This window comes from Levilactobacillus wangkuiensis, assembly GCF_016861605.1.
Classification (GTDB): Bacteria; Bacillota; Bacilli; order Lactobacillales; family Lactobacillaceae; genus Levilactobacillus; species Levilactobacillus wangkuiensis.
Genome location: NZ_BOLM01000005.1, coordinates 1 through 57671, shown reverse-complemented (window position 1 = coordinate 57671; position 57671 = coordinate 1). Strand labels below are relative to the sequence as shown.

Here is a 57671-nt window from a genome sequence, read left to right as displayed (position 1 = left end):
CCGTAAGGATTTCTTAAGTTCCGTCACGATTCGCGACGAATCCGCCTATTCCGTCACGGGAATGGTAAATCCAAGGCTGGCGATGTCCGCATCAAACGTCTTGACCGTGTCCACGGAGACCTGCACGGCCGGCGTCCCAAATTTAGCGAGCTTGGCTAAGATCTTGGGTGGCACGGTGATGATGTCACAGCCGGTCTGCTCGGCCTGAACGACGTTAAAGACTTCACGGGTGCTGGCCCACAACAGTTCGACGTGTTCCTTGGTGTGACAGAGTCCAGCGGCCTGGCGCATCAAGGGCAACGGATCGACGCCCGTGTCGGCAACGCGCCCGGCAAAGACGGAGACGATGCCCCCGACCGTGGCGTTCAAGGCGTCGACGGCTAATTTGACCTGGGTGAGCGTCGTGATGGCCGTCACGTTGACCTGGACCCCAGCGTTAGACAATTCACGAATGACCGCGGCATTGTCCTCACCGTTGGCCCGGATGATGGGCACCTTCACGGCGACGTGTTGGCCTAAGCCGGCTAAGACCTTGGCCTCGGCGAGCATCCGGTCGGGGGTGTTGCCAAAGACCTCAAAGCTGATCGATTGGTCAGGGAACGTGGCCACGGCCTTCTGGGCAAAAGCTAAGTAGTCGGTGATCCCGGCTGCCTTCATCAAACTGGGGTTCGTGGTGAACCCCGTAACCAATCCCTGAGCCGCCACAGCTTGCATATCGGCCAGCTTGGCCCCATCAGCGTAAATCTTCACGTTTAAATCCATTAAAAAAACCTCCAGTTCTCTATTTGTTAAGCATTGGTATAATCATACTAAAGCCTACACAAATAGTCTAGAGGTATTTTTATTAAAATTGGTCTATCCGTTTTGTAAAACAACGTTGCCCGCACCCATCAGTTGTTCCAGGGCGTCTTTTAACTGGGCATCCCCCGGTAGCCACTGACTCTGGGGCAGGACGCGTTTGGTATCCGTCTGCGGTTGGTACACGATGACGGGCACCCGACCGACATGACTGGTCAAGAACTGAGCCAGCTGTCTGGCCACCGACCGATCATCATGATTCACGTCCACGCGAATGAACCAGCGGGCCCCCGTCGGTAACGTCGGTTGCTTGGGTCGCGGCGACGAGCTAGCCTGTGGTGCCGACTGCTCACGAACCAGCATCTCCTCGGCTAACGTCACCTGGTCCGCGACGATCTGTAGGCCCCGTTGTTGCTCGACCTTGCCGCGTACGACAATTACCTGGTCGGTCTTCAGCCAGGTACTGACCTGCCGGAACTGATTGGGAAAGATGGTGACGCTTACGTCGGCCGTCTCGTCACTCCCGGTCACGAAGGCCATCGGTTCGCCGCGTTTGGTGCGAATCGTTCGAATCTTGGTCACATAGAGGATCGTGACGACGCGCGCATTCACGGTCAGGTCACTGATGGTCGTCGCGTGGAGTTGTTTAGCGAGCGCCTGGTACTGAGCGACCGGGTGTCCCGAGAGATACGCCCCCAAGACGGCTTCCTCATTGGTGAGCTTGGTCATCAAGTCGAGGTCCGGCACCGGTTTGATCTTCGGTGCCAACGCCGCAAACAGTTCGACGTTATCGCCAGAGAGTTCCACGGTACTGATGAATTCTGGCAAGGCAGCCAGGAGTTCTGCGCGGTTATGACCGAAATGGTCGAAGGCCCCGGCGTAGACCAACGCGTTTAACAAGTCCGTCTTACGGTACTTGGCATCGATCCGTTGTAAGAATTGGTGGAGGTCCTTGAAGGGTCCGTTTTCGTGGCGGTCGGCTAAGACCTCCCGTAAGAAGTCGCGGCGGACCCCCTTGATGCTACTCAACCCGAAGATGACCGCATCCCCCTGCAAGTTGAAGTAAGCTGTCGAGTCGTTGATGTCCGGTGGGAGCACGGTCACCCCGTGGCGCTTGGCCTCGGTCAAATAGGCCTTGGTCTTGACCGGCACGTTGATCACCGAGTTCATCAAGGCCGCGTAGAATGGTCCGGGATAGTGGGCCTTCAGGTAGGCCAGTTGAAAGGCCAATTTGCTATAGGCCACCGCATGGGAGCGGTTGAACCCGTAGTTAGCGAAGCGGTCCATGTAGGCAAAGACCTGTTCAGCGATTGCTGGGGCATAGCCCAACTGTTGCGCGCCACTCACAAATTTCTTCTGCATAGCGTCCATGGTCTGCTTTTTCTTCTTACTCATGGCCCGCCGGAGCAGATCGGCTTCTCCGAGTGAAAAGCCCCCCATGGCAGACGCGACCTGCATGACCTGTTCCTGGTACACTAACACGCCATAGGTCGGTCCCAGGATGGGCTTTAGGACTGGTGCCGCATAGGTCACCTGTTCCTTGCCATCCTTTCGGCGGATGAAGGTATCGATGTTTTCCATGGGTCCCGGCCGGTACAGGGCGTTGACCGCGGCGACCAGTTCGAAACTGTTGGGTTTGAGTTGGCGCAGGACCCGCTTGATGCCGGATGATTCAAATTGAAAGACGCCGTTGGTCTCGCCCTGGGCAAACAATGCTAACGTTGCGGCGTCGTTTAAATCGATTTGATTCAGGTCGAGCGCACGGCCCGTTTGCTTCTTGACTAAGGCTAACGTATTGGCAAGAATGCTCAGATTTCGCAGTCCCAGGAAATCCATTTTTAACAGGCCGACCGCCTCGACCGTATCCTTGGGGTACTGGGTCATCAGGAGGTCTTCGCTCCCCGGCTGCAGTGGCACCAGGTCCGTCAACGGTCCCTGGCTCAACACGATGCCGGCCGCATGGGTCGAGTAGTGGCGGGGCAGGCCCTCGAGTTTTTGGGCCGTCTCAAACAATAGGCGGTTCTTCTCGCTGTCGGCCACCAGGTTGCGCAGCTTTTGCGACTGGTCATAGGCTTCCTTTAGCGTGATGTGCAACTGTGGCGGAATGGCCGCGCTCCAGTCGCTCATGGTATACGGCGGCATCCCCAGCACCCGGCCCACGTCCCGTAACGCGGCCTTGGTCGCTAGCGTCCCAAAGGTAATGATCTGTGCGACGCGGGTATGGCCGTATTTGTCATGCACGTACTGCAAGACCTGTTCCCGGCGGTTATCCGGGATATCCAGGTCGATATCGGGCATCTGGGCCCGTTCCTCGTTTAAGAATCGTTCGAATAACAGGTCATAGGCCAACGGGTCGACCTCGGTGATGGCTAAAACGTAGGCCACGAGTGAACCGGCCGCCGATCCCCGCCCCGGTCCGGTCTGAATGTGGGCCTGGTGCGCGTAGTTCATCACGTCCCAGACAATCAGGAAGTAGTCGTCAAAGCCCATCCGGTGAATGACCCCTAATTCGCGTTCTAAGCGCTCCTGGTAAGGCTGGCTATCCGTAATGGCATTCTGAGCTAGACGGCGTTTAAGCCCCGTTTGGCAGAGCTCACGCAGGTAATCCTGGGAGGCCTGCTGATCAGGCGTGGGAAATTGGGGCAATTGTGGCTGCTGGAACTTCAGGGTCACGGCCGTTTGGGCGGCGAGCTCCCCCGTCGCGGCCACCGCATCCCCTAGACCGGCGGCTTCAAACCGCGCGGTCTCCTCGGCGGCTGGGCGTAACCAGTGGGTCCCTAGCGTCTCTTGCTCGGCGGTCGGGTCCGTTAACGTCGCCCCGGCCCCAATGGCTCGTAAGACGGTCACGGCAAAATGGTCGTCGCGGTCCAAATACTCGACCGGCGCTAACGCCACCAGGGGGACCTGCGTCGTTTGTGCCAACGTGGTTAAGGTCTCGCGCGTCGCCGTCGGTATTTCTGGGCTAATCCCTAAAGACAAGTGGGGATCTAGGCCCTGTAGCTGGTGCACGACGCGTTCGGCGGCCGTCACATCACCCACGGCTAGGAGCTGATGGATCTCACTATCTAGGGGCGCAATCAGGTCCAAATGACTCAGGTTGGCGGACTGTTGGGTCAGGTCGACCGGACCTTCTGCGACCTGGTAGGCCGTGGAAAGCTGCATCAACTGCTGATAACCGGTAAAGTCCTGGGCGATCAGGACCCAGTCGTGGGCCTGGGGGGCGTCACTGATGCCCTGGGCGCTTAACGTGAGGCCTAACAGCGGTTTGATTCCCGCTTGTTGACAGGCATTGTAAAAGGCCACGACCCCGTACATGACGTTGTGGTCGGTGAGGGCTAAGGCCGAGTAGCCCCGGTCCTTGGCCGTTTGGACCAGTGCGTCGATGCGGTTCGTGCTCTGTAATAAACTGTAGGTGCTTAAGACTTGTAACGGTACAAACATCCCCGGTACTCCTTTCTCTATCGTTTCGTTATCGCTATTATACCAGAAAAAATGCGGTAAATCGCGGATGACGAACATTTGTTCGTGGCTGGCAAAATCCAGTCAAAAAGGGACCCGGCCATGGACGGTCAAATCCCTTAAAATGCTTATTTACCAATGGTTTCCGTCTGAATCTCGTGGGTGAAGGTCAACTGGTCGTCGGCCACATCGATGGTGATCAGGCTGTTCGTTGGGATCTCACCCGCAATCAGCTTCCGCGCCAAGGGCGTTTCCACGTGCGTGGTGATGAACCGTTGTAGTGGCCGCGCCCCATAGGCTGGCAGGTAACCCTTCTGGGCGATCCAGGTCTGAGCCGCCGGCGTGATGGTCAGGTCCAACTGCTGTTCGTGCAGCCGGGTGGCCAGATGGGCGATCAATTTGACCACGATCTGTTGGACGTCGGCCAGTGACAGTGGCGTGAACATGATGGTCTCGTCGATTCGGTTCAAGAATTCTGGCCGGAAGTGGGCTTGCAGCAACTGGGCCACCTGCTTCTGCGCATCCCCACTGATGTGTCCCTGATCATCGGTCCCCTGTAGCAACAGGTCCGACCCCAGGTTAGAGGTCATAATCAAAATGGTGTTCTTGAAGTCCACGGTCCGCCCCTGACTATCCGTCAAGCGCCCGTCATCTAAGACTTGCAGCAACAGGTTAAAGACGTCTGGATGGGCCTTTTCCACTTCATCAAACAACACGATGGTGTACGGGTTACGCCGCACGGCCTCGGTCAGTTGGCCACCTTCTTCGTAGCCGACGTACCCGGGGGCTGCCCCGACCAGCCGGGACACGGATGCCTTTTCCATGTACTCGGACATGTCGATCCGTACCATGTGGTCTTCGCTATCAAAGAGGTTCTCGGCTAAGGCCTTGGCCAGTTCCGTCTTCCCGACACCAGTTGGGCCTAAGAAGAGGAAGGAGCCCAGCGGCTTGGTTGGATCCTGTAGTCCGGCCCGGGAACGCAAGACGGCATCGGCGACGGCAGTAACGGCTTGGTCCTGACCCACGACCCGGTCGTGTAACCGGTCGGCCAGTTTCAACAGCTTCTCCCGCTCGCCCTGGACCAACTTGGTCACGGGGATGCCAGTCATTCGGCTCACGACCGCGGCAATCTCATTTTCCGTGACGGATTCGGAGACCAGCCAGTCTTGGTTCTGGTCCTGCTTTTCCAGGTCGGCCAATTCCTTTTCCAAACGCGGAATCGTCCCGTGTTGGAGTTCGGCGGCCTTGTTCAGGTCGTAGGCAGATTCGGCATTGGCTAAATCGCGTTTGGCCGTGTCGAGGGCGGTCTTCTTGTCCCCCACGCTTTGAATGGCCGTCTTTTCTTGATTCCAGCGGGCACTTAACTTGTCGACCTTTTCCTTGGTGTCAGCCAACTCTTTCGTCAGTTCTGTCAACCGCTGTTGTGAGGCCTCGTCGGTTTCCTGCTTCAACGCAGTCTGTTCGACCTGCATCCGCATCATTTGTCGGCGGGCCTGGTCCAATTCCGTTGGGGCCGAATTCATTTCCACCCGAATGGAAGCCGAGGCCTCGTCGACCAGGTCAATGGCCTTGTCGGGTAGGAACCGGTCGGTCAGGTAGCGGTCAGATAACTTGGCCGCCGCGATCAACGCGTTATCGTGAATCTTCACGCCATGGTGAATTTCAAAGCGTTCCCGAATCCCCCGGAGAATCGTGACGGTGTCCTCAACACTGGGTTCGTTGACCAGCACGCGTTGGAACCGCCGCGCTAACGCCTTGTCCTGTTCCAAATATTGGCGATATTCATCCAGCGTAGTCGCCCCAATCAAATGGAGCTCACCGCGGGCCAGCATCGGCTTCAACAAGTTACCGGCGTCCATGCTGCCCTCGGCCTTGCCGGCACCCACAATGTTGTGGATTTCATCGATGAACATGATGATCTGGCCTTCGCTCTTGGTGACTTCCTTCAAGACGGCCTTCAGGCGCTCCTCAAATTCGCCCCGGTATTTGGCACCGGCAATCAGGGCCCCCATGTCCAAGGAGAAGATCGTCTTGTCCTTTAAATTATCGGGGACATCCCCGCGCACGATGCGTTGGGCCAAGCCTTCCACGATGGCCGTCTTCCCGACCCCGGCTTCCCCAATTAAAACGGGATTGTTCTTGGTCTTGCGTGACAGGATCCGAATCACGGACAGGATTTCTTCATCCCGGCCAATGATCGGGTCGATCTTGCCGCTGCGCATGGCCTTGACCAGGTCGGTCCCATACTTCTCTAAGGCCTTGTACTGGTCTTCTTGGTTCTTTGACGTTACGCGTTCACCGCTACGCATCTTATCAACGGCGTTCTTGACCATTTGTTGCGTGATACCCTGACTCTTCAGGTAGTCGGTCAGGCTTTCCCCACCGAGTTGCATCAGAGCAATCACGACCACGTCCACGGCCATAAAGTCATCGTGGTAACCATCCTTCACGGCATCCGCACGTTGCAACAGGTCTGTCAGGTTGCGAGAAAATTCCTGGCCGTACTGCACGCCACTCCCGGAGACGGTACTGATACTGTCTAATTCACGGTCCAATTCTGCATCCATGGCCGTGATGTCGACACCGGCCGACGCTAAAATCTCACGACCGAGTTCACCGGGTTGCGTTAAAAATTTAAAGAGATGGGCCACGGTGACCTGTTGGTGTTTGCGGGTCATGGCGATCCGTTGGGCCTCCGTTAAGGCATCGGTTAAAGCTTGCGTCATTTTTTCTGGATTCATTGCATGTCCTCCTCATGGATTTACTCATTAATCAGATTTCACTGGTCTTCATTAACTTAAACTTTTTATTTTCCCCGCGCTAACTACTTTTCACGGGTCGAAAAAAGAGGCAACCCTTAGGTTAACCTCCATTTTTCACTCATATTCTAACTGATTTTAGCGTCAAATCAAAATAATTTGACCTATTTTGACCAATTAATTTATGCCTGTGCTTCGGCGAGTTGGGCAATCTTGATAATCACGTCGGTTGCCTTTTCCATGGTCTGTTCGGAAACGTATTCGAACCGGCCGTGCATGTTTTCCCCACCGGCAAACAGGTTAGGCGTTGGCAGTCCCATGAACGAGATCTTGGAGCCATCAGTCCCCCCACGAACAGGGAAGATCAGTGGCTTGATGTCCAATTCTTCTAAGGCTTGCTTAGCCAGGTCAACGACGGTCATGTCCTTCTCGATGACTTCGCGCATGTTGTAGTACTGGTCCTTGATGGTCACGGCTACGCGGTCGGAACCGTAAGCCTTGTTCAACTGGTCAGCGACCCCTTGGAACAACTTCTTGCGGTCTTCAAAGATCTGACGGTCGTGGTCTCGGATGATGTAGCTCAGGTGGGCGGAATCAACGGTCCCTTCCATGCTGTAGAGGTGGAAGAAGCCTTCACGCCCTTCCGTGTTTTCTGGCCGGTCGTGTTCTGGCAGCATCGCGTGGAAGTCCATGGCAACTTGTGAGGCGTTGACCATGACCCCTTTAGCTTCGGCCGGGTGCACGTTGGTCCCCGTGATTTCGACCTGGGCATCGGCGGCGTTAAAGGTTTCGTATTCCAATTGGCCTAATGGGCCCCCATCGACCGTGTAGGCGATGTCGGCACCGAAGTCCTTGACGTCAAAGTGGTCGGCCCCGGTCCCGATTTCTTCATCGGGTCCCAAGCCAATTTCAATTTCACCGTGCTTGATTTCTGGGTGAGCCAACAGGTATTCGGCGGAAGCCATGATTTCAGCCACCCCGGACTTGTCGTCGGCACCCAACAAGGTACTGCCGTCCGTGGTGATCAGCGTGTCACCCTGGTAGTTTTTCAAATTAGGGAAGACGGCTGGATCCAACGTGTACTTGCCCGCGTCGTCCAACTTGATGACGGAGTGGCCATCGTAGTTTTCAACGAACTGGGGGTTGATGTCAACACTGTTGAAGTCCGCTGTGTCAAAGTGGGAAATGAACCCAAGTTTTTTCACCTGCTTGTCCGTGTTCGCGGGTAAGGTGGCGTAAACGTAACTGGATTGCGCGTTGATGTGCACATTGCTTAAGCCAATGGCCTTCAAGTCCTCCACCAGGCCTTCAGCGAATTTCGTCAACCGTTCGTTGGACGGAACGGTCGTTGCGTTGGGCGTGGACCGGGTGTTAATCTTCACGTATTTCAGAAACCGGGGAATCAAATTTTCATACTTTGCCAAAATAAATCACTCCTCAATTAAGTTAACTTACCATTTCAGTGTACGCGTTTTCTTACCTAAAGAAAAGTAAACGGGTCAGTATTTAACATGGAGGCCTGGACCGTGATCGGCCAGTTATTCTCTGCCGCCCACTCCTGGAAAAGTTGGGTCAGATGGGGCTTGCAGATGCTTTCGATGTGGTGGCCGGGGTCGATGACGTTTAGCCCCACTGCCAGCATGTCATGGCCGGGATGATACGAAATGTCGCCGGTCACGTAGGCATCGGCGCCCTTGGCCAACGCCGCTTGATAGAACGGCCCACCAGAACCGCCCAAAACGGCGACCCGTTTGACCGGGGCATCCGGTGTGCGGCTGATGACCCGCAGGCCACCGACGTGAAAGACTTCTTTACAATACTGGGCGAACTCGACGACCGTCATGGCCTGAGCCAGGTCGCCGATACGCCCCATCATGATATCTGGCGTGGCAGTGCTGCCATTGCTGGGTACCAATCCGGTGGTATCCTGTAGCTTCAGGGCCGTCGCCAACCAGTCATTCATGCCACCGGGCGCGCTGTCCAAATTGGTATGGGCGCCGTACACCGTGATGTCGTGCTTCAATAGCGTGGCGTACATCTGGTTTTGGGGCACGCTCAGGTCCAGGTTCTTGGCCGGATGAAACATCATGGGGTGATGGGCAAAGATAAAGTCTGCACCCTGGCGAATCGCCTCATCGACGACCTCGGGCCGCACGTCCAACGTGACCAGCACCTTATGGACCGGCGCATCCAGGTTTCCCAGTTGTAGGCCGATTGGATCACCCGGCTCTGCCCATGTCTTGGGAGCAAATTGTTCAAATCGTTCGACTAACTCACGCACCAACACGTTGCAAGACCTCCTTGATTTCACTGATTTTAGCTTTCAGGGATGCCACCTTTTCTGCGGGCACCTCGTTGGCGGACTCGACCTGTTGCAAGACGGCTTCGGTCCGAGCAAGCTCGCGTTGCCATTTCGCCACGAAGACGGGACTGTGGTCGGCTAACAAATATGGCCCAAAGTGCAGGTCTTCTTCACCATACTGGGTTGGATTTTCCTGCCGGTCGGCAACTAGGATTTCGTAGTCGTGCCCGTCCTCACTGACCAGATTCTCGGTGACCAGTTGAAAGCCGTGGGTCATCAAAAATTGGCGGACGTTAGACTCGCCCACGTTGGGCTGTAAGATCAGGCGTTGCACCCCAGCCAAACGGTCGAAGTCCTGCGTCAAAATCTGGGTGATCAACGTGCCGCCCATCCCGGCAATCGCCACCGTATCAATGTGGTCGGTGGGTTCGATGGCCTGAAGTCCATTGGCCAAGCGCGCCGTGATTTGCTCGCTCAGGTTTTCCTTGTGAATTTCGTGTTCAGCGTTCTTAAAGGGGCCAGGCACAACTTCACCGGCAACTCCGCTGGTGATGACGCCCCGTTTGGCCAGGTTAACTGGTAAATAGGCGTGGTCGGTGCCGATATCGGCGAGGCGCGCGCCCTGTGGGACATAGCTGGCAACTGTGGCCAGGCGTTGTGAGAGATGGTCTGCATCCATGGGGTAATCTTCCTTTCTGTGACGGGGCCGCCGTGATTGGTAACCCCGTAAATTCATACTTAAGTATAAGCTACCAACCGGCAATTGAATAGCCAGAATTGCTGGTTAAAACTAATGTGACTTACCGTTCCCGGCGGTGGGCTCAAGTCGGCCTGCTATGGGATCGGTTCCAGCCTGAGAAGCGGGCTTTCACCTCGACTTTGAGCCAAAGGACGGTCTCAAAGGTCGTCCCGTGTTCTAGGCTGGGAAAGGACCCCAGCCAACAACACCGACACAGCTGGCCAACTTGGCCCACCTCTAGTCACTCACATAGTATTTTAACTAGCAATTAGCTTAGTGACTGGCGCTTCCCAATAGCTATGCACCCCTGCATCCCGTCAAGATGTACATGGTATCCATGTTCTGTTACTTCCTCTATTTTTATAGTTTGCGTTTCTAGCCAATAGCAAACAACTCAAGCCCAAAATATTGCCTGTACTCCTGACAATTCAATATCTCAGTTATTCAGGTAACCATACATAAACTTGATTGAATCATTTACCATCTCAGTAAGAAAAACATTCCTTAATTCTCATTTTAGCTGACCCATGTATCCCGAATCACCCCTGCCAGCGATAACCACTGTGAATCGCCCGGCCCAGGTTATAGAGACCGACAATCAGGAAGACGTAAAACACCCCCACGCGCATTAAAGCAAACGGTGTCTCAAAGACAATGGCTTTCCAGAACAGCTCACTCGGCATTTGCCACAGTCCCGGTGTGAGATACCAGCTTTTGATATCGAAGAAATTAAGATTATCCGTGGTCTGCCAATAGAAGAAAACGTAACTCAACAGAAAAACAGCATAATACAAACTGAAGCGGGCGAACCGTCGGCGACTCCTACCCCTGGACCGCTCGTCCGAAAAGATATCACGGTCTGACGCCACCGTCCGCTGTTGGAAATATTGGATACCACCATGCCGACTCCCAGCAATGAGTCGCCAACCGCTATCGCTAAAGAGTTGACGATAGTCCTGGTAATGACGCCGGTTCATCCCCCTATCCCGAAAATCTAATCGCGTATAGGGGCTGAACTGATCAGTGTTAGCCAGTTTCTGAAACGCATAACAGTGCAGGTAGGGATTCACCCAATCCAAGCGGTAGCCGCGTTCCTGAATGGCGTTGATCCAGTCTTCCTCGTCGTTAAGATCTAAAAATACGTGAAATTTTTTCATGTCCCGTTCCTCCCTAATACCCAAACTTCTCGGCAAGCTTCCCCAAGCCCCGTAATCGTTGTGTTTCCAACTGTAAGATTGCTTGTCCAGCCGCAGTGATGCGATACACGCGACGGCGTTTGTCATTACTCGGGACCTCTTTGATCCACTTCAATTTCAACAGATTCTCCGTTGCCCCGTACATCGTTCCCGCCGCAATCTTGACAGTTCCCTGACTAAGCCGTTCAATCTCCTGAATGGCCCCATAGCCGTGAAGTGGCTGGGTGAGCGCCAACAGGATGTAATACGTCGTCTCAGTCAGCGGCAAATTTTTATCTCGTGCCATTTTCCTTCTCCTGACCTGATCTGCAATATGTAAAGTCGAACTTTATACAGCTCAACTATATACAGCCTAACTGTACATTGTGTCTTTGTCAAGCGAGTCTCACCTACCATAAACCTTGAAGTCCCTTCACTAATGACGCTTAACTCTCTAAGATTAGGTTTTCTCTGGCAATATTATATTAAAGGCCCGCAAAAAGGCGTCCGCCATCCCCATTTCAGGGACAACGAACGCCTTCAGATTTATCTGGTTAAAGTTTAAATTTACTTCTGATTCCGACGCGTTGGTTGCGCGTTGTCTTCGTCATTTACCGGTGCCTCACTCATTTTGGAGTAGGGGTACGGGTAGGTGATCTTCATCACGGCTGGCATCACGATTGGTAACAGGATGACCAGCAGGATGATCCCGATGATCACGGCCAAGGCGATTTGAATCAGCGTCATGACCCCGGAAGGAATCAAGGCGGCAAACGTCCCACTCAGGATGACCCCGGCGGAAATGACGACCGTCCCGATCACCGTAGCGGCACGCAACATCTTGTCGCTGGTTGCGCCCGGTTCGTGCAGATACTCCCGGTACTTGCGCATCAGGAAGATCGAGTAGTCGACCCCTAAGGAAATCAGCATGACAAACGTGAAGAATGGTGTGTTCCACGTCAACATGTCGGTCCCCAGCACGGGATCTACTAACCAGTGAACAATGGTTAAGGACCCAGAGTAGGCGAGCAGTAAGATCCCTTCGATCACGATCGGTTGAACCAGTGAACGGGTAACCACCATCAGTGCGACAAAGATACCGGCTAACATGATGATGACCGTCCGCGTAAAGTCACTGGAAGCCATTTCGTTGATATCGTTGGTCTGGGAGGTGTTCCCGCCAAAGGCAACCTTGGCGCCACTCAGGCTCGTCCCCTTCAGTGAACCGGTCACGACCTTTTCCAATTGTGGTAAGCGGGCCATGGCAGCGGCGGAACTTGGGTCGTCATCCAACACGACCGTTAACTTGGTGATCTTCTTGTTCGGCGCCATGTAGGTGTCCAGCGACTCCTTAAACGTGCTCCCGTGCAACTGCTTGTTGGGGATGTAGAACGTTTCGGCCGCGGCGGACTTTTGCAGGCCCTTCAGGTAAACGTTGGCCGTGCCAACCCCGCTTGAGACTTGCGTCAATCCGGTGCTGGCGGAGGTCAGACCCTTGCGTAAGGCGGTCAGTTGCTTACTCATCGCGGCTAACTTTTCCGCCATGGTCTGGTTGCCGGCAGCCACTTGACTGGCCCCGGAAACCAAGCTTGGCATCTTACCGTTGATAGTAAACATCGCGCTAGACAATTGACTCGTGGCACTGGCTAATTGCGTGCTCTGGGCACTGGCCGATTGTAAGGCGGTCGCGGCACCCGGTAAAACCACGTTAGACTTTTGCGCCAAGGTTGCCACGGCACTTTGCAGCGTGGCCGTGGACCCCTGCAACGATTGTAATTGACCGGCGACACTCTGGTCGGCCGAGCCAATGGCTGAGGCGTCACTGCCGATTTGGGTCAGTGAGCTACTCAGGGCAGACTTCAATTGCGTTTGTGCAGCGGTTTGCTTTTGCAAGACGCCGGCTAAGACCTGCTTCTGAGCGGCAGATAACGGCACGCCCTGCGCACTGAAGGCTGCGGCGACGGAACTGGCGCTGACACTTGGCAAATTGCCAACGGAACTCTTGATGTTCTGGAGTTGCGTGGCAATGTCTTGCGTCTTCGTGCCGATGGTGGACAGGGAACCTGTCACGCCACTGGTACTGGTGGAACTAGCTGACACTTGGGTGTTCAGTTGTTGAATGGCCGCGTTCAACTGTGGCAAGGCGGCTTCCAATTGGGCTAACTGCGCAGCTTGTTGGCCACCGGATGCGGAGGAGACCTGACTGTTCAGTGAGTTGACCCCGGTCGAGACCTGCGAAATCGCTGACTGCAGTTGGGAGGTCCCGGTGCTAACTTCTTGGGCCCCGGACGCCAGCTTGTTAGCATCCTTCACGGCTCCGGAAACATTTTGCTTGCTGAGTTGGCTGTTGGCCGACTTCAAGCCCTTGTTAACCTTGTTGACACCCTTTTGAGCCTTGACCAAACCGCTCGTGACCGAACTCATTTGATTCCGGACATACAGGGCTTTGATGGCCTTCCCACCGGGTTGGGTGACGGAAGCCACGGTCTTGACGCCGGTCGAGGCCTGGAGTTGTTTCGTCAGGCGGTCAACCAGTAACAGGGATTTTTCATTGTCTAACTTATGATCACTTTGAATGTAAATCGTAGTGGGTTCGGCCGTCCCCTTGGAGAAGTGATTCTGAACAACCTTGAACCCTTGCTTGGCGGGAACGTTATCCCCGATTTCAACCAGGTTATCGTAGTCCAACGTCCCGTGAGACGAAAGGGCTAGTGGAATGAAGACGATTCCGGTCACAATCAAGGTAATGACCGGTCGAATCATGGCATGCTTGGCCATCCCGTGCCAGAGGCGGCTATCGCCCTCACCCTGGAACTTCTTGATGGGCCAGAATAGGTGCTTGCCACAGATAGCCATGAAGAATGGGTTCAGTGTCAGGAGCACGGCCAGTAAGACCACGACCCCGACGGCAATTCCGACGGCGGACTTGTACAGTGAGAAGTTGGCAAAGCCCAGCACACTCATCCCGATTAAGACGGACAAACCGGAATAGAGTACCGTACGACCACCAATCTTAATGGCTTCCTTGGTCGCGGTGAATTTATCCTTCCCACTCGCGAGTCGCTCTCGAAACTCGTTATATAGCAGGATGTTGTAGTCGGTCCCAATCCCAAATAACACGATAACGATGAAGACTTCCGTGAAGTTGGAGAACGGGAAGTTAAAGCGGTCAACCAGGTTGGCAACCACGGAGATCGACGTGATTACGGAAACGCCGACCGTTAAGAGAGAAAATAGCGGCGTCACGGGTGACCGGAAGACTAACCAGAGCACCAGGAAGATAAAGATGGCGGCAATGATTTCAGTCTTCTGGACCCCGGCCTGCGTGGCATCGGAGAAGTCTTGGTTCAAGACATCCGCCCCGGTCACGTAGGTCTTTACCCCACTGGTCTTGGCCAGCTTGGTGATCTGCGAGCGAATTGCGGAAACGGAGTGACGCGAGCTCTTGTGCACGTTCAGCTGTAAGAGTTGGGTACTCTTATCCTTGGAAATCAGTTGAGACGCCGCCGTTGAGCTATCACTAGCCGCGGTCATCGAGCGAATTTGATACTGATCTTCGTGGTTCTTGATTCGTTGAATGGTCTGATCGATCTGGGTGTTCTGCGAACTGGTTAGGGCAGAATCACCATTGCTAAAGACCACCACGACGGCAGTGGTGCCACGTTGCGAGCGCCCCCACTGCTTTTGCATGTTGGTGGCACGCGTACTTTGGTAGCTGCTGGGCACGGTAATTTGCCCCTTGTCAGCCACCAATTTGCTCATGTTTGGAATCGTGACGACGGCTAAGATCACGATGACCAGCCAGCCGATAACGTTCCAGATGTAGTGCTTATTCATCCAGCGCACGGGAAAACCTCCTAAAAAATTAAAAATAATTATTAAATAGTTGATGATAAATTTCGTTTCCGCCGGCAAATGCAATCTGGCCTGCTGTGGGGACCGGTGCCAGCCTGAGAAGCGGTCTGGCACCTCGCCTTGAAATCTCGCTGAAGTTCGCGAGTTTCCAAGGTCGCCCCATGCTCTAGACTGAGAAGACCCCCTCAGTCAAGTCCATCGACACAGCTGACCAGATTGATTTGCCTCTGGTCACTAATACTGTTTACTAATTTTTTGTCGGTCGAACCGACCTTTCACAACTATGACTGGTGGGAACCTATTCACACAACAATTAATCGAATGATTTATATGATTCAATCGACACTCATTGTGCCTGTTCACTTAACGCTGATGTTTCATTCACCCACTAATCGGTCGGGCGCTGGTTAACGATCCAGGTCGTCCAGTCCAATTCCAGTGGTTGATTCTCTGAAGTTGGTAGGACATCCCCGATACTTAACGTGGCCAGTTGCTGGCGGAAACGCTGCTCGGCATTGCCAAAGACGGCCAAGACGTTGGCCACCGGCTGGGAATCCTTGAGGTCCTTTAACCCATAGGTCTGCATGAAGGCGGCCTTTTGATCGAAGTCAAAGACCTTCTTGACCAGGCCACTGTTCTTCACGAAGGATGACGCCCCCTCAATCGCATTGAAGACGTCTAACAACGTAATCGCCTGCGGGTCGCGGGTCAACACAATGCCGCCATCACGGCCGGCCGTCGTCTTCACGATGTCGGCGCTAGCTAGCTTTTGCACGATTTTCTTCAAATAACTGGTGGAAATCCCCAGTCGTTCCGCTACCAATCGACTATGTAGGGGAATCTCGCGGTCCTGAACGCCCAATAACGCGACAATACAGAGGGCCTGCTCCAAACTCGGTTTGGCTTTCACAACGCACCTCCTTTCTAGAAAAAAGTTTGTGAAAACAGAAATTCTAAACGAGATACATTATATCCCCTTTAAGCGAATTTTCAAGACTTTTGACCCAATAAATGACATTTATGCAGATTATTCCTTTATGTAAACGATTTCACAACGGCTAGGGTTGCTAAACGTTGGACTACCGGCTTTTCTACCTGTCCATCTCGTCCTTTGCCGCTCTAATTCAAGACGAAAAGTTCGTGATTTTTTAAGAAAACTGGTTCGTCTCAACGGCAACCACTAATCCCCGTGAAGCAATCCCCAATACCCCCGATTATGCCAGAAGTTAATGAGCAAAGTCGGTCAGCATTGTCCTGCAGACACGAAAAAAATCCCCACAACAACCGTCTCGTTGTCGTGAGGATTTGTGTATTTCTATTCCAAAAAGTCTTTTAATTGCTTGCTCCGTGATGGGTGGCGTAACTTGCGCAGCGCCTTGGCTTCGATTTGACGAATCCGTTCACGGGTAACCCCGAAGACCTTGCCGACTTCTTCCAAAGTCCGCGTCCGGCCATCGTCCAAGCCAAACCGTAACCGCAAGACGTTCTCTTCCCGGTCAGTCAGAGTGTCCAAGACACTTTCCAACTGTTCCTTTAAGAGTTCGTAGGCGGCGTGGTCGGCAGGACTCGTGGCATCTTGATCTTCAATGAAGTCCCCCAGGTGAGAGTCGTCCTCTTCACCAATTGGGGTTTCCAAGGAAACGGGTTCTTGCGCGATCTTCAAGATCTCACGAACCTTTTCCGTTGGCATATCCATTTCGGCCCCAATTTCTTCAGGCGTTGGTTCCCGCCCTAAGTCTTGGAGTAATTGCCGTTGAATCCGGATTAACTTGTTAATGGTTTCGACCATGTGAACGGGGATCCGAATGGTCCGCGCTTGGTCAGCGATTGCCCGTGTAATGGCTTGCCGAATCCACCAAGTGGCGTAGGTTGAGAACTTGAACCCTTTCCGGTAGTCGAATTTCTCGACGGCCTTCATCAGACCCATGTTCCCTTCTTGGATCAAGTCCAGGAATTGCATCCCCCGACCCACGTACCGCTTCGCAATAGAAACAACCAGCCGTAAGTTGGCTTCGGCTAATTCTTGCTTGGCTTCTTCTTCACCGTTTTCAATCCGTAAGGCTAAGGCGACTTCTTCGTCCGCCGTTAACAGGTTGACCCGGCCGATTTCTTTCAAATACATCCGGACAGGGTCATTGATTTTGACCCCACTGGTCGTGGAGGCTTCCTTTAATTCTTTCTTGGAAACGGCCTTTTGGGCTTTAACGGCCCGTGCATCTGGCTCACCCTTAGCATCAACCACGCTGATTCCGGAATCGGAAATGGTTTCAAGTAACTTGTCCATCTGCTTAGCATCCAGCGTGTACGGTGTTGCCACCTTATCCGTCAGGTCATCGTACGTGATGTGCCCGATTTTCTTATTGTCCTTGATTAAGGCGCGCACCGTCTTGTTGTATGCTTTTTGGTCAAACATTGGTTGATCCGTGGTCTTTTTTGCCATTAAAATACCCCCTAGACTAAAGTTGCTTGTTCGCCTGGCGCTGTTGCTCCAGTTGAACAATCTCAATGACTAATTGCCGTTGTTGTTCGGCATCTCCGAGTCGCGAGGCCTGCGCCAGTTGATTTTTCTTCTGGCGGAGTTGTTCCTCGACCGGAGCCTCATCCATAATGATTGCTAAATAGTCATCAATCTCACGCGGGGTGACCGCCGCGTAAGTTGCCGTTTCTAAATCGATGACGATCTGCTGCAGCCGGTCTTCCTTTAAGAAGTCCGTGAACTGCGCAGTACGGTAGGTTTGATGCGTTTGGAAATAACCTTGGGCCAAGGTATAGATCACTTGATAATCATCGTGCACAAAGCTGAACCCGTCAATGTTGCTGACCTTTGCCCAGACGTTGCGGTCGTGGAGCAAGCGGACCAGTAACAGGCGTTCGGCCCGTTCGAGCCGCGTCAGTGGCCGTTGCTGTTGATGCACGGTCACAGGCGACTCGGGTGGCGCCGCTTGTGCTTGGGCCGCCTGCCGAGGACGCTCGCGCTCTTGCTTGGCCGCGGAATCCCGCTGCGTTTGCTTGAGTTGCGCCTGTAAGGCAGCCTTGTCGATGTGAAACTCGTTGGCGACTTGGTTTAAATACATATCCAACTCAACGGGTTCTTGAACCTGGACCAACAGCGGCATGATTTGATTCACATAGTCCAATTGCTCGCTGTCGGTATCCAGTGCCCGATTACGCCGTAAGAACCGCAGATTGAACTGCAGGGGCGGCTCCTTAGCCGTCGTCAGCATTTGCCGAAAGGCCTCGTCACCGTGCGCCCGGCGATACTCGTCGGGGTCTTGCCCCTCTGGTAACTGAATGACGCTTAGATTCAGGTGACTGTGCTGTCCCAACAGCGTCAACGCCCGGGAGATGGCCCGTTGACCGGGTTCATCTCCATCGTAACACACGTTGAGCTTATCCGTGGTTCGTTCGATCGCGTAGATTTGCTCGGTGGTCAGGCTGGTCCCCATGGAGGCGATGCCGTTGTTCACTCCCGCTTGAGTGGCGGAAATGACATCCATGTAGCCTTCAAACAGGGTGACTTCCCCCGCTTGCCGAATGGCTGGACGCGCCAAATCAAAGTTGAATAGCAGTCGACTCTTGTTAAACAGCGGCGTTTCCGGGCTGTTTAAGTATTTCGGCTGGTCATCGGCCTTTTTGATCAGACGCCCCGAGAAGGCCACCACGTGCCCACTGGCATTCCGCAGGGGAAACATCGCCCGCTCCGTAAAGCGGTCCCGTAACTCCCCTTCGGCATTTTCAATGAAGAGACCCGATTGACGCAGCAGTTGATAGTCGCTCTCGTGCTGGTCAAAGAAGGGTTTTAAGAGGCGTTGGCTGGGGGCAAACCCCAGTTGATAGGCCTCGATGGTCTCGTCCGTCAAGCCCCGATCATGCAGGTAATTCAGCGCTGGTTCACCCGCCTCGGTGTTTACCAAGATGTGATGATAAAGTTTGGCCGCTTGTTCCTGTAGATCGATGAGTTGACTGGTCTTGGAGTCCATCTTGGGCCCCGCCGCGTCCTGGCGGTACTCGCTGTCGAGGTCGACGTGACTAAAGTCAGCGACCTTGACGACGGCCTCGGGAAAGCTGACATGTTCTAGTTCCATCAGAAACTTGAATACGTTGCCCCCGCGGCCACAACTAAAACAGTGAAAGATCTGTTTGTCTTCCGACACGGAAAACGAGGGCGTCCGTTCCTCATGAAAGGGACAGAGACCAAACAGATTCTTCCCTGACTTCTTGAGCTGGACGTACTGGCCGACCACATCAGCAATATTGGTCGCCGTTCGCACCGTTTCAATCACGTCTTCGGGTATCTTCGCCACACCATCACTCCCTTACCGTGAATCCCGTTGCGCCCGTAGCCTTGAAAAGTCGCACCCCGGCAATCCGACAAGTGCGACTCTTTAATTGGTCCTACGTGCGTAAAAATACACTATACATACTACTCCTATTACAGCTGGTGTCAACACTTGTGACTCACGTTTGACCGGAAAATCCTGGCCGCTTGTGAAAAGTCCGCCGGTGATTGAATCCCCTATTTACCACGCTGGGTCAACCAGTTGGCATAGGTCCAGGTGCCGATAACCAGACCAATCACGCCCAGAAGTAAAGCCGCGGTGCCAACGTCCGCACCGAATAGGCCAGCAGCTAGGAAAAAGATCACCCCACACACGAAGCCCAGACGCGCGCCCAACAAATTGGTCTTGCGCCAGACGACCGGTGAGGCATACGTTTGGGGAAACCGAATCCCCACGTAATGGTTCCGTGGCACATAGGCCAAAGCCAGCGCGCCGACGGAAAATAAAAAGCCCAGCAGTGCCAGACTCTCGGCCGGATTCTGGGGACTAAATGCCCGGGGCGTTAGGAGATACAGCAGGCCGTACGCGCTGAAGGCCACGTTCAGGTCCAAGCGAATGTGATCGACGGTTCTGGCATTGCTGGTCTGCTTCACGACCAGGGGGCCGTAGTCCATTAACACGGCAATGATACTAATGATAAACAACGTCCGCAACGAGAGCGCTACCCAGTGGATCTTGGCCAATTGTAACACCCACAAGATGGCTAAAGCCCCTAAGTTGGCCCACACAAACTGGGTCAACTCCCCGTGCGTAAATCTTGGTAATAGCATGTTCCCATCCCATTTCCGTGCTCGCTGAAAATTGCAGGAGCACTAGTTTAGAACTGACAACGCCTTGATGCAAGTAAACTGACTTCCTACGTGTCGCTCATGACTCCTGGAAATAGCAAATCCACGTCTATCCCCAATAACCAGCGGCCAGCCCTCCGGTAGCGACGGTTAAATCCTGGTAGAAACACCGGCCTCACCTCCCAGTCATTAAATTGCTTACAGTGTAGGGCCACTGCGTCGACATGGCCGGCCAAATTCACCAGTAACGACTGGAACCGAACAAACGGTGGCAAGCCCAGTTAAGGGTAAACAAAAAACGTCCGCCATATCCCATTCTTGGGGATGACGAACGTTTCGCAAACGCTGTAATTTATTTAACGACCAATTGGTCCAAGTCACCCAAGGTCAACGCTAAGGTTGCCAAGTGGCTCAGTTCAGTCAACCGATTGTTCCGAACGGCATCGTTCTTGTCCATGACCATCGTGGCTTCAAAGTAAGCGGCAATGGTTGGTTGGATGTCGGCCAGGCTAGCGTACAGAGCATCTAAGCCCTTGCCAGCGGCGGCAGCAACTTCGGCAACACCCTTGTCCAGCGCACCTTCGCTGTCATTTTCAAACAGCTTGGCGTCGACCGTGGCGTCAGCCAATTCGGCTGGGGCCTTTTGGGCCAAACGAATCACCCGCGTCAGGGATTCGATGACGGCCTTGAAGTTGTCATCAGCGGCATGGCTGGCCAAAATGTCAGCGGCCGTGAAGATCTGCAAGACGTCACTGCTGGAGCCGGCAGTCACGGCATCGATGATGTCATGACGCTGCTTAGCAGAACGCAAGATCTTGCGGATCCGGTCCTTGATGAAGGTCACCATGGCGTCGATTTGACTAGCTTGGTCCAGCTTAGGCGCCACGTTAGCCGTGTCTTCGGCGGTGATAAAGTCACTGGCTAATTCAGCGACTGGCAAGGACCACTTCTGGTCACGCGCAATCCGGACGATCCCGGTTGCCTGACGCCGCAAAGCGTAAGGGTCATTGGAACCGCTAGGAATCATGCCAGCAGCGAAGAAGGTCAAGATGCTATCGAACTTGTCGGCCAAGGCCAAGACCGCACCCGGCACGGATTCTGGTAAGGCGCCATCGGCTGAGATAGGTTCGTAGTGTTCGCGAACGGCTTGGGCAACGGCTGGGTCTTCACCTTGCAGCAAGGCGTACTTCTCACCCATGACCCCTTGGAGCTCGGCAAATTCACCGACCATCCCGGTCACCAGGTCAAACTTGTAGATTTCGCTGGCACGTAAGGCGGCCTTGGTTTGGGCATCGTTTAAGTCGAAATGCTTAGCCAAGACGCTCACGATAGCCGTCACGCGAGCCATCTTTTCGGCCATCGTACTGATCTTATCGTGGAAGCTAACGGACTTGAGCCGTTCCACGTAATCGGCAATGGTCTTCTTTTGGTCTTCCGTGTAGAAGAACATGGCGTCTTCCAAACGGGCCGTCAGAACCTTTTCGTTCCCGGCAACCACGTTTTGGAGGTCATGGTCGTTTCCGTTACGAACGGAGATGAAGTTAGGCAAGAGCTTGCCGCTAGCATCGCGCGCGTAGAAGAAGCGTTGGTGGTCACGCATGGAGGTGATCAGGACTTCTTCGGGGATGGTCAGATATTTCTCATCGAAGCTACCTTCAAAGGCAGTTGGCCATTCGACCAGGTTGTTGACTTCTTCCAACAGGCCGGCGTCAATGTTGACCGTCCAGCTGTGGTCGGCCGCAATCTTCTCAATCTGTTGCTTGATCAAGGCCTTGCGCTTGTCGGCATCGGCAATGACGAATTGCGCAGTTAAGTCGGCTTCGTAGTCGGCAGCCGTGGCAACGTCCACGTCGGTCCCTAAGAAACGGTGACCACGGGTGTTGCGGCCAGTCGTAACGTCCAGGATGCTGAACGGAATCACGTCGGCATCCAACAGCGCCACAATCCAACGAATTGGCCGGACGTATTCAAAGTGATGGGTGCTCCACTTCATCATGGTTGGGAAGGTCATGGCCGTGATGACGTCCTTCAAGCCAGCCAGGACGGCGGCAACGGGTTCACCGGCAATAAACTTGTCGACGTAGACGTATTCGGTCCCCTTGATTTCCTTAAAGGTGATGTCGTCTGGGGTCAGCCCTTGGCCACGGGTAAACCCGATAGCGGCCTTCGTCCAGTTACCATCGGCATCCTGGGCGATCTTCTTAGCGGGACCCTTGACGGATTCGCTAATGTCTTCTTGCTTGTCGGCTAAGCCACTGATTTCAATGGCTAAACGTCGGGGCGTGGAGAATGGCTTGATGTCCGTGTAGTCCACCCGTTGTTCCTTTAAATAGTCAGCCGTGCGCTTGACCAGTTGTTTGATAGCTGGCGTCACCACGTGGGCTGGCATTTCTTCTAGTCCAATTTCAAGTAAAAATGTGTGTGCCATTATTTTTTGGCCTCCTCATCGTCTGCTAATAGTTTTGCACGTAAGGCTTCATCCTTGACCAATGGGAACCCACGCTTCTTCCGTTCAGCAACGAAGGCGCGTGCCACGGCCCGGGCCATATTCCGGATGCGAGACAGGTAGCCGGCCCGTTCGGTAACGGAAACGGCGCCCCGGGCATCGAGCAGGTTAAAGGTATGGCTACACTTCAGGATGTAATCGTAGGCTGGGTGAACCAGGCCATTGGCGATTTGCTTCTTGGCTTCGTCTTCGTATTCGTCGAAGTGACGGAGCAACATGTCTTGGTTGCTTTCTTCAAAACTGTACTTGGAGTGTTCGTATTCGGGTTCCTTGAAGATGTCCCCATACTTCACGCCATCGGCCCATTCCAGGTCGAAGACGGAGTTGACGTCTTGGACGTAAGAAGCTAACCGTTCCAACCCATAGGTCACTTCGGAAGTGACGGGATCAACTTCCATCCCCCCCACAACTTGGAAGTAGGTGAACTGGGTGATTTCCATCCCGTCCAGCCAAACTTCCCAACCAACACCGGCACAACCCATGGATGGGTTTTCCCAGTTATCTTCAACGAACCGGATATCATGTTCGAGCGGGTTGATGCCGAGTTCCTTCAAACTGTTCAGGTAAAGTTCCTGAATATTATCGGGTGAAGGCTTCATGATCACTTGGAACTGGTGATGTTGGTATAACCGGTTAGGGTTTTCCCCGTAACGACCATCGGCTGGTCGGCGAGAAGGTTCAACGTAAGCGGCGTTCCAAGGTTCTGGTCCGATCGCCCGTAAGAAGGTGTAAGGACTCATGGTCCCGGCCCCTTTTTCAGTATCGTAAGCTTGCATCAGCATGCAGCCCTGTGCGGACCAGTACTGTTGTAACTTTAAAATGATTGCTTGCATGGACAGTTTTTCTGTCATGGGTGCTGTTTCCTCCTTAAATTTCAAACAAATAAGCGCAAAAAAATCCCCACGAGAATTCACCGAGGCAAATTCACGTAGGGACGAAAAAATTTTCGCGGTTCCACCCTACTTCTAGTCACAGACTGACTAGCAGCTTACTTGGAAACGACTCCGAATGTGCCAACCCACAGCACCCGTTATCCGGCTAACACTACCCCGGACTCGCTGAGAACAACCACTGCGTTTTTCATTCATCATAATCGACTTATTTAACTGAGTTTTATGATAGTCGTCTGGGGTGGGGTTGTCAATGGATTTAGGGGAAACGGTGTTAATCCGTGTTGGCAGCGGTGGCCCCCTTCATTTGGTTTGTCTGATGCCGCCGAAGATCAGTGTATTCTCGTAAATATTTAAAGGGAAACGGAATGACGGTGTATTGATTCAACCGGACAAAGCCGACCTGCATGAGTGATTCTAGCTCATGAAAAATTTTGTACACGTCTGCCTTCGGTTGCAAACTGCCAATGGCCACAATTTTCTTCAAAGGAATCGCCCGCTTCTGCTGAGTCTCTAGCGCGCTACTGCGCCCGATAAAGTAATAGGTACTGCCACTCAATTCAAGCAAGCCCATCCCGCAAGTTCCTGTCCAGTATGCCTCGTACACCTTTTGCCGAATAGGTAATTTTAGCCATTGACCCTGAGCCTGATGAAACGCGGCGTTGAACGCTTTCATGGCGTTCGTTCTCCAACTTAACTTAAGGGTCATTCGCAGCTCTCGAATCGTCAACTCGGTCTTCGTTAGCTGTGTGAGTTCGGCAATCAGCTGTTGCTGCTGCAACACATGCTCCTGGTCAATAACTAACCCCTGAGCGATTGTCAACAGATCCTGCCGACTAACCAAGTTTTCTTCGCTACCCGAGCGCAACTGAGCAGTAATCTTGTCCGCATCTGGAACCGTAATCAAATTTGTCCCATAGATGGCAAAGAGGCCAGATTGGCTTTGAATTGCCCCCTGTAACAGATAGGGATTTTCCCCGGTCACAGCCAAAATTCTTTTAACTGTTCGCTGGAGCTCAGTTGCGGTAGAATCGTTGATTTCGCCTTGAATGTGCGTCTCTTCAAAAATCACGCGTTGATCAGGTGTAATGGCTAAGCGTGTAACGACAAGGTTTAGCGGTTCCGCCCGTTTGCTCAATCTATCGAAAAATAAATACTTAAAGTGCCCAGCGGTGTCAGCCTTCACAGCTGTAGGCAACCGTAGCTCACCAGTCGAAATATCCCGTTTAACTAGTAGCTGGACCACCGTCATCAAGAATTGCTTGTTCGCCATCAGGTCGGCTTGCTGGTCACCCTGCCACTGGTACTGCTGTTTGACCGCATCAAAGTTCCCAAACTTCTCAAAGGTTAAATGTTGAATAACTTGATCATTACGGCCAACTTGATAACGTGGGTCCTGCTCGTCCATCACGACTTGCAGATTCAATCCCGCCACGGCCTGCTCACCAACTGAGACTGTTACACCTGCCCGTACAAGTTGAGGGCTGGTCCGGACTCTATCTGCCAAATGCACGAGCAACGCGTGAATGTGGGGTTCGCTAGCATCGCCAATCAAATGCAGGCTCTGATTTTGTAGTAACGTCATCACCTGCTTGATTGCCGGCACCTTGGTTTTGGGTGAATAAGCCATCACCTCACTGGCGTGAAAATGCGGCAATTGACGAAAACAATCCCCGTACGCCTGCTTGAGATCTTTCAGGAGGGCATTCTGAAGACCCACTTTGGTTTGTGTGAAATCAGCCAGTGCCCGCAGCGTAAAGAAATCAATTGTATTTTTCCGGCCATGAACATGATGTTGGTCCCACAACTTGCCGGGCGCCGTGCCTGCCCACCTCAAGCACCCGTCACTAGCTAAAAAGCCCATTTTTTGTGGTGCTACCACTGGTTTAAAGGTCCGCGTGCGCAATTGTAAAATATGATCTTTTAAGTCGACCTCGACTGCAACCAATGTTTTTTCTGTTTGTCTATGCACTAATAACAAACGGTCAGTGGCTCGCTGATTTCTGAGTACGAGTTGTTCATCAAACTGACACTGTTTGACGGCTTTGAGCATGAGCATAACGATTGTGTCCGGGGTAATTTTCTGCTGGATAGCCTGCTGCAACGTCACAATTTTAGGGTGAACGTCAGTCATCTCTTGCGGAACTGGCTGGCTTTGGACCATCAATGCTAAATAACGACTGGGACCAATTGCCTTACCCACCCGAGCATCATACTGCTTCGCCAACTTATGAATCGCTAAAACTGGACAAGCATCGAACCAACTTGGTAGTTTGCCGGGATGGTCCGTCTCAACTAAAATTAACCGCAATCGCTGATTAAAGCCGACCTCATCGAATTCATAGTCCACTAAATTTGTCAAAGCTACCGGTACGTTATCTACCATTTAAAAAATCCCCCATCATTTTTTCCTGTTCAGGCGTCAAAGCAAATTTTCCCTGTGCATCTAACAACTGTGGTACCTCCATGATTTGTCCATTACGCGTTATTTTCGGCACAAACTTTTGTGTCCCCGCCGTTTCAATCAAATTCACGATGAGGACCCGCTTACTGTGTCGCTCTTGCACATCAGTCAAACGATCCAGTTTGTCTTGCACATGCTTGCGTTCCGCTATGGCCGATTGGTCGTGGGGATGCCGCCAATTCTTAAAATCAAGATAGACGTGGTCCGCCGTTTGAAAATCAAAGAGCTCATGATTGCCTGCAGGGAGTGTTCTGAGCTTAACCGCCCAGCGGTCTTCAAGAATAAATTTGCCGGCAACCTCACCAAGTATCCCCAAGTAATTATCAAACTGAACCGGATTGACAATAAACCCAGTCTTCTCCCAGGTGGTTGCCCACCCCTGAGAATCGAAATATGCCTGCATCCCCGGATATTTCAGCAGGGTAGGCAGTCCCGCCGTCTCAGCAGAAACTTCTTCCGTCCCACGACTATCCGTTCCAAACGTAAAGTTCTCACCGGATCGGGCAACCTGATATTGACTTACCTCGCTGTCTAAATAGGCACCCTCTGGTTTCTTCTCCCATTGATGGTACTGATCAAAAGTGGGTGTGGGATGGCATAATAAGTGCTCCCTAAAGTCTTGATACCGGTTAGCAGTCTTGGTATCCTTCTGAAGTTGGCCCACCATTTCATTAACCGCCCGCTGCGTTTCTAGAGTTCGGTTAGACCAGCGTTCAAACTGAATTTTCTCGTTCGTCTGAACCGAATCTGCCGCTTCTCGTTGCAGGTTGCGAATGGCCTGGGCTTCGGGTCCCAACTGATAGTCAGCCAGCATGGACACGTTAAAGTAATTCCGGACATCCGCTCCCAAAATCACGAGTGTTTCTGGTAGCTTATTAAATGACCGGTCCATCCGACCGAGTGCTTGCAAAATAACTTGCGTATGGGCGCCAACGTAGCTAATCGTGTTCCGAAATTGTTTGGGTGGATTCCCTAGGCTTTGTTTCTTGGCGTACTTCCTGATATCTAGGAGTGAGACCTCATTATTATCAGCCAAGCTCAGCAATTCATAATAGGCACGAATCCACTGTAGCTTGCTCTTTTCAGTTGCCACCTGTGGAACCTGGGTGAAAATATTTGTGACCCGTCCCAAATAGATTCCGGCTAAATCCACCATCTGCCGTCGTGGATCATTCGGATCAACATTAACTGGTGCCACATCAATTGTCTTACCTGTTTCAAGCCTGCCAATATCGTGTTGGAGATTTTGGCCAACTCCCAGAGTGGCGTACGAGCTCAGTAAGTACACCCTTGTCTCCTTTTGAGCTGGTAGTTCAAGTGCGGCCGTAATTTGTTCGCTAACTGTTTGCTTATCTGTCGCGAACTTTTTGGCAATTGGTCGTAATTGTGGCTGCTGTGGTTCATCGGCACACAGTAGTTGTGCCAGTAGCTTAAAGACTTGCATCACAAAATCCAGTGACATCTGAATTTCATTTTCTTCCCCTTTTATCTTGGGCAACACGCTTTGTAATCCCAAGAAGGTCGTCTTATCTGAAAATCCCAAAAAACAGATAAAACTCATGAACAAATCCAAATAGCGTTGCTGAACAAACGAGACCAGCTGTCGTTCATCACTGTTCGGATAAGTGGTGCGAATCCCTTGCATCTTCTGTTTGACCAGCATCTCGAGTGTTCTTAGCTGCCCCAGCTGCTCGGGAACCAAGGCAACCTCAGGGCACAGTTCATGAATTAATTGGCGCATGCATCCGCCACTCTCAGTAGAGACCTGTACCTTAGCCGTTTCCTTGACAATCACTTTAGCCCCATTTGCCCGACAACGCTGACTGGTGTCAAATTGCTTCTGAACACTTACAGGTAAATCCGCCAACCCATCTATGAGTCGGTCGCCTAACTGCTCACGAATAAAGTTGAAATCGAAGTTGTTAATCACCGTATCAACCTTAACCGTCGCGGACATGCCAACCACTATCCCACGTTGTGCCAGCTGAATGAGAAACTTTTCTGGGGTTTCTTGGACTAACGCTGCACTAATTTTTGTTCGATTCAAATGGGCATCACTATCCGTTAAGGCAATCAGTTGCAGGCCGTTTCGTTGCAGATAGTGGCCACACTGACCATCGGTTGTGGGCTTCACCGTTTTACGGTATTTCAAAGGTGCCTGATGATACATGCCAAGGACTAATTTCTTGGAGTCAACGGATAACCACAGGCAATCACAAATTGTGGCAATTGCATCTTCTAGTTCCAACTGATTTTCAATCACCAATCGTTGCGCGTTAACTTGCTGACAATACTTTCCAGCCCATTCGACCAACAGGTGAATAAAGCTACTGAAAAACTGACTCATCCTTTGAATCATTTGATAAAATTTTAAATCATTCGCCGCAACACGTTGTCCCGATAGAACAACCCGCCTGCCTGGAAGGTCACGGTGACTCCACCACCCGTGACTACTACTAATCGTGAGGCTGTCCAGATTAAAGATAAAATTAGTCGTCGTCATCGCATCAATTGTTTTATAGTCTTCCGTTAGTTCATACTGTGCGGCTAGGTGATTGACTCGTTTCTTTAGTTGGCCAAATTTTCCCCGCTGCCGCAGCACAGACATCACGTCTTCCGGTCGTTTCTTTTGTAGATTGTTGACGCCGCTTCGGATTTCCCGAAACAATGACAGAAAATCCAGTGGGACCTTCGTTGCGTCATCAATAATTTTGTCGACCAGTTGGGATTTCATCTCATCAATTTCATCTAAAATAACCGTGGCGTTGCCGAGACAGCTAGTGGCAGTGACCGGGATGGACCTCTGACTATAAAACGACGGAAAGGTCCGCACAAACTTTGCCCATGTGAGCAGCACCAACCGGTATTTTTTAAGGTTGATTTCAGGAAAATACTGATTCAAATAGTGTGCTAAGTCCGTCTCATCCGCATTGACATATTCTTCAAGCGTCACCTTATCCGCCTTCGTCAGTGGGTCGCTGAGCATTAACGTTTGTCGCAATATTTTGAAGACTTCTCGTTTAAAGGTTGTATACGCCAATTTTAAATTTTGAAAATCATTACGGCCGGCCAGGGACTGTTTCTCTGGCTGCTGATTATAGCGTTCATGATAGGTTTGCAAGTTACCCAAGGCTTGTTTAACTTTTTCACTTGCTGATAGTTCTGCTGGTAATCGACTGGTAATGACCTCACCCGTTATTTCCCCTAAGGCGTGTAATACAGCGATTGTCCGGTTGAGATAGGCTTCACGAGCTGCTGGAGTCTTAAACGGACCATTTTCCTGCTCAAATTCATGCGCAACGGCTGCCCGAAAACCTGCGATATGCAAATTATTCTTTTTAACAGTGACGAAAAAGAAACGCCTGTCAGTTGTGTTGACAACCGTTTGACTAATATAATGAATAATTCCGTACGTCTTCCCACTACCAGTTGGTGCTGGCACGGTCACCAAACAACCAGGGTCGGCCGCCGTGGTCAGCCGCTGGGCTTTACCAAAGATTGCTGCAAAATCCAATCCGGTCATTTACTCACTCCTTCACTTATGTATTTTCTAAGTTAGCAGTGTGTAAAATGCCTGTCAATGTGCTTTACAGCCTTGATACAAAAGCTTTTCGAAGACTTTACAGACATACACTTTAGCAATTAAAAAAGCACATCCACCGGCTCAAGCCGAGCGGCCGAATGCACTTCAAAAACGATTAAATTTCACGGAAAAACTTCTTAAACCCAAATAGTTTATCGATCCGAGCTTCATACTCGGTTGGAATCTCCAGGTCAACGGCCTTTAAGTTATTCTGTAGCTGTGCGGGCTTGCTGGCCCCGATGATCAGGCTGGAGATACGAGCATCCCGCTTGTCCCAGGCCAAGGCAAAGGTTGCCAGATCCGTGTCCAATTCTGCGGCCATCTTAGCGAGTTCTGTCACTTTTGCCAAATTTTCTGGCACCAGTTGCGCCTGCAGGTCTGGTTGGAACGTGCCCCGGGACCCGGCCGGTGCGGGCTGGCCTTGCCGGTACTTCCCAGTCAATAGGCCCTGCGCCAAGGGTGAGAATGGCACGACGCCCAGTCCGAGTTCGCCACACAAGTCCAACAGTTCATGTTCAATGTAGCGGTCAAACATGTTGTACTCGGGTTGCACCACGGTGATTGGGTGTAGCCCCCGTTCCTGAATAATCAGCTCCGCCTTTAAAATTTGTACCGGCGTCCATTCGCTGACCCCATAATAGAGGATTTTTCCTTGATCGACCAAACCACTCAAGGTCGTCAGGGTTTCCGCTAACGGCGTCTGTGGATCGAAGCGGTGGCAGAAATACAAGTCCAAGTAATCCGTCTGGAGATTGGTCAGTGACTGGTCGATGGATTCGGTGATGTGTTTCCGTGAGAGACCACGGTCATTAACGCCCCGGTCTGACGGGAAGAAAACCTTACTGGAAACCACCAATTCCTTGCGGGGAAACTGTTGGAGGGCCTTGCCCAAGAAACGTTCGGCGGCCCCGCGACTATACACGTCCGCACAGTCGAAATAGTTGATGCCATTTTCATAGGCTAATTTGATGCTCTGAGCGGCCAGGTCCTGTTTGGCGGCATCACTGACATCCGTGAGCCAGCTTCCTAATGCCAATTCACTGACGCGTAACCCTGATTTGCCTAATTGCCGATACTTCATATGTAAGAACTCCCTTTATGTCAAAATAATAAGAATTTGATTAAAATTCAATATGAAGTTAGTGTACCACGACTACGGCAACTGGCCCATTGATTTGTTAGCCATTAAGCCAGGCCACGCCGATTTTCCCAATAGACCCCGACAATCGCGGGCAACGTGATGGCCATGACTGGATAGAGCCAGATCCATGGCAGGAAGGTCGTGATGACCCCCGCCAGCATCGGTCCCAGCGTCATTCCCAAGTCGATGCCGATGTAGAATGTGCTGTTGGCCAGGCCCCGGTCGGACTTGGGGACCAGCGTCAGTGACTTGGCCTGGCAAATGGAAAACATCAGCCCATAGCCGGCAGCCAAGCCGACCGCGCCCACAATCAGCATGGCCCAGTTGTCCATATCGGTCAGCCCCACGATGCCAATCAGATTGCATCCCAGGCAGATCCAGAAGAATTTTTTAAACGGCACCCGGTCAAAGGCATCCCGAAGAATTAGCCGCATCGCCAACAGGACTAACGCGTAGACGGGGAAAAAGGCCCCCGCCGGAATGGCAAAACCCCGGTGAAAGACGTAACTCACGATGTACGTCTGCGTAGCAAAGTATGGTAACGAGAACAGCAGGAGAATGGCCGCCACCGGCACAACTTTGGGTTGAACCAGCCGCAATTTTTCATGCTGGCCCTTACTTTTGCGGTAATCGGGATGGGGCACACTTTTATCCCCAACAAACTGAATCGTCAGGAGCAACAGAACAATGAAGCCTGTCGCTACCCAGAAAACACTGCGGTACCCAAAGTGATGGTACAGGAACACACTAACCGCGGGTCCAATCGCCATGCCCAAGGCATTCGCAATCCCGTAGATGCCCATCCCCGCGCCGATGCGGTCGACCGGTAACAGGCTTGCCATCCAGGTCGCCATGCAAACGGAACATAGCGTGTAACCAATCCCGTTGACGACCCGCCACAGCATGATCAGGGGCACCGCCGTGGAGACCCCGTAGCCAATACAGGCGACCAGAATAAAGCCGGCACCGATCGAACTTAAGCGATACTTAGAAAAACGGTCGGTCAGATTCCCTGCCAATGGCCGAAGAATCAGTGATGTCAGGTTCATCATCCCGGCAACGATTCCGGCTAGAACACTGTTAGCCCCTACATTACTTGAAAAGCCCGCGATAATGGGATTGACCAGCATGGGACTCATCAAAAAGAAGAAGCTAGCGGCTAAAACTAATTTAACATCTTTCGTGTATAAGCGTGTTTTCACACGACCTCAGTTCCTTTCCAAATTTTGACCGATCCGGCCGAGCATCGCCAATAACTGCTGCTGTTCGGCGGGCGTGAACCCGGTGAATAACGCCTGGCTGGTCGTCTTGATGTGCGCGTTTAACTGTTGAAGCTTGGCCTGCCCGGCTGGCGTTAACGCGACCAACTTGGCTCGGCCATCAGCGGGATTCGGTTGTAAGACTAACAACTGTCGGTCGACCAGGCGTTTGACCATGAGTCGAGCCGTCTGGTGGGTCACCTGCTGTTGTTCTTTAAAGTCCGTAATCGTTCCCGCGGGATGATCCGTGAAAAAACGGAGAGCATCCGCTTGTGCACTCGTTAACGATAGGTTCCGGACAAAGAGATTTCGTTGGTGGCGAATCTGTCGCCCTAGCAAAACTAATTTCCAAGAAACCAATTGGTCACTGTTCATGTCATCACCTCACTGATTATTATACAGCTAGCTGTATTGTTTTGAAAGTGAGTGTTTGTTTTCGCTTACTTTTTTAACCGTGAAAGTGGCTGGAAATATGTTCAATCCATTGTGGATCTAGTAAAACGGGTGCTCTCTGTTTGTGGGATCATTCCAATTTTTTCTTCAAAAAAGAAGATGGCATCCTCGATTTTTGAGGACACCATCTTCTTTCTATCCAATAGCAGTCAAAACTTCCATTCACTAAGCTAAGACCGATCCATCATGATCCAGGTTCAATAGCACAGAGTACTTCACAAATTGGTCTGAACGTTCTGGGACCAGGAAGCTAAATCGCGCAGCTTGTTGGCGTTGCTGATAGCTGTTAGGAATCACCAGGAAGCGCAAAGTCACATATTTTATCGTCGGCTGTTGCCATTCCCTTTCTGTGTAATACCGTCCATTGGGATGTTGCATACCGCGCGATTGATTACTGATGCTATACGGGATGTTTAGCCACATATTTTCAATCATATTTAAATTATTGGCGTGAAAACCGTAGTTAGCTGGCTTTATCGATTGCATGAATAAATGCAGCGTGACTTCCTTGCCGTCGGTGACTGCTCGCTGAGTGGCCGCCAGCATTTTGAACTGAGCTTTCCGGCTTCCGCTCCATTGATGTGGCTGCACAATTTGCTCGACAACTGGCTTGGTCGTCACACCGCGATTTACTCGTTGGAACTGCCAAGCGCCCCCTAAAACGAAGCCGATAACTACCAGCAGTCCCCCGATAAAGTACTGTCGTTTTCTCGTCATCTAACAGTCCCCGCTTCAACGCGTAACTGTTGATCCGCTACAGCGGTCACGAATGCCTGGTCATGCGAGGCAATCACCAACGTGCTCCCACCAGCTTGTAATTGTTTTATGTAGGCAACTAACTTCTTGATGCTGGCCGCATCCAACGCATTCGTGGGTTCATCTAAAACAATCAGTTCACTTTTCCCTAAGACAGCCTGGGCAATTCCCAATTTCTGCTTCATCCCTAGCGAAAAGTGACGTACCTTAGCAGAACGTGAAGTCGGCAAATCAAATTCCGTTAATAGGTCTAACAGCGCATCGTCTGTCACGCCCGGCATCAGATCCGCAATCAGTTGCAGATTAGTTAACGCCGAAAACTCCGGGAGTACACTGGGGGCCTCAATCATAATTCCTGCCGTGATTGGATAGGCTTGACCGACCTTGATGGGTGTTTGTTTGACCCTGATTGTCCCTTGCGTTTTCATCAAGCCTAGCATGGCTTTTAAGATGAGTGTCTTGCCGGAACCATTAATGCCCGTCAGCACCGTGATTGCGCCCGCTTCAATTTCCAATGAAACGTCTCGTAGGACTGGTTGATGGTAGAATTGTTTGCTCACGTTTTTCATTTGAATGAGTGCCATGGTCTTCCCTCCTAACTATCGCGCCAATCAATCAGCCAACGTAACCCTATAATCGCCGCTCCCCAGCCCAAACATACGACCAAAGCAGCTACCCAATGACTGCCCAACGGGGCCAAGTGCGTGTACTTGAAAAATGGTGAGGTTGGTTGCTGTAGTAAATCTAAGCTGACCACTTCCAACAACCAAATGCCCAGTATGGCCACAATCTTTTTGCGCAGTGACCAGTACAAAATCAGACTGAGAGTGACAAAGAATCCTTGATGCATACTCAATTGTAGGCATCCCCACAGCATGACTTTTACGGCTACCCAATGGCCTAAAAAATAACTTTGCCATAACAGACTGCCCGACCACAGTCCCCATAACATCCCCTGCATAATAAAATTCTGGATCGACAATTGCCAAAACCAAACCCGTTTGCGACCAAATCGACCATAATCCAGTAACCGGTAGTCAAATAAACTGAGGCTTGCCATCAAACACAGGGGCAAGTAGATTGTACTGAAAAGCTGGCTGTTAAACAGATACGCATAAACAGTGGGCACGGTTACCCCTGGTTGAAACGTTTCCCGTAGCAGGGCCGCTACAAAGAGGCTCATGCTCAACATGAACAGACACCCGCTACGCCAACGCAACCGTAATTGGTGATATTGCTGGCGCCAGACTCTACGCATAAAGGTACCGCCGCCAGCCAACTGTCATTACCCCCAGAGTGACAACACCTAAACCTAATGTCAGGACCACCATCGTTAGTCCCGTCACGCTGGCATTGGCCGATTCCTTCAACAGATTAGCGGGTGCCAAACTGTGGGGCAACCAGTTGAAGGCGTCTACCATCAGTAGGCCAATCTGTCCGAACGCCATACTCCCGAACGCCACCAACGGCTTCGTCGTAAAAAAGCTTAGGCCCGTGACCAGGCATGATAACAAGGCGCCCCAGACGAAGACCAGCCCAATCGACAACATCGCGTGCCAGAACGGATGCGCATAGTACAACCCCACATTGATCGTATTATCTTGAACAACCAAGACATTGCTATGTAGGAGATTATCTGGCTGTAAATTGGGCAGAACTAGTAAATAGGCCAGCAGGTTCATGACTAGCGGGACACTCACGACCAAACCGCCTAAAATAAATGACCAGCCAAAATACCCCCGGAAAATTGCTTTTACCGACCGTTTCATCCGCAACTGGTAATGAAAGCCATTGCGCAGATCCTGTTGCAACAGACTCCCCACCGGCAACACTGCCAGCAGCGGTAGTAACAAATAATACGCCATCGCAAGTGCACTAAAATTATCAATGCCAAGCCACTCCGTATAGGGAGACAAGAAGAACGGCGTGTGTCCACTTACTTGGGGCAATTTCTGCAAAAACTGTCCCATCGCCAAACTAACTGCCAGTCCAAACGCCACGATGAGCCAGCGTCGGTTCAAGCGGTGCCAAATAATCCCCAAATTATTCTCCCCCAGCGACTACAAAATTTTGCCGATTATTTTCTGAAAATCGTATCTCCAGAATAGCATGCCGAAAGACAATCGCCTACCTTAATCATATCCACCCATTAAGAGACTATTTCACATATTGATTTTATGAATTGAGTATCCATCCGCCAACTATTCTGTGCTACCGATTGGTTTGTGCTAAAATTAATCTTAATTTTACTGGGAGGTGACCTCTTTTGGACATTTGGGAACAGCTTTACCAAGCGGCGAAACCGCTCTACCACCCGGAAGCCGTCAATGAGTTTATTTATGCACACAACGTTGTCTGTGCGTTGCAAAGTAAGTCTGGCCAAATTTTCACAGGATTTTGTATCGAGGGCCTGTCTGGCACCCTCAACCTCTGCGCTGAACGGGTCGCATTGCTCAGCATGTACACGACCAGTGGCGAAACAGAAGTCCAACGCCTAATTGCCTTTCGTGACGCGCCGCCAACCGGCATCAGTGGCATGCCCTGTGGTGTTTGTCGCGAAACCCTCTTGCAGTTTTCACCCAACAACCGCCACACCCAAATCATGGCCGATTACGCGACCAGACAGACCGTCACCCTCGATGATCTCCTCCCAGACTGGTGGGGTGACATCAAAACAAACTAGCGTACACAAAAATACCGTTCAGAATTCCTTAAAGGAAAACTGGCGGTATTCTCTGTTTCAAATTTTGGTCGCAAATTTTGGTTTTTCTATCCCATTAAATTCACTAGTAGCACCATGCTAAGACTAGATACACGAGCACAGGCGGTTCCCAAGCGTAAGGGATAATTGTTGATTGAGCGCCTTTAGAATGATATTATATGAGGGTAAACGAAAAGGCCTGGTGGTTGTACACCAGACCCTCTCACAGCAAGCCGCTTTAAAGGCGGTGGCTAGCAACAAAACGACAGCTAAGACGTCCCGTAACCGACCAAAGTTACATCGGGGCGGCTTTTTTATTTATGCTTGTCAATGTACGTCAGCAACGCTATTAAAAACGTGCCAAACAGTAACATCAACGAAAGTGCCTGAAACACACTCACTGACTGCGAAACCTTTCAAAGTTTATTCCATGTCCCCATAGACATCACCTCATAAGGGAAAAGACAGCCACCGCCCTTAAAACTTCCTACATGAGGTCATTATATCATAGGCAGTGGTGCATCCTTTATTTTATTAGGTGAGCTGACCAAGGCTGTGCAACATCAAAAACTTTCTTAAAACGAACACTACACAAAAATGCCGTTCAAAATTTCCTAGATGGAAAATTCTGAACGGTATTTTCGTATTTCTTTTTATATTTAACGTTGTCGTCCAGGCGATACCAACTACCACAGATAACCCCACCCAGTCGATGGGCTAAACCCGTGTCAGCCGCAGAGCTGGGAAAACTAGGCCGGTCGTGGGGGTGACCAGAGGCGAGCCAAGGTGACCGGCTGTGTCGATGGTCTTGGCTGGGGTATTTTCCCAGCCTAGCCCATGGGACAACCTTTGAGACCGCTCCTCAGGCTCAAAGTTGAGGTGGAAGCCCGCTTCTCAGGCTGGAACCGACTCCACAGCAGGGCGCCTTGAGCGCGCCGCCGGGAACGGACGCGACCAGACCCAGTTTTCACCAGTCCGGAGGCGCAACGTTTAGTCCGTCGTCGGCGGTGTCATCAGACGCGCTGACCACGACTGCATCTGATCCAAGAAGCGTTTGCTCTTAGGATGCACCCCAATCTGACTATCATAGATTTCATCCATCAGTTGACGCAACGCATGCTCCGTCTGCGGTTTCACGTTGATCGAATGGACCCGGTCCAAGTCAATCACGGAGAACTGACGCAAATAGTAAATCGTGCGCTGGGCCAGGTGCAGGCGTCGTGGGTCCATTTGCCAATGCTGCTGGCACAACAGGCCCCCGTAGCTTTCCGAGTAGTCAAATGGCAGGTCAGTGCGTCCACAAATGGCACACCCCTGCAGCTGCGGCGCGACCCCAAAGGCCGGCATCAACTGAATTTCCATGACGTTGGTAACGATTGACGGGTTCACCCCATCATCGATCAGGGTCAGTGCGCGCTGGACACGATGGTACCAATCTGGTAGCGGTTGGCTGTCCGGAAACGCCTGATCGACCAGACTCATGATATAGGTGGCGTAGGCATTTTTAAAAATGTCCTCACTAATATTTTGATACTGGTTGGTCTCTCTGGCCGTCCGGATGTACGACAGCCCATCGTCGGCAATATCACCGACGTAACTGCCGACCGTGAACGGTAAGATATCCGCTACCATCTTGAAACCTTTCTTCTTGGCACCTCGCACCAGAAACATTTTCTTGCCAAACTCCGCCGTTAAAAATTTAATCAAAAAATCACGTTCGGCATAGTCCCGGCGAAAAAGGAGGATGCCGTGAAAATCAGTCACATTTCGTGCCACAGCCATCCCCACTTTCTAATTTATAAATCGTCCTTACGGTACCCGTAGCTCTTCAGCAGGGTCGCCTTGTCACGCCAGTTAGGTTGCACCTTGACCCACAACTGGAGGTAAACCTTACTCCCCAGCAGGTGTTCGATGTCTTGGCGCGCCATGGTCCCAATCTTCTTGAGCATGCTACCGCCCTTACCAATCATGATCCCCTTTTGGGTTGGCCGCTCCACGATGATCGTGGCTTCGATGTGCACGTGGTCCTCGTCTTTTTGCTTCATGCTTTCGATTTCCACGGCAACTGAGTGCGGCACTTCTTCACGCGTTAACATGAAGATCTTTTCCCGAATCAATTCGCTAACGACGAACCGTTCTGGGTGATCGGTCACTTGGTCAGCTGGGTAGTATTGCGGCCCATTTGGCATGTGGTCGACCAATCCCGTCAACAGTTCATCAACGTTGTTTCCTTCGAGAGCTGAGATGGGGTAAACGGCCTTCCAATCCAGCGCCGTTTGGTACTGTTCCATCACGGGCAACAGGTCGTCCGGCTTAACTTGGTCGATCTTGTTGATCAACAGGTAAACGGGCGCCTTGACGTTCTTTAAGCGATCGATGATAAAGTTGTCGCCGGCCCCCCGCTTTTCAGCGGCGTTGACCATGAACAAAACGGCATCGACTTCGTTTAACGCGGACATGGCTGACTGCACCATGTAGTCGCCCAGCTTACTCTTAGGCTTGTGCACCCCGGGCGTATCGATGAAGACGATTTGCGCCTCATCCGTCGTGTAAATACCTTGAATCTTATTTCGCGTCGTTTGCGCCGTGTTTGACATGATGGCAATTTTCTGGCCGATCACCCGGTTCAAAAACGTTGACTTACCCACGTTTGGTCGCCCAACAATGGCGACGAAACCTGATTTGTAATCTGGATTATCCATAATTTCCTCCTAGAACCAACGTACTAACGCTGGCAACATCACTAACGCGCCGACGATGACGGCAAAAATGGCGGCCATCAAGACCCCACCCGCTGCCACGTCCTTCGCCCGTTTCGCCAAATCATGGTAGGTTTCCCCCACGACTAGGTCAACGACGGCCTCCACGATGGTATTGAGCGTTTCCGCAATCAATACCAAAAAGATAGCCAAGACGAGCCACAACCACTCGTTTAGACTCAACCGCAAGATCAGCCCGGCAATCACCGCCAAGCTCCCCACGACCAAGTGCTTGCGAAAGTTACGCTCATAGTGAAAGAGCGCTCGCAGACCATCCCACGCATGGCCTAACGACTGGCTAAAGGCGCGATTTTTCCCCGTTTGCCGGGTAGGCTTACCGCTTGAGGCCATAGGCATCTAAAATGTCGGCCTGGAGCTTGAACATGACTTTCTCATCTTCGGGTTCCATGTGGTCGTAGCCGTTCAAATGCAGGAAGCCGTGGACCACGAGAAAACCAAGTTCCCGTTCGTAGGAATGGCCCAGGTACTCCGCTTGTTCTTCAACCTTATCCATGGACACGAAGATATCCCCAATGTTTTCGGGAATCTCAGCGGCCATTTCATCATCCATGACCAAGGGGAAATCGTCGTCCGCGTCCTCGCCGTCTTCAATCGCAAAACTGATGACATCGGTGGCCCGGTCGACCCCGCGGTACTGTTTATTAATACGGTGAATATCTTCGTTGTTCATTAAGGTGACGGACATTTCCGTATTCTCTGCCAGCTTCAGGTACTTCCCGGCATATTCCAGAACGTCTTTGATCATGTCGACGTGCTTTGCGGGCACGCCATCTTGGGTTTTATCGTAAATCTCTAGATCCATTATTTTTTAGCTCCATTTGGTTTAGTATCGTTGGCTTCGTAAGCGTTAATGATGCGCGCAACCACGGGGTGACGGACAACGTCATCCGAGTTAAAGGTTACAAAGTTGATGTGGGACACGTTTTGCAAGATGTGTTGGGCCTGAACTAATCCGGACTTGGCATTGTTGGGCAGGTCAATTTGGGAGATATCCCCGTTGACGATCATCTTTGAGCCAAAGCCCAGACGCGTCAGGAACATCTTCATCTGCATGTTGGTCGTGTTTTGGGCTTCGTCTAAAATGACGAAGGCCGATTCCAACGTCCGCCCACGCATGTAGGCCAGTGGTGCAATTTCAATGACGCCGCGGTCCATCAGGCGTGTCGTGTGTTCGGCACCCAGGATGGCGTACAAGGCATCGTAGATTGGCCGCAGGTAAGGGTCAACCTTTTCCTTCAAGTCCCCAGGTAGGAACCCCAGGCTTTCACCAGCTTCAACGGCCGGCCGGGTGATGATCAATTTTTCCACATCCCCGTGCTTTAACGCCGCCACGGCCATGACCACGGCCAGGTAAGTCTTCCCGGTCCCGGCAGGCCCAATGCCGAAGGTAATATCATTGTGCTTGATGGAATCAATGTACTGGCGTTGGCCAAAGTTCTTGACCCGCACCGCACGACCCTTGGCATCGTTAATTAATTTTTCAGTGTAAAAATCCTTGAAATAAGTCAAGGTCCCCTTATTTGCCATCTTCATGGCACTGATGACGTCGGCACTATTTAACTTAATGCCCTTGGCCAACAGGTCACTCATGTTGCGCAGAATAGCCAGCGTTTGGTTGACGGCCTCGGCCGCACCAGAGACTTTGATTGAATTGCCGAAGGGCTTGATGATCACATTTTGCCCCTCTTCCAGGATGGTGACAAACTGATCTTGGGTCCCCAACAGGCCGACTTCGTCCTCAGGGCGTTCCAAGATATACTCTTTTTCAATCGTTGCGTTCTCAGTCAATACGGTGGCTCCTTTGTCTTTAGATTTTAAGCCTTTCACGTTGTGCCTGGTCTCCACATTAGCGGTCAATGGCGCACCGGTCCCCCAACATAGCGCAGACTTCTAATACTCAAATTTTAGCATACCACCGGGGATTGTAAAAGGATTCGGCGCGAAAAGTCGTGACGGGTCACTTGCGCGGCAGTTTGGGGAGGTGAATGGGCCGTTCCAGGACCAACCGATCCCGTAAAATTAACCCGTTCTCCACAATGGTTTGCGGATAGTTTTGGGTAAAGTAGTCGGGTTCCACCGCAATCACGCGAAAGTCCTGCTGCTGATACAGGTACAGCTGCGTGAGGCTGGTCGTCCCGGTCGCGATGCGTAACGTTCGGTAGCCGTGTTCAATCGCCCACTGATAGGCAAACGTCAGGAGCGCCCGTCCGTAGCCATGGCGCTGCTTAGCGGGGGTCACCGCAATCGCCATGACCTCCACCACGCGAGGCGCAAACCGTTTCAACACCAGCATCCCCGCTAGCCCGGTCGCATCACTAGCCGCGTAAACAGCACTTTGTGGCAGGTACGCATCAACTAACGTTTGGTTGGGGTCCGCCAGCAACACTAACTTTAGTTGTTCAGACGTCAGTTCGGTCACACGTTCATAAGTTAACACGCTCGTCATCCTCCTTAGAAAAAAGGCCCCCACGAAAAATTCGCAGCGGCCCCGTTGATGGCATTCCTTAACGAACACCACCAGTAACAATTTAATTTATTTGCAGATAATGCCTCGTGCGTTCACCGACAAGTTAAACCTTGCCAGCATGAACCAAGACCGATCCGCCAGTTGAACTGTCAGCGCCAGTCTCAGTGACCAAAGGCGAATCAAGCTTCCCAGCTGTGTCGATGTTCTTAGTTGCGTGATTTTCGCAACTTAGAACATGGGCCGACCTTGGAAACTCGCGATTCTCAGCGAGGTTTCAAGGCGAGGTGCAGGACCGCCCCTCAGGCCGGAGCCGTGCCCCACAGCAGGGCAGCTTGAATTCGCCGTCGGGAACGAAAGTGCCTACTTGTTTAACTGTGCCTTAACCGTCTTGTTGACGATGGCACCGTCGGCTTTGCCCTTAACTTGGGGCATCACAACACCCATGACCTTACCGAAGTCGCCCATGCCGCTGGCAGAGACCTTGGCAATGCTGTCGGCAACGATCTTCGCAATGTCGTCTTCACTCAATTGCTTAGGTGCATACTTTTCAACGATGGCGATTTCAGCCTTCACGCCTTCAACCAAGTCATCGCGGTTACCCTTGGCAAATTCTGCCATGGATTCCTTGCGTTGCTTCAATTCGCGAGAAACGATCGTTAATTCTTCGTCTTCGCTTAAGTCGTGACCTTGCTTGACCTTTTCGTTGGTCAAAGCGGCCTTCATCATCCGGATAACGTTCAAGGAAAGCTTGTCGTGGGCCTTCATGGCCGTCTTTAAATCAGTGTTGAGTTGGGTTTCTAAACTCATTGTGTTTCCTCCTAAAAGTTGTAATTACCATCAAGTTTACACCTATTTTCAACGAACGTCAGGTATTCACTGCTAATTTTTGCTTGTGTGCCGGCGAGCACCTAATGGTCCGGGACAACATGATTGTCTTTCACTGCCGAAATGGTATTCTGGCCTTAACGACAGAAAGGAAGATTCTAATATGACAGATATGCGGGCAATTGGTTTTACTCAGAAATTACCCATCGCAGACGACAACAGCTTGACCGCGTTTTTCGAGCCCAAGCCCACCCCGGCCGGCCATGATTTGCTAGTCAAGGTGGTGGCCACCTCGGTCAACCCCGTCGACACCGCCGTGCGCCGTGGGACGACCGGCGTGTTGCCAACCCCTAAGGTCCTCGGCTTTGATGCTTACGGCATTGTGGACGCCGTGGGTGACGCTGTCAGCCTGTTTCAGCCCGGCGACCGCGTCTGGTACGCCGGATCTTTCAAACGGCCAGGAACGGACAGCGAGTACCATTTAGTGGACGAACGCATCGTGGGGCCCGCACCGAAAAAATTATCTCCCGCCGAAATGGCCGCGATGCCCCTGACATCCCTGACCGCGTGGGAAGCCTTGTTTGAACAAATGCCCATCGACATCGACACACCGCAGGCCAACGCCGGCAAAACGATTCTGATCATCAACGGTGCGGGTGGTGTCGGCTCAATGGCGACCCAGTTTGCCCACCTGGCCGGCCTGACCGTCATTGCCACGGCCTCACGACCAGAGACGATTGCTTGGACACAGGACCACGGCGCAGATCACGTGGTTAATCACCGCAAGGATTTGGTGCCTCAGGTCCAGGCCCTCGGGTACCCGACCGTTGATTACATTTTAGAGTTAAGCAACCTGAACCAGCACTGGCCGGAAATCGTGTCGCTGATTGCGCCCAGCGGGTACATCGTGTCCATCACGGGCAGTGACACACCAATTGACCTGCGTGCGTTGAAGCAAAAGCGCGCGACCTTCGCCTGGGAGTGGATGTTCACCAAGTCCTACTTCGGCACGCCGGACATGCTGAGCCAACACGACATTCTGACGCGGGTGGCCCAGCTGGTCGACGACGGTCAAATCGTGACAACACTGACGCAGACCTTTGCCCCCATCACCGCGGCTAACTTGCGGACCGCACACGAGCTGGTCGAATCCAACCGCATGATTGGGAAGGTCGTCTTGACCAACGAAAGCGAATCCGACTAACTATTTGCGTGTATTCATCCATTTGCTGAATAACTATTCAAAAACAGCACAAAAAAATCGCTGAACCTTAAGTTCAACGATTTTTTGTTAACTTTGCAAAAAGAGCTTAGAAACGCTTCTTCTTGGCTTTACGCTTACGCGCAGCTTCTGATTTTAACTTTTTCTTCACACTTGGTTTTTCGTAAAATTCACGTTTACGGTATTCTTGTAAAGTACCGCTACGGGAAACCGTACGTTTGAAGCGCCGAAGAGCGTCGTCAAAAGACTCGTTTTTGCGAACGACTGTCTTTGCCATATAAAATTCCCTCCCTCCGAGCACAAGTAATAACGTCGGTTAGAATTTCTTCCACCGGCGTAACGGTTCTTAACTATTATACATAAACACCCAAACCGCGTCAATAACACAAGCAAATAAATTTGAACCGTTTTATCTCCCGGGGTACACTAGAAGAAAACGTCAGAGGAGTTGCTCGCCCATGCAACAGATTACAATTTTCGTTATCTCAGACTCATCCGGTGAAACCGCCCTCACCGTTGCGCAGACGGCTGTTTCCCAGTACCCCGCGGTTCAAGCCAGCTATCAACGCTTCCCGTTCATCCAAACGGACTCAATTTTGGATGGTATTTTGAACCTCGCCAAGAAGCAACGCGCGATGATTTTTCACACGTTAGTCAGTCCCAAATTAAGCCAGCGGGTCCGCGAATTTGCCGCAAAAAATTTATTACAACAGTTCGATTGCATCCAACCAGCCATGGCTGTCATGCATCAAGCCACCGGTTTGGAGCCAGAAGGGGTGCCTGGTCTGGTCCACAATTTGAACGACACCTACTTTGATCGCATCGCGGCCATGGAATTTGCCGTGACCTACGACGATGGGAAGGACCCGACCGGCCTACTGAAGGCGGACATCGTGATTCTCGGCGTTTCCCGGACGTCTAAGACCCCGCTGTCCCTCTTCCTGGCCAACCGGAACCTCCGCGTCGCCAACCTGCCCCTGTCGCCTAAGACGCAGTTACCCGACGAGCTCTGGCAGGTCGACCCCAAACGGATCTTTGGCCTGACCAACAAGCCTAACATCCTGCGAAAGATTCGTCAGGAACGGATGATTTCTTACGGGTTACCCGCCGACAGTGCCTATTCCGATGCTGATAAGATTACCGAAGAATTGGATTACGCCCAAAAGCTCTATAAGAAGATTGGCTGCCTCGTGATTGACGTCTCCAACAAATCAATCGAAGAAACGGCCACGTTGATCATGGAAAGTGTGGATTACGATTTGATTCCGCACCCGCTGGCCGATTAACCTCAATTAAAAGCTGCGATTTCATTTCCACTCAGTGTGGAGGTGAAATCGTAGCTTTTTTTGATTAACGCTTTAAAAATTCATCGACCGACTTGGCCGCCAACGCATCGGCTTCCAGGTCCGGATTGAACCGTTGCGCCTTGAGCATGGCGACTTCATAGCCGTGGGGATTCACGCCGTGTTTGCGATCCGGACCAATCACTGGCGTCTCCATGATTTTGGGGACCGCCGTCAGTTGCGGGTGATGGGCCACGCCGTTTAAGACGTCAAAGCCCAGCGTCCCGTACCCAATGTTGGTGTGGCGGTCCTTGTGACTGCCCTGGGGATTCTTGGAGTCGTTCAAATGGATCACCTTGAGCTTGTCCAGCCCGATAACGTGATCAAATTCGTTGAGCACGCCGTCAAAGTCCCCGGCAATGTCGTAACCGGCATCGCTGGTATGACAGGTGTCAAAACACACCGATAAGCGGTCGTTATGACTAGTGGCGTCCATGATGGCCGCCAATTGTTCAAAGGTCCGGCCGACCTCGGTGCCCTTGCCCGCCATGGTCTCCAGCGCAATCTGCACGGGTTCCGTGGCCGCGGCCAGGATTTCATCGAGTCCTTGGGCAATCTGGGCAATGGCCGCGTCGGGACCGGCGCCCACGTGCGCACCCGGATGCAAGACGATTTGGGTGGCACCCAGGGCGGCAGCGCGATGAACCTCCGCCGTCAGGAATTCCACGGCAAAGCCATAGTTCTGCGGCTTGGTCGTGTTGCCCAAGTTCACCACGTAGGGTGCGTGCACAACGACGGCCCGTTGCTGGTGGTCCGCCATGTAGGCCTTCCCCGCGTCAATGTTCAGCTCGTCAATTGGTTTGCGCCGCGTGTTCTGAGGTGCGCCCGTGTAGATCATGAACACATTTTCACCAAAGCTGGCGGCCTCCTGGGCGGACCCCAACAACATGTCCTTGCCCTTCATGCTCACGTGTGAACCGATTAAAAATTCTGCCATTAGTTGTGCTTCCCTTCATGACTGATGACGTCAACGACGCGACGACTGGCCGTGCCATCTTCCCACTCACAAAACTTGTGATAAAAGGCGGCCTGGCGTTCTTCATAGCCGGCAAAAGCGCCGGTCTCCCGCCAGCCATCGAGTTGCTGGTAAAAGGCCGCAGCCGTGGTTACCAGCGGTCCCGGAATTTCCCGTTCATAGTCAAAGTAAAAGCCCCGGAGTTGGTCGCGATAATGCGCCAGATCATAGGCAAAGAACAGTTCCGGTCGTTTGAGGTTAGCAAAGTCAAACATGACCGAGGAGTAGTCCGTGATCAAGAGGTCGGAGATCAGGTAAAGCTGGGCAATGTCGGTCTCGGCCAACACGGTCACCCGGTCTTCATAGCCGTGGATATCGATGGCGTCCTTGACCAGATAATGGGGCCGAATGATCAGGTGTGTCCCCGCTGGCACGTGCTTAAAGAACTCGCCCAGATCAAATGGCAGGTCAAAGCGATACACACCCGGCCGTACCGCCATGTCATCGCGCCAGGTCGGCGCATAGGTCACGACGGGTCCGCTCACGGCACCTAACAGGCGTTGCTTCAGGGCTGATACCTCGTCCTGACTCGTCGTGTAGAGCACGTCGTTTCGCGGATACCCAATTGATAGAAACTGATTTTTAAACCCGAAGGCCGATTTGAAAATATCTTGTGAATACTGGTTTGGCGCAATCAAATAATTCCAGCGATGCGCCGCCGTGATAAATTCGTGGTGGTAATCCGCCGTGCTGGTCCCGGGAATCGCCACGTGGGCAATATCCGCGCCCAACTTTTTCAGCGGCGTCCCGTGCCAGGTCTGAATGACAGTCGTCCGGCGGTTCTGGTGCCACCAGTTTGGTAATCGTGAATTCAGCACCCAAAACTCTGCCCGCGCCATTAGTGCGACCCACCGCGGCGTGAAGCGCTTGACCAGATTGATCTCCGGGTATTTCGCATGCAGGCTGGCAAATTCTCTGGGCTTGACGCTAAAGTAAGCCGTGCGCGCATAGTCGGGATGTTCTTTGACCAATTCGCGGTAGATTGCCGCTGGATTGTCGTTGATGTCCTTGCCGTTAAAACTTTCAAAAATCACTTGTCGTCGCTTGATGGGTAAACAAATAAGCCCACCGTTCAAGACGATGAGCCCATAGCGAGCAACAAGCTTCAATGACTGGACGAATCCATGTGACCCTTTAGCCATTTGCGGTTGCTCCTTTCAAATTAGATTAAGTCGACGAACCGTGACCGGAACTTGTAGTGCAAGTGAGAGCCGATCAGCAGAACGAAGATGACGAATAACCAGAATTCCAAGGTTAACATCGGGTGTTGCCAAAACCAACCGGTCCCAATAAAGGATTCCCGGAACCCATTAACGATGTAATAGTACGGGTTCAGTTCCAATAAGTGGACGAATGGTGCTGGGAATGACGTGGTAACGAAGTTGAACAGCACGCCAGACACGTAGAATAACATCCGCATCACGGATTGTAAGAGGATGTGGTAGTCCCGGACCAGCAAGCTAATGCAGGAGTTCAGGACCCCTAAGGCAACCAGCAGGCAGATCATGGCGAAGAAGTAGTAGATCCATTGGAACCAAGAAACACTTGGGTAGACCCCATTTAACAGACCGATAAAGATGGAGAAGACCATCATGGTCCAGAAGGAACTCAGGTTGCTGACGACCTTGATCGTTGGCAGTGCGGACACTGGGAACTTCATCTTGGCTACCATGTTGACCCGTTGGTAGATACTCTTAGAGGCATCCAACGTGGCCCGGTTCATGAAGAACCATGGCGTGATCCCGATAACCATCCAAGGGAGGTACCCGACCCCATTTAACGGTTGACCATGCTTCAACCCAACACCGAAGACTAACCAGTAAATGGCGATTTGAATCAACGGGTATAAGTATTCCCAGGCTAATCCTAAGTAGTGACTCTGATAACTTGCTTGATCCTCGTAGCGAGAGATTCGGAAAATAATTCCGATACTCGAGAATTGTTCTTTAAATAAGGTCATGACCTCTTTCAAGGCACTGCACTCCTTTAACTTTAATCGGATAATAGCGCGACGTAACGGGCAACCACACGTTCAGTCGCGTGGCCGTCGTTGGCACTATTCCAATGTTGATTGAATTGGGTAAGCTCGGTAGCGGCATCCGCTTGAATGGCCGCCGCCAATTGGGCATTGGTCATTAAGGCCGGTCCCGGTAGCCAGTCCATCAGGTCCGGTTGCACACCCGGATCCTGCTGGTAGGCTGGTAAATCAAATAGGTAAAACAGTAGGCTGTGGGCGTTGGCTAACAAACTATAGTCAAATGCCACCGATGAATAATCCGTGACCAACGTTTCGGTCACCGTTAACAGTGCCGCCGTAGACACGCCCGCCGCGTCGACCCCCTGCGCACCCAATTGCCGCTGGAAGTCTTCCGCTTTGGTTGCCAACGCCGGATGTAACCTGAGCACGACCCGGGCATCCGGGTCACGCCGTAACGCTTGGGCTAACCCCTTGGGTGGCGTGAAGGTCACGCCCTCCCGGTAAGTTGGTGCATACAAGATCACGCGGTGCCCCTTTAAGGCTGGCAGTTCTTGCCAAACCCGCTGCTGGGTCTGTGCCACCCAGTTGGCGTCTTGTAAACGATCAGACCGGGGATACCCCAGGACCTGCATCCGGTCCAGCGGTGCCCGATAGCTGCTCGCAAACACCTGTCCCATGGCCGGTGCGCCGACCACGTACTCGTCAAAGTGGTCGTAAACCGCTTGAAAGCGGCGTTGATCACTGGCCGAACGGTCCGCCGTGGTGGGATCATCCCAGCCAAAGCGCTTCACAGCCCCCGCGGCGTGCCACATCTGAACGATGCGCATGCGCCGGGGATGCCGTAAACCGCCTAGGAAGGCGTAATAGTTGTCGCAAAACAACACCCGGGCCCGCATCACCTGGCTAATGCCAGTGAACACAAAGCCTAGGCCGTCCGTAAACGGTCGAACCGTGATACCCGTCGCTGCCAGCTCGTCTGCGGCCGCCTGACAGCTGGGTCGATAAAAGACCAACAGTTGCCGGTCAGCCGACAAAGCCGCCGCTAGCGCCTTGATAAACGGGACGTTGTCACCGAAACTCATCAGGTAGACCACGTCGCGTTGACGCCGACCCGACCAGAGTAGCGACATCAGTCGTACTAACCATAAATAAATCTCTTTCACGTTAATCACCAATATCACTAGATTTCGCTGTCCATAACACCGAGAATTATACCACATCTACCGGGATAACCTAGAGAATTTTACGAACCTTTAATACTTTGCCCCTTCAGTCGTTGAAAATAGTTGCTGGTCACTCGTTCCCGGCGGCGGGCTCAAGGTGGCCTGCTGTGGGGAACGGCTCCGGCCTGAGGAGCGGTCCTTCGCCTCGCCTTTGAGCCCCGGGACCGGCCTCACCGCATACAACCGTCTTCGCCTCAGAAATGCGCTAACGAATTAAAAAAGCCCGGACCCTCGTCCAGACTTTCCGTAAACTTTACCACTTAGGTTCGTAGAAGTGCCCCAGGACCTTGACCGTATCCGAGATACTGACAAAGGCCTTTGGATCGGCCTCTTCCATCGCCGTTTCCAGCGCATCCATTTCGTAACGCGTGATGACCGTGAACAAGATGGTCTTCTCATCGTGACGGTAGGCCCCCTCAGCGCCGTGGACAATCGTAATTCCTCGCCGCATATGGTTTTGGATACTGTCGATCACCGTCTTCGGCCGGTCGGTAATGACCATGACCTGCATCCGCTGTTGACGGGTAAACGTCATGTCGATGACCTTGGCGTTCACGAACAGGCCCAGCGCAGAATACAGTGCGTATGGCCAGCCGTAAACGAAGCCGGCACTGATGACAATCAAACTGTTAAAGGCAATGTTGATGGTCCCCATGCTGCGGCCCGTCTTGCGCCGGAGCACGATACCGATGATGTCCAGCCCACCGGTTGAGATGCCATTTTTCAAGGCGAATCCGGTCCCGAATCCGTTGACCGCCCCACCAAAAATAGCACAGATGATGGGATCACTGGTCAAATGGACCGGTTGGATCACCCGGATCATCACGGACGCGAACAAAACACAAATGAACGTAAAGACCGTAAAAGACTTACCAATTTGTTTCCAAGCTAGGAAAAACATGGGAATGTTGATCAGAAACAGCCCGAGGGCCGTCGTGATGTGAAACGCCCCCAACCCCGCCGTTAAACTGTTGACTAACTGTGCTAACCCGGTAACCCCGGAAGAATAAATATGTCCCGGCGTCCAGAAAAAGTTCACCGCAATCGACACCAGAACCCCGTAGAAGAACGCGACGGAGAACTTGGCCGTATAGGTATGCCGTTTAAACAACTGCTGCACATCATCCATGATTTAATACTCGACCTCGCTTATTTTTTGTCATACTTCACACTATGCTCGGCTTAGTATAGCATTTAATTAGCGTTCCGGCCACGGCAAAAGCCAGCTTTTAGCGACTTCTAATCTTTTTGCCAATGTTGCTTGATAAATGCTTCACGACCGCCGGCTTCTTCTTGCGCCATGCGTTCCGGATTCTTCTGATAGAATTGTTGGTGACGTTCTTCCGCCGGATAGAAGGGTTGAACGACCTGAATCTGCGTCACGATAGGCTTGTCGAACTGTTCACGTTGTTGTAAGGCATCACGAGACTCACGGGCAATTTGGGCCTGCTCCGCGCTATTGACGAAGATGACGGGTCGATAATTGCTGCCGCGGTCCTGAAATTGCCCGGCATCGTCGGTCGGATCAGTTTGTTGCCAATACAACTCAACCAATTGCCGATAGCTCACCACGCTGGGGTCAAACCAGATTTTCACGGCCTCGGTGTGCCCGGTCGTTTGGCTCTTCACCTGTTCATAGGTTGGGTTCGCAACGGTCCCACCGGTGTAGCCAGACAGCACTTTTTGAATCCCCGGGAAGGTATCAAATGGCCGGACCATGCACCAAAAACAGCCACCAGCAAATGTTGCCGTTTCAATTTCACTCATCATAATCACTCCATTTTCTAATGTTATCAATTACACCGCTTTTTCACCAATGGGTCAACCCCTTGGCCTGAAAAATTACTTAGCGAAGCTTCACGTTCCCGGCGGCGGATTCAAGGTGCCCTGCTGTGGGGCCCGGTTCCAGCCTGAGAAGCGGTCTTCCACCTCGACTTGAAACCTCACTGAGGTTCGTGAGTTTCCAAGGTCGTCCCACGTTCTAGGCTGGGAAAGAACCCCAGCCAACAACGCCGACACAGCTGATCACCTTGATCCGCCTCTGGTCACTCAGACTTGCCACTAATTTTCTGCCAGTGGTTTTACCTTCATTACATTTGCCGAAACTGTCACGCCACATAACTATCACTACAAAGCGGCCAGCATCCAGTCAATACTTGCCAAATCATCCCCAGCGCAGTTAAGACCACCGACCCAGCTGTCCATCTTGGCCCACCTCTGGTCACTGACAGGGATTATTTATTTTGACAATGGGTTGAATCGATGTATTCCCTTTCTCTAATAAGTGCCCCTTCTATTTAACTGACGAATTTACAGTTGAAGTATAACACCTCCAACCTAATCAAAAAAACGGGACTCATCACCTACCTCAAGGGTAAGGATGAGTCCCGTATAAACTGTTTTTGTTTAGACTCGGCAGAAATCAAACAGATGACTACCACCAAACTAACCGAAGCTTAAGCCATTTGCGATAGCCGGAGACGGCTAGGCATGGAGACCTGTGCGTGTCACGTTAGTCGGCGTTTTGTGCCGGCTTACGTGACTGGTCGACCTTGGAGACTGACGGTTTAGGTCAGGCTTCAAGTCGAACCCGAAGACCGCTTTTTGGCTTCGGGTGGACCCCACAGGCGGAATGCCTAGCTATCGCAGGCGACTATCCGCGAATTGCTTATTCTTCCGTTTCGTCTTTTTTGGCGACGAGTAAGTCCAGGTCCAGCAATTGCTTGTCAGCAACCACAGATGGGGCTTCGGTCATTGGTTCCGTGGCCTTCGAGTTCTTAGGGAAGGCAATCACGTCGCGGATGTTGTCGCGCTTAGCCAGCAAGCGGGCAAACCGATCCAACCCAATGGCCAGACCACCATGAGGCGGGAACCCGTAATCCAAGGCCTTTAGTAAGAAACCAAATTGCTTTTCAGCACGTTCTGGCGTAAAGCCTAAGGCCTTCAACATCTTCATTTGGAGTTCACGGGTGTGGATCCGGATGGAGCCCCCACCTAATTCCAAACCGTTTAAGATGATGTCGTAACTTTGGGCGTAGGCCTTGTGTGGGTCTTCGCCGTCGTTCAGGTAGTGCGCATCCCCTTCAGCAGGCATCGTGAATGGGTGATGGGCAGGAACCCACCGCTTCAAGTCGACATCGTAGTCGAACAATGGCCAGTTGACGATCCAGAGGAAGGCCCACTTGTTTTGGTCGATCATGTCTTGTTCCTTGGCGATAGCAACCCGCAGGTAACCCAACGTTTGGGCAACCACGCGCTTGGAATCAGCAGCGAACAGCAACAGGTCGCCACTCTTGGCACCGGTAGCTTCGGTGATCTGCTTGAACCAGTCGCCTTCCTTGAAGAACTTCGCGATAGGACCGCTGAAGCCGTCGTCGGTGACCTTCATCCAAGCCAAGCCCTTAGCACCGAAGCGTTCGATGTATTGGCCGTACTTGTCGATGTCCTTCCGGCTGTACTTGTCAGCACCACCAGGAACGGCGATAGCCTTAACTTGGCCGCCGTCAGCAACGGCACCAGAGAAGACTTTAAAGTCGGTGTTGGCCATGATGGCAGACAGGTCCTTTAATTCCATCCCGAAACGCACGTCCGGTTGATCGGTCCCAAAGCGCGCCATGGAATCGTCCCAGTCCATCCGTTCGAATGGCAGCTTGACATCAACGTTTAACGTATCCTTCATAACTTTGGCAATCAGGCCTTCAGTCAGGTCTTGGATTTCCTCGGCCGTTAAGAAGGACGTTTCCAAGTCAATCTGGGTAAATTCAGGTTGACGGTCCCCACGCAAATCTTCGTCACGGAAGCAACGGGCAATTTGGTAGTACCGGTCAAAGCCAGAACCCATCAGCAATTGCTTAAACAATTGTGGGGATTGTGGCAAGGCGTAGAAGTGCCCTGGGTAGATCCGTGAAGGCACCAGGTAGTCCCGGGCCCCTTCTGGCGTGGACTTGGTCAAGTCTGGCGTTTCAATGTCGATGAAGCCGTTTTGATCAAAGTAGCTGTGAACGGATTGGACGATCCGGTTCCGCAGTAACAAGCCCTTTTGCATTTCTGGGCGACGTAAGTCCAGGTAACGGTATTGTAACCGCAAATCGTCAGAGGCGTTCACGCCATCCTTAATTTCAAATGGTAATTCCTTGGACTTGTTCAGCAGGTTGATGCCGGTGACCCGGACTTCAACCTTCCCCGTCTTCATGTCGGGGTTAACTTCTTTAGGCGTCCGTGCAACGACTTGACCTTGCACTTCGATGACGTATTCGCTCCGTAAATGTTCAGCGACTTCCAGAGAGTCCTTGTCGTATTCTTCACTGAAGACCAATTGCACAATGCCTTCGCGGTCGCGCAGATCGATAAAGATCAGGCCACCCAGGTTCCGGCGCTTTTGCACCCAACCCTTTAAGACAACAGTTTGGTCGAGATATTGTTCGTCGACTAAACCGGCATACGTGGTGCGTTTCAAATTCTTTTCCATGTCTTTCCCTCTTTTATTTTGCCGTGAACTTGGTTGCCACGACGTTTTGAAAATCTTGATAAATGTCAGCTAATGGCACGCTGATTTCTTCACCCGTCGCCATGGACTTCAGGTTGGCCGTTTGATCGGCTAATTCCTGGTCCCCAATGGTCAGGGTGTAGGCGGCATCCAAACGGTTAGCCGTCTTGAACTGGGCCTTAGGCTTGCGGCTCAGGTAATCACGGTCAGCGGTCAACCCAGCGGCCCGGATGGCCTGAACCAGCTTCAACGTCTCTAAGGACGTTTGGTCACCGATACCCACGACGTAAACGTCTAAGGGGTGATCATTTGGAATGGCAACCTTTTCGGCCTGCATCAGTAAGACCAGGCGTTCAACGCCCAGACCAAAGCCGACACCGGACATGTCAGGACCACCCAGCTCAGCGACCAACCCGTTGTACCGGCCACCGGCCAAGACGGTCGTGTAGCCTTCACCTAAGGCCGGTGAGTCGGCCATGATTTCAAAGATGGTGTGGTTGTAGTAATCCAACCCCCGCACCATGGTGGCGTCGACGTCATAGTCGATGCCTAAAGCATCCAGGCTCGCCTTGACTTGGTCAAAGTGGGCCGTGGCTTCCGGCGTCAGGAAGTCCAGGATAGACGGTGCATCGGCCACGATTTCTTGGTCGTGCTTGTCTTTACTGTCGAGGACCCGCAGTGGGTTCTTGTGTAAACGGACCTTGGAGTCGTCACTCAGTTCATCAAAGTGGGGCTCCAAGAAGTCGATCAGAGCTTGACGGTAAGCGTCTCGGCTAGGCTTGTCACCCAACGTGTTTAACGCTAACCGTAAGTGGCTCAGACCCAGCTTGCTCAGCAGGTTCATCCCTAAAGCAATGACTTCGACGTCCAGTTCGGGCGCGTCACTACCGAAGGCTTCCACCCCGATTTGGTGGAATTGCCGTTGCCGACCTGATTGGGGCCGTTCGTAACGGAACATCGGGCCCATGTAGTAGACCTTGTAAGGCTTCTGCGTTTCGGGGCCGTAAAGTTTATTTTCAACAAATGCCCGAACCACACCGGCCGTTCCTTCTGGCCGCAAGGATAAGTGTCGATCCCCCTTATCCTTAAAGTCATACATTTCCTTGGTCACGATGTCCGAGGTATCCCCGGAAGTCCGTGAAAAGACTTCAAAGTTTTCAAACATTGGCGTCCGAATTTCTTTGAAGCGGTAATTAGCAAACAACTGGCGCGCGGTGGCCTCGACGAACTGCCAGGTTTCTGAGTCCCCTGGTAAGATGTCCGCCGTTCCCTTTGGTCGTTGATAACGCATGAGCATTCTCCCTTCCTGCACCCACAGAAAATAAAAAACGCCCCTGTCAATAGACAAGGGCGCAGGTATGCACGGTACCACCTTTTAAATTTCTCTGCAGGATAACGTTGCAAACGAATGACGACGAGCGTCATTAGCCTCAAAAGTGTCTTCAAAGTTACACCGTTAGTCGCTCCCAGCAACGCGACCTCTCTGATAACGGGCATTCTCTTACTAATCTTTCTCATGGGCAATCTATTTTATTCTTCCTAAGAATACTGAAAATTGGGGGAAAAGTCAAGGTGGTTACCAAAGCTTTACGTGATTGCTGAAAGCGGTCTTGGCCATATCTTAACGGGATTCTAACAAGCATTTTCACTCGCCGTGGTATAATAAAAACTAATTTACTAAAGGAGACCGTCACATGCATTTTAAACCTCGCAACTGGCCCGGCTTGGTCACCGGACTGATCATTCTCTTAGTCGCTGGAGGCTTGATTTTTGCCTTTATCCAGCACAATTCCGTCATCGCGACCGTCAGCAATATTAACCTGCGGACCGGCCCCGGCCTGACCTATTCTGTCACCCACAAGGTTAAAAAAGACAGTCGCTTGACCATTTTAGGTGAAAAAGATAACTGGTACCACGTGCGCGACAGTCAGAACCACTTCGGCTGGGTCGCTAGCTGGTTGGTCCAACACCCGGGTAACCTGAAACGCGCCACCGCCCTGTCGGAAGCCACCATCGTCCTGGATCCCGGTCACGGGGGCAGCGATTCTGGCGCCCTCTCCATTGACCAGAACCATGACGAGAAAACGTACACGTTAGCCATGGCCCAACAGGTTGCCAAGCAACTCCGCGCCCGTGGTGCCCACGTCATCATGACCCGTGACAGCGACAAGACCGTCAGCCTAGCCGACCGCCCCGCCCTTGCCAACACGGATCAGGCCAGTGCCTTCATCAGTTTTCACTTTGATTCGGCCCCCGCGGACAACCTCGGTTCCGGAACGACGACCTACTATTATCACCATGATACCTCGTATGAATTAGCCACCGACGTCAACAGTCAGATGGACGACCTGGGCCTAACCAACCGGGGCGTCAAGTACGGCAACTTTGAAGTCATTCGGGATAACAACCGGCCATCGTTGCTTCTGGAAATGGGCTACATCAACACCAAGAAGGACTTTAGCTACATCCGTAGCACCAGTTACCAAAAGGCCGTGGCTACTCGCGTGGTCGCCGGCCTCAGCAAGTATTTTCAAGCAGCCTCTTAATTTTTAGAAAGAAGATCTTCGTCTATGACACTCACACAAGCTTGGTTGGCCCAATTGCCACTCCCCAAAGTTAGCGCGGCGACCCCGGTTTCCGGCGGCGACATCAATCTCGCCTACCGCCTGACTACAGCAGAGGGTCCCGCCTTCTTGTTAGTTCAACCGCAAACGCCGGCCAGCTTTTACAGCCACGAGGTTGCCGGGCTCAAGGCGCTCGGTCAAGCCGTGAACGTGCCGGACGTGCTAGCCACCGGCAACATTGACGGCGACGCCTACCTGGTCCTGGAATTTCTGGAGACCGGTCATGGGAGTCAGTACCAGCTGGGCCAAGCCGTCGCGCGTGTTCACCAAGTCACGGCCCCGAAATTTGGCTTTGACCAGGACAACCTCGTCGGCAAGCTCCCTAAGCACAATGATTGGCAAACGGATTGGACGACCTTTTATCTCCAGCAACGCCTCGATCCGTTGGTGAAACGGGCACAGTCCCATCACCTGTGGAACGACCAGCGCCAGGTCGCTTACGACCGGGTCCGTCAACACATCATCACCGAGAACCAGGACCGGCAAATCACGCCATCCCTGTTACACGGCGACTTGTGGTCGGGCAACTACCTGTTTACCGCCGATGGCACCCCAACGCTGATTGACCCCGACGTCCTATACGGCGACCGCGAGTTTGATATCGCCATGACCACCATCTTTGGTGGCTTCTCTGCCGACTTCTACCGCGGCTACACGGATGCCTATCCGTTTGCGGCGGGATATACGGACCGCTTAGCCCACTACCAGCTGTATTACTTGTTGGCCCATTTGAATTTGTTTGGAGAAACGTATGGTGGCGCGGTCGATGAAGTTCTTTCACGGGGTTAAAACTTTCGCCTCCGGGGTGGTTAAAATGAACCGGAACGCTGTGGGCGAACGCCCGAAGCCAAAGAGCGGTCTCCGAGCTTACTTTGAGCCTCAAAAAACGAGTCTCAAAGGTATCAGTTGCCTAAGCGGTAAACCGCTAAGACAACTCCCACGGCTAAGCTCATTTTAACCACCCCTGCGGCTGACACGGGTTTAACTCACGTTCACTTATCTTATCATCCTTACCTCTTAGCTAAAATATAGACATAAAAAGTCCCTATCAGAAAAAATCTGATAAGGACTTTATTTTCTCTCAAAAATTTAACGAGCCGTTAACCCACCATCAACAGCCAATTCGGTTCCTGTAATGAACGAAGACTCCTCGGATGCCAGAAAAACAACTGTATCCGCAATTTCCTTAGGGCTTCCCATACGCCCAATTGGTGTTGCATTCGCCATCATCTGACGACCGGCCTCGGGTGTCATTGCAGTTTTAATGTAACCAGGGTGAACTGTATTTACTCTTACGTTAAAATGATTATCCGCTGCATCTAACGCAGCTGCCTTAGACATTAACCGTACACCACCTTTAGTCGCGCAATAGTCGGCAGCGGTTGCGATCCCCCGAAGACCTCCTAACGATGAAATGTTCACAATAGACCCACCATGATTTTTCATGAGATTCATACCATATTTCGTACCAAAGAAAGTCCCGGTTAGGTTAACGTCTAATCGCTTTTTAAAATCAGCGGTTGTAATTTCAGTAATTGGCTTTACCGAAGGCACTACCCCTGCATTATTAACTAAAATATCTAAAGTTCCATACTGTTCTTGTACCTTATCCATCAAGTGTTCCCAGTCATCTTCATCAGAGACGTCTTGTTTTATAAATAATCCCCAATTGTCAAATCAAGTGCAACACAGGACAGTAAGGCGTAAGCATAACCGGATGCATGTTCTTGAAGACCTGTG

At 52.1% G+C, this 57671-nt stretch carries 47 protein-coding genes; 5 read left to right on the top strand and 42 right to left on the bottom strand.

Annotated features, from left to right (window positions below; all coding sequences use genetic code 11):
• Positions 1–45 precede the first annotated feature (45 nt).
• The 24 genes from JUF13_RS04925 to JUF13_RS04810 form a co-directional block, all read right to left on the bottom strand.
• On the bottom strand, positions 46–762 hold the full coding sequence (locus JUF13_RS04925; RefSeq protein WP_203638120.1) for a transaldolase: 717 nt from the start codon (positions 760–762) through the stop codon (positions 46–48).
• Between the two features lie 93 nt (positions 763–855).
• Positions 856–4239 carry a DNA polymerase III subunit alpha gene (gene dnaE / locus JUF13_RS04920; protein WP_203638118.1) on the bottom strand — a complete coding sequence of 1128 codons (3384 nt, stop codon included), beginning with the start codon at positions 4237–4239 and terminating at the stop codon, positions 856–858.
• 146 nt (positions 4240–4385) lie between these two features.
• The gene (gene clpB / locus JUF13_RS04915; RefSeq protein WP_203638116.1) at positions 4386–6998 is read right to left on the bottom strand and encodes an ATP-dependent chaperone ClpB; all 2613 of its coding nucleotides are present in this window, start codon (positions 6996–6998) and stop codon (positions 4386–4388) included.
• Between the two features lie 200 nt (positions 6999–7198).
• Positions 7199–8440 carry a peptidase T gene (gene pepT, locus JUF13_RS04910; protein WP_203638114.1) on the bottom strand — a complete coding sequence of 414 codons (1242 nt, stop codon included), beginning with the start codon at positions 8438–8440 and terminating at the stop codon, positions 7199–7201.
• A 56-nt stretch (positions 8441–8496) separates the two neighbouring features.
• Complete coding sequence (locus JUF13_RS04905; protein ID WP_203638112.1) at positions 8497–9303, bottom strand: Nif3-like dinuclear metal center hexameric protein; 807 nt, start codon at positions 9301–9303, stop codon at positions 8497–8499.
• Positions 9290–9997 carry a tRNA (adenine(22)-N(1))-methyltransferase gene (locus JUF13_RS04900; protein WP_203638110.1) on the bottom strand — a complete coding sequence of 236 codons (708 nt, stop codon included), beginning with the start codon at positions 9995–9997 and terminating at the stop codon, positions 9290–9292. Before JUF13_RS04900 ends, JUF13_RS04905 begins: the two co-directional genes overlap by 14 nt.
• 599 nt (positions 9998–10596) lie before the next feature.
• Complete coding sequence (locus JUF13_RS04895; RefSeq protein WP_203638108.1) at positions 10597–11214, bottom strand: DUF2812 domain-containing protein; 618 nt, start codon at positions 11212–11214, stop codon at positions 10597–10599.
• Positions 11215–11227: 13 nt separating this feature from the next.
• Entirely contained in the window at positions 11228–11539 is a 312-nt protein-coding gene (locus JUF13_RS04890) for a PadR family transcriptional regulator (RefSeq protein ID WP_203638106.1), read from the bottom strand.
• Positions 11540–11799: 260 nt separating this feature from the next.
• On the bottom strand, positions 11800–15069 hold the full coding sequence (locus tag JUF13_RS04885) for an MMPL family transporter (RefSeq protein WP_236002675.1): 3270 nt from the start codon (positions 15067–15069) through the stop codon (positions 11800–11802).
• A 406-nt stretch (positions 15070–15475) separates the two neighbouring features.
• The gene (locus JUF13_RS04880) at positions 15476–15997 is read right to left on the bottom strand and encodes an RrF2 family transcriptional regulator (RefSeq protein ID WP_203638102.1); all 522 of its coding nucleotides are present in this window, start codon (positions 15995–15997) and stop codon (positions 15476–15478) included.
• Positions 15998–16402: 405 nt separating this feature from the next.
• Positions 16403–17533, bottom strand: a complete 1131-nt coding sequence (rpoD, locus tag JUF13_RS04875) for an RNA polymerase sigma factor RpoD (protein ID WP_373300787.1) — start codon at positions 17531–17533, stop codon at positions 16403–16405.
• 10 nt (positions 17534–17543) lie between these two features.
• A complete protein-coding gene (gene dnaG / locus JUF13_RS04870; RefSeq protein WP_203638098.1) occupies positions 17544–19391 on the bottom strand; it encodes a DNA primase in 1848 nt (615 codons plus the stop codon).
• A 212-nt stretch (positions 19392–19603) separates the two neighbouring features.
• Positions 19604–20197, bottom strand: coding sequence for an SdpI family protein (locus JUF13_RS04865; protein WP_203638096.1), 594 nt, complete (start codon positions 20195–20197; stop codon positions 19604–19606).
• Between the two features lie 370 nt (positions 20198–20567).
• Complete coding sequence (gene glyS, locus JUF13_RS04860) at positions 20568–22643, bottom strand: glycine--tRNA ligase subunit beta (RefSeq protein WP_203638094.1); 2076 nt, start codon at positions 22641–22643, stop codon at positions 20568–20570.
• Positions 22643–23572 (bottom strand): glycine--tRNA ligase subunit alpha, encoded by a 930-nt coding sequence (gene glyQ, locus JUF13_RS04855; protein WP_125762738.1) that lies wholly within the window; start codon positions 23570–23572, stop codon positions 22643–22645. The genes glyS and glyQ overlap by 1 nt, the downstream gene beginning before the upstream one ends.
• 313 nt (positions 23573–23885) lie before the next feature.
• Complete coding sequence (locus JUF13_RS04850) at positions 23886–25997, bottom strand: hypothetical protein (RefSeq protein ID WP_203638092.1); 2112 nt, start codon at positions 25995–25997, stop codon at positions 23886–23888.
• A complete protein-coding gene (locus JUF13_RS04845; RefSeq protein ID WP_203638090.1) occupies positions 25987–29598 on the bottom strand; it encodes a hypothetical protein in 3612 nt (1203 codons plus the stop codon). The genes JUF13_RS04850 and JUF13_RS04845 overlap by 11 nt, the downstream gene beginning before the upstream one ends.
• 175 nt (positions 29599–29773) lie before the next feature.
• A complete protein-coding gene (locus tag JUF13_RS04840; protein ID WP_203638088.1) occupies positions 29774–30739 on the bottom strand; it encodes an aldo/keto reductase family protein in 966 nt (321 codons plus the stop codon).
• A 104-nt stretch (positions 30740–30843) separates the two neighbouring features.
• Positions 30844–32001, bottom strand: coding sequence for an MFS transporter (locus JUF13_RS04835; RefSeq protein WP_203638086.1), 1158 nt, complete (start codon positions 31999–32001; stop codon positions 30844–30846).
• Positions 32002–32007: 6 nt separating this feature from the next.
• On the bottom strand, positions 32008–32433 hold the full coding sequence (locus JUF13_RS04830; protein ID WP_203638084.1) for a MarR family winged helix-turn-helix transcriptional regulator: 426 nt from the start codon (positions 32431–32433) through the stop codon (positions 32008–32010).
• Between the two features lie 243 nt (positions 32434–32676).
• Positions 32677–33228 (bottom strand): hypothetical protein, encoded by a 552-nt coding sequence (locus JUF13_RS04825; RefSeq protein ID WP_203638082.1) that lies wholly within the window; start codon positions 33226–33228, stop codon positions 32677–32679.
• The gene (locus JUF13_RS04820; RefSeq protein ID WP_203638080.1) at positions 33225–33851 is read right to left on the bottom strand and encodes an ATP-binding cassette domain-containing protein; all 627 of its coding nucleotides are present in this window, start codon (positions 33849–33851) and stop codon (positions 33225–33227) included. The genes JUF13_RS04825 and JUF13_RS04820 overlap by 4 nt, the downstream gene beginning before the upstream one ends.
• 11 nt (positions 33852–33862) lie before the next feature.
• Positions 33863–34525 (bottom strand): hypothetical protein, encoded by a 663-nt coding sequence (locus tag JUF13_RS04815; protein WP_203638078.1) that lies wholly within the window; start codon positions 34523–34525, stop codon positions 33863–33865.
• Entirely contained in the window at positions 34518–35309 is a 792-nt protein-coding gene (locus JUF13_RS04810; protein WP_203638076.1) for a hypothetical protein, read from the bottom strand. The genes JUF13_RS04815 and JUF13_RS04810 overlap by 8 nt, the downstream gene beginning before the upstream one ends.
• A gap of 224 nt (positions 35310–35533) precedes the next feature.
• Here JUF13_RS04810 and JUF13_RS04805 point away from each other — a divergent pair, with 224 nt between their 5' ends.
• On the top strand, positions 35534–35950 hold the full coding sequence (locus tag JUF13_RS04805; protein ID WP_203638074.1) for a cytidine deaminase family protein: 417 nt from the start codon (positions 35534–35536) through the stop codon (positions 35948–35950).
• A gap of 332 nt (positions 35951–36282) precedes the next feature.
• Here JUF13_RS04805 and JUF13_RS04800 read toward each other — a convergent pair whose 3' ends face one another.
• From JUF13_RS04800 to JUF13_RS04765, 8 genes are all read right to left on the bottom strand, one after another.
• On the bottom strand, positions 36283–36342 hold the full coding sequence (locus JUF13_RS04800; RefSeq protein WP_236002674.1) for a putative holin-like toxin: 60 nt from the start codon (positions 36340–36342) through the stop codon (positions 36283–36285).
• 616 nt (positions 36343–36958) lie between these two features.
• Positions 36959–37750, bottom strand: a complete 792-nt coding sequence (recO, locus tag JUF13_RS04795) for a DNA repair protein RecO (protein WP_203638072.1) — start codon at positions 37748–37750, stop codon at positions 36959–36961.
• Positions 37751–37764: 14 nt separating this feature from the next.
• On the bottom strand, positions 37765–38670 hold the full coding sequence (gene era / locus JUF13_RS04790) for a GTPase Era (RefSeq protein WP_125762762.1): 906 nt from the start codon (positions 38668–38670) through the stop codon (positions 37765–37767).
• Positions 38671–38679: 9 nt separating this feature from the next.
• On the bottom strand, positions 38680–39084 hold the full coding sequence (locus tag JUF13_RS04785) for a diacylglycerol kinase family protein (protein WP_203638070.1): 405 nt from the start codon (positions 39082–39084) through the stop codon (positions 38680–38682).
• A complete protein-coding gene (ybeY, locus tag JUF13_RS04780; RefSeq protein WP_125762766.1) occupies positions 39062–39550 on the bottom strand; it encodes an rRNA maturation RNase YbeY in 489 nt (162 codons plus the stop codon). Before ybeY ends, JUF13_RS04785 begins: the two co-directional genes overlap by 23 nt.
• The gene (locus JUF13_RS04775) at positions 39550–40536 is read right to left on the bottom strand and encodes a PhoH family protein (RefSeq protein WP_203638068.1); all 987 of its coding nucleotides are present in this window, start codon (positions 40534–40536) and stop codon (positions 39550–39552) included. Before JUF13_RS04775 ends, ybeY begins: the two co-directional genes overlap by 1 nt.
• A 169-nt stretch (positions 40537–40705) precedes the next feature.
• Positions 40706–41185 carry a GNAT family N-acetyltransferase gene (locus JUF13_RS04770; RefSeq protein ID WP_203638066.1) on the bottom strand — a complete coding sequence of 160 codons (480 nt, stop codon included), beginning with the start codon at positions 41183–41185 and terminating at the stop codon, positions 40706–40708.
• A gap of 390 nt (positions 41186–41575) precedes the next feature.
• Complete coding sequence (locus JUF13_RS04765) at positions 41576–42022, bottom strand: GatB/YqeY domain-containing protein (RefSeq protein WP_203638064.1); 447 nt, start codon at positions 42020–42022, stop codon at positions 41576–41578.
• Between the two features lie 190 nt (positions 42023–42212).
• Here JUF13_RS04765 and JUF13_RS04760 point away from each other — a divergent pair, with 190 nt between their 5' ends.
• Positions 42213–43244: a zinc-binding alcohol dehydrogenase family protein gene (locus JUF13_RS04760; protein ID WP_203638337.1), complete on the top strand. Its 1032-nt coding sequence runs from the start codon at positions 42213–42215 to the stop codon at positions 43242–43244.
• A gap of 106 nt (positions 43245–43350) precedes the next feature.
• Here the strand turns inward: JUF13_RS04760 and rpsU are convergent, their stop codons facing one another.
• Positions 43351–43539, bottom strand: coding sequence for a 30S ribosomal protein S21 (rpsU, locus tag JUF13_RS04755; protein WP_011667518.1), 189 nt, complete (start codon positions 43537–43539; stop codon positions 43351–43353).
• A 181-nt stretch (positions 43540–43720) separates the two neighbouring features.
• Between rpsU and JUF13_RS04750 the strand changes: the two genes are divergently transcribed.
• Positions 43721–44548 (top strand): pyruvate, water dikinase regulatory protein, encoded by an 828-nt coding sequence (locus tag JUF13_RS04750; RefSeq protein ID WP_125762776.1) that lies wholly within the window; start codon positions 43721–43723, stop codon positions 44546–44548.
• Between the two features lie 64 nt (positions 44549–44612).
• Here JUF13_RS04750 and JUF13_RS04745 read toward each other — a convergent pair whose 3' ends face one another.
• The 8 genes from JUF13_RS04745 to hisS all read right to left on the bottom strand — a co-directional run bounded on the left by JUF13_RS04745 (position 44613) and on the right by hisS (position 54598).
• Entirely contained in the window at positions 44613–45542 is a 930-nt protein-coding gene (locus JUF13_RS04745) for a deoxyribonuclease IV (protein ID WP_203638062.1), read from the bottom strand.
• The gene (locus JUF13_RS04740) at positions 45542–46762 is read right to left on the bottom strand and encodes a CDP-glycerol glycerophosphotransferase family protein (protein WP_203638060.1); all 1221 of its coding nucleotides are present in this window, start codon (positions 46760–46762) and stop codon (positions 45542–45544) included. Before JUF13_RS04740 ends, JUF13_RS04745 begins: the two co-directional genes overlap by 1 nt.
• A gap of 20 nt (positions 46763–46782) precedes the next feature.
• Entirely contained in the window at positions 46783–47592 is an 810-nt protein-coding gene (locus tag JUF13_RS04735) for an ABC transporter permease (protein WP_125762786.1), read from the bottom strand.
• 20 nt (positions 47593–47612) lie between these two features.
• The gene (locus tag JUF13_RS04730) at positions 47613–48761 is read right to left on the bottom strand and encodes a CDP-glycerol glycerophosphotransferase family protein (RefSeq protein WP_236002673.1); all 1149 of its coding nucleotides are present in this window, start codon (positions 48759–48761) and stop codon (positions 47613–47615) included.
• 313 nt (positions 48762–49074) lie between these two features.
• Positions 49075–49950 carry a YitT family protein gene (locus JUF13_RS04725; RefSeq protein WP_125762790.1) on the bottom strand — a complete coding sequence of 292 codons (876 nt, stop codon included), beginning with the start codon at positions 49948–49950 and terminating at the stop codon, positions 49075–49077.
• Between the two features lie 110 nt (positions 49951–50060).
• On the bottom strand, positions 50061–50588 hold the full coding sequence (msrA, locus tag JUF13_RS04720; protein ID WP_203638056.1) for a peptide-methionine (S)-S-oxide reductase MsrA: 528 nt from the start codon (positions 50586–50588) through the stop codon (positions 50061–50063).
• A 901-nt stretch (positions 50589–51489) separates the two neighbouring features.
• Complete coding sequence (gene aspS, locus JUF13_RS04715; protein WP_203638336.1) at positions 51490–53277, bottom strand: aspartate--tRNA ligase; 1788 nt, start codon at positions 53275–53277, stop codon at positions 51490–51492.
• 25 nt (positions 53278–53302) lie between these two features.
• Complete coding sequence (gene hisS / locus JUF13_RS04710; protein WP_203638054.1) at positions 53303–54598, bottom strand: histidine--tRNA ligase; 1296 nt, start codon at positions 54596–54598, stop codon at positions 53303–53305.
• A 403-nt stretch (positions 54599–55001) separates the two neighbouring features.
• On the opposite strand from hisS, the gene JUF13_RS04705 reads away from it, so the two are divergent.
• Positions 55002–55853 (top strand): N-acetylmuramoyl-L-alanine amidase family protein, encoded by an 852-nt coding sequence (locus tag JUF13_RS04705; protein WP_203638052.1) that lies wholly within the window; start codon positions 55002–55004, stop codon positions 55851–55853.
• Between the two features lie 24 nt (positions 55854–55877).
• Positions 55878–56720 carry a fructosamine kinase family protein gene (locus tag JUF13_RS04700; protein ID WP_203638050.1) on the top strand — a complete coding sequence of 281 codons (843 nt, stop codon included), beginning with the start codon at positions 55878–55880 and terminating at the stop codon, positions 56718–56720.
• Between the two features lie 300 nt (positions 56721–57020).
• Here JUF13_RS04700 and JUF13_RS04695 read toward each other — a convergent pair whose 3' ends face one another.
• Positions 57021–57587 (bottom strand): SDR family oxidoreductase, encoded by a 567-nt coding sequence (locus JUF13_RS04695; protein WP_268890186.1) that lies wholly within the window; start codon positions 57585–57587, stop codon positions 57021–57023.
• Between the last annotated feature and the right edge of the window lie 84 nt (positions 57588–57671).

What these genes read in the sequence shown, in the direction of transcription:
- JUF13_RS04925 (WP_203638120.1), bottom strand. Translation starts at nt 762, where the DNA reads ATGGATTTAAACGTGAAGATTTACGCTGATGGGGCCAAGCTGGCCGAT.
- dnaE (WP_203638118.1), bottom strand. Translation starts at nt 4,239, where the DNA reads ATGTTTGTACCGTTACAAGTCTTAAGCACCTACAGTTTATTACAGAGC.
- clpB (WP_203638116.1), bottom strand. Translation starts at nt 6,998, where the DNA reads ATGAATCCAGAAAAAATGACGCAAGCTTTAACCGATGCCTTAACGGAG.
- JUF13_RS04900 (WP_203638110.1), bottom strand. Translation starts at nt 9,997, where the DNA reads ATGGATGCAGACCATCTCTCACAACGCCTGGCCACAGTTGCCAGCTAT.
- JUF13_RS04895 (WP_203638108.1), bottom strand. Translation starts at nt 11,214, where the DNA reads ATGAAAAAATTTCACGTATTTTTAGATCTTAACGACGAGGAAGACTGG.
- JUF13_RS04890 (WP_203638106.1), bottom strand. Translation starts at nt 11,539, where the DNA reads ATGGCACGAGATAAAAATTTGCCGCTGACTGAGACGACGTATTACATC.
- JUF13_RS04885 (WP_236002675.1), bottom strand. Translation starts at nt 15,069, where the DNA reads ATGAATAAGCACTACATCTGGAACGTTATCGGCTGGCTGGTCATCGTG.
- JUF13_RS04865 (WP_203638096.1), bottom strand. Translation starts at nt 20,197, where the DNA reads ATGCTATTACCAAGATTTACGCACGGGGAGTTGACCCAGTTTGTGTGG.
- glyS (WP_203638094.1), bottom strand. Translation starts at nt 22,643, where the DNA reads ATGGCACACACATTTTTACTTGAAATTGGACTAGAAGAAATGCCAGCC.
- glyQ (WP_125762738.1), bottom strand. Translation starts at nt 23,572, where the DNA reads ATGACAGAAAAACTGTCCATGCAAGCAATCATTTTAAAGTTACAACAG.
- JUF13_RS04850 (WP_203638092.1), bottom strand. Translation starts at nt 25,997, where the DNA reads ATGGTAGATAACGTACCGGTAGCTTTGACAAATTTAGTGGACTATGAA.
- JUF13_RS04845 (WP_203638090.1), bottom strand. Translation starts at nt 29,598, where the DNA reads ATGACCGGATTGGATTTTGCAGCAATCTTTGGTAAAGCCCAGCGGCTG.
- JUF13_RS04840 (WP_203638088.1), bottom strand. Translation starts at nt 30,739, where the DNA reads ATGAAGTATCGGCAATTAGGCAAATCAGGGTTACGCGTCAGTGAATTG.
- JUF13_RS04830 (WP_203638084.1), bottom strand. Translation starts at nt 32,433, where the DNA reads ATGAACAGTGACCAATTGGTTTCTTGGAAATTAGTTTTGCTAGGGCGA.
- JUF13_RS04825 (WP_203638082.1), bottom strand. Translation starts at nt 33,228, where the DNA reads ATGACGAGAAAACGACAGTACTTTATCGGGGGACTGCTGGTAGTTATC.
- JUF13_RS04820 (WP_203638080.1), bottom strand. Translation starts at nt 33,851, where the DNA reads ATGGCACTCATTCAAATGAAAAACGTGAGCAAACAATTCTACCATCAA.
- JUF13_RS04815 (WP_203638078.1), bottom strand. Translation starts at nt 34,525, where the DNA reads ATGCGTAGAGTCTGGCGCCAGCAATATCACCAATTACGGTTGCGTTGG.
- recO (WP_203638072.1), bottom strand. Translation starts at nt 37,750, where the DNA reads ATGGCTGTGGCACGAAATGTGACTGATTTTCACGGCATCCTCCTTTTT.
- era (WP_125762762.1), bottom strand. Translation starts at nt 38,670, where the DNA reads ATGGATAATCCAGATTACAAATCAGGTTTCGTCGCCATTGTTGGGCGA.
- JUF13_RS04785 (WP_203638070.1), bottom strand. Translation starts at nt 39,084, where the DNA reads ATGCCTATGGCCTCAAGCGGTAAGCCTACCCGGCAAACGGGGAAAAAT.
- ybeY (WP_125762766.1), bottom strand. Translation starts at nt 39,550, where the DNA reads ATGGATCTAGAGATTTACGATAAAACCCAAGATGGCGTGCCCGCAAAG.
- JUF13_RS04765 (WP_203638064.1), bottom strand. Translation starts at nt 42,022, where the DNA reads ATGAGTTTAGAAACCCAACTCAACACTGATTTAAAGACGGCCATGAAG.
- JUF13_RS04760 (WP_203638337.1), top strand. Translation starts at nt 42,213, where the DNA reads ATGCGGGCAATTGGTTTTACTCAGAAATTACCCATCGCAGACGACAAC.
- rpsU (WP_011667518.1), bottom strand. Translation starts at nt 43,539, where the DNA reads ATGGCAAAGACAGTCGTTCGCAAAAACGAGTCTTTTGACGACGCTCTT.
- JUF13_RS04750 (WP_125762776.1), top strand. Translation starts at nt 43,721, where the DNA reads ATGCAACAGATTACAATTTTCGTTATCTCAGACTCATCCGGTGAAACC.
- JUF13_RS04745 (WP_203638062.1), bottom strand. Translation starts at nt 45,542, where the DNA reads ATGGCAGAATTTTTAATCGGTTCACACGTGAGCATGAAGGGCAAGGAC.
- JUF13_RS04740 (WP_203638060.1), bottom strand. Translation starts at nt 46,762, where the DNA reads ATGGCTAAAGGGTCACATGGATTCGTCCAGTCATTGAAGCTTGTTGCT.
- JUF13_RS04725 (WP_125762790.1), bottom strand. Translation starts at nt 49,950, where the DNA reads ATGGATGATGTGCAGCAGTTGTTTAAACGGCATACCTATACGGCCAAG.
- msrA (WP_203638056.1), bottom strand. Translation starts at nt 50,588, where the DNA reads ATGAGTGAAATTGAAACGGCAACATTTGCTGGTGGCTGTTTTTGGTGC.
- hisS (WP_203638054.1), bottom strand. Translation starts at nt 54,598, where the DNA reads ATGCGTTATCAACGACCAAAGGGAACGGCGGACATCTTACCAGGGGAC.
- JUF13_RS04705 (WP_203638052.1), top strand. Translation starts at nt 55,002, where the DNA reads ATGCATTTTAAACCTCGCAACTGGCCCGGCTTGGTCACCGGACTGATC.
- JUF13_RS04700 (WP_203638050.1), top strand. Translation starts at nt 55,878, where the DNA reads ATGACACTCACACAAGCTTGGTTGGCCCAATTGCCACTCCCCAAAGTT.